This is a genomic window from Geodermatophilus obscurus (genome assembly GCF_900115395.1).
Lineage (GTDB): Bacteria > Actinomycetota > Actinomycetes > Mycobacteriales > Geodermatophilaceae > Geodermatophilus > Geodermatophilus obscurus_B.
On sequence record NZ_FOWE01000015.1, the window covers coordinates 1 to 56,133 of the forward strand.

General features: G+C 72.4%; 58 protein-coding genes and 3 pseudogenes (1 of these 61 only partly in view). 41 read left to right on the plus strand and 20 right to left on the minus strand.

The genetic code is table 11. The features are described from left to right. Positions 1–269: hypothetical protein (locus tag BM165_RS22920; RefSeq protein ID WP_208976852.1), on the minus strand; the 269-nt coding region annotated here is incomplete at its 3' end. Positions 270–378: 109 nt separating this feature from the next. Here BM165_RS22920 and BM165_RS22925 point away from each other — a divergent pair. The 10 genes from BM165_RS22925 (at position 379) to BM165_RS22970 (ending at position 7,861) form a co-directional block, all read left to right on the plus strand. Continuing rightward, the gene (locus BM165_RS22925; protein ID WP_083427639.1) at positions 379–1,161 is read left to right on the plus strand and encodes a TetR/AcrR family transcriptional regulator; all 783 of its coding nucleotides are present in this window, start codon (positions 379–381) and stop codon (positions 1,159–1,161) included. A 303-nt stretch (positions 1,162–1,464) separates the two neighbouring features. Then, entirely contained in the window at positions 1,465–2,358 is an 894-nt protein-coding gene (locus tag BM165_RS22930) for an ATP-binding cassette domain-containing protein (RefSeq protein WP_075015861.1), read from the plus strand. Positions 2,359–2,398: 40 nt separating this feature from the next. Beyond that, entirely contained in the window at positions 2,399–3,232 is an 834-nt protein-coding gene (locus tag BM165_RS22935) for a hypothetical protein (RefSeq protein WP_143108305.1), read from the plus strand. Positions 3,233–3,607: 375 nt separating this feature from the next. Then, on the plus strand, positions 3,608–4,084 hold the full coding sequence (locus BM165_RS24525; RefSeq protein ID WP_143108306.1) for a hypothetical protein: 477 nt from the start codon (positions 3,608–3,610) through the stop codon (positions 4,082–4,084). Between the two features lie 255 nt (positions 4,085–4,339). Beyond that, entirely contained in the window at positions 4,340–4,753 is a 414-nt protein-coding gene (locus tag BM165_RS22945; protein WP_075015864.1) for a DUF3291 domain-containing protein, read from the plus strand. Positions 4,754–4,813: 60 nt separating this feature from the next. Beyond that, positions 4,814–5,062, plus strand: coding sequence for a hypothetical protein (locus tag BM165_RS22950; RefSeq protein ID WP_143108307.1), 249 nt, complete (start codon positions 4,814–4,816; stop codon positions 5,060–5,062). Between the two features lie 65 nt (positions 5,063–5,127). After that, positions 5,128–6,096, plus strand: a complete 969-nt coding sequence (locus BM165_RS22955) for an ABC transporter ATP-binding protein (protein WP_083427641.1) — start codon at positions 5,128–5,130, stop codon at positions 6,094–6,096. Between the two features lie 27 nt (positions 6,097–6,123). Next, positions 6,124–6,960, plus strand: coding sequence for an ABC transporter permease (locus tag BM165_RS22960; protein ID WP_083427642.1), 837 nt, complete (start codon positions 6,124–6,126; stop codon positions 6,958–6,960). Between the two features lie 244 nt (positions 6,961–7,204). Next, complete coding sequence (locus tag BM165_RS25035; protein ID WP_177225290.1) at positions 7,205–7,345, plus strand: hypothetical protein; 141 nt, start codon at positions 7,205–7,207, stop codon at positions 7,343–7,345. Between the two features lie 273 nt (positions 7,346–7,618). Further along, a complete protein-coding gene (locus tag BM165_RS22970; RefSeq protein ID WP_075015867.1) occupies positions 7,619–7,861 on the plus strand; it encodes a histidine kinase in 243 nt (80 codons plus the stop codon). Between the two features lie 119 nt (positions 7,862–7,980). Here the strand turns inward: BM165_RS22970 and BM165_RS22975 are convergent, their stop codons facing one another. Next, positions 7,981–8,565 carry a GPP34 family phosphoprotein gene (locus BM165_RS22975; RefSeq protein WP_075015868.1) on the minus strand — a complete coding sequence of 195 codons (585 nt, stop codon included), beginning with the start codon at positions 8,563–8,565 and terminating at the stop codon, positions 7,981–7,983. A 261-nt stretch (positions 8,566–8,826) separates the two neighbouring features. On the opposite strand from BM165_RS22975, the gene BM165_RS22980 reads away from it, so the two are divergent. Further along, on the plus strand, positions 8,827–10,056 hold the full coding sequence (locus BM165_RS22980; protein ID WP_075015869.1) for a sensor histidine kinase: 1,230 nt from the start codon (positions 8,827–8,829) through the stop codon (positions 10,054–10,056). Further along, on the plus strand, positions 10,053–10,718 hold the full coding sequence (locus BM165_RS22985; RefSeq protein ID WP_075015870.1) for a response regulator: 666 nt from the start codon (positions 10,053–10,055) through the stop codon (positions 10,716–10,718). The genes BM165_RS22980 and BM165_RS22985 overlap by 4 nt, the downstream gene beginning before the upstream one ends. Before the next feature lie 295 nt (positions 10,719–11,013). Here BM165_RS22985 and BM165_RS22990 read toward each other — a convergent pair whose 3' ends face one another. The 3 genes and pseudogenes from BM165_RS22990 to BM165_RS26380 form a co-directional block, all read right to left on the minus strand. Next, entirely contained in the window at positions 11,014–11,376 is a 363-nt protein-coding gene (locus BM165_RS22990; protein WP_075015919.1) for a cupin domain-containing protein, read from the minus strand. Between the two features lie 758 nt (positions 11,377–12,134). Then, complete coding sequence (locus BM165_RS25325) at positions 12,135–12,404, minus strand: tyrosine-type recombinase/integrase (RefSeq protein ID WP_244274427.1); 270 nt, start codon at positions 12,402–12,404, stop codon at positions 12,135–12,137. 430 nt (positions 12,405–12,834) lie between these two features. Continuing rightward, positions 12,835–13,731, minus strand: a pseudogene (locus BM165_RS26380) (hypothetical protein); the annotation flags it as partial. A gap of 79 nt (positions 13,732–13,810) precedes the next feature. Here BM165_RS26380 and BM165_RS23005 point away from each other — a divergent pair. Continuing rightward, on the plus strand, positions 13,811–14,914 hold the full coding sequence (locus BM165_RS23005) for a hypothetical protein (protein WP_075015872.1): 1,104 nt from the start codon (positions 13,811–13,813) through the stop codon (positions 14,912–14,914). Positions 14,915–14,967: 53 nt separating this feature from the next. Here BM165_RS23005 and BM165_RS23010 read toward each other — a convergent pair whose 3' ends face one another. From BM165_RS23010 to BM165_RS23035, 6 genes are all read right to left on the minus strand, one after another. Continuing rightward, positions 14,968–15,912, minus strand: coding sequence for a cation diffusion facilitator family transporter (locus BM165_RS23010; protein WP_075015873.1), 945 nt, complete (start codon positions 15,910–15,912; stop codon positions 14,968–14,970). Then, complete coding sequence (locus BM165_RS23015; protein ID WP_075015874.1) at positions 15,909–16,535, minus strand: methyltransferase family protein; 627 nt, start codon at positions 16,533–16,535, stop codon at positions 15,909–15,911. Before BM165_RS23015 ends, BM165_RS23010 begins: the two co-directional genes overlap by 4 nt. Further along, positions 16,532–17,296, minus strand: a complete 765-nt coding sequence (locus BM165_RS23020) for a cation diffusion facilitator family transporter (RefSeq protein WP_075015875.1) — start codon at positions 17,294–17,296, stop codon at positions 16,532–16,534. The genes BM165_RS23015 and BM165_RS23020 overlap by 4 nt, the downstream gene beginning before the upstream one ends. Then, positions 17,293–17,658: an ArsR/SmtB family transcription factor gene (locus tag BM165_RS23025; RefSeq protein WP_075015876.1), complete on the minus strand. Its 366-nt coding sequence runs from the start codon at positions 17,656–17,658 to the stop codon at positions 17,293–17,295. The genes BM165_RS23020 and BM165_RS23025 overlap by 4 nt, the downstream gene beginning before the upstream one ends. Positions 17,659–17,818: 160 nt before the next feature. Next, a complete protein-coding gene (locus BM165_RS23030; RefSeq protein WP_143108309.1) occupies positions 17,819–18,940 on the minus strand; it encodes a copper resistance D family protein in 1,122 nt (373 codons plus the stop codon). An 11-nt stretch (positions 18,941–18,951) separates the two neighbouring features. Further along, positions 18,952–19,551, minus strand: a complete 600-nt coding sequence (locus BM165_RS23035) for a copper resistance CopC family protein (RefSeq protein WP_075015878.1) — start codon at positions 19,549–19,551, stop codon at positions 18,952–18,954. 329 nt (positions 19,552–19,880) lie between these two features. Between BM165_RS23035 and BM165_RS26385 the strand changes: the two genes are divergently transcribed. Both BM165_RS26385 and BM165_RS23040 read left to right on the plus strand, forming a co-directional pair. Then, on the plus strand, positions 19,881–19,994 hold the full coding sequence (locus BM165_RS26385; RefSeq protein ID WP_432276827.1) for a TlpA family protein disulfide reductase: 114 nt from the start codon (positions 19,881–19,883) through the stop codon (positions 19,992–19,994). Between the two features lie 3 nt (positions 19,995–19,997). Beyond that, the gene (locus BM165_RS23040; RefSeq protein WP_244274429.1) at positions 19,998–20,216 is read left to right on the plus strand and encodes a hypothetical protein; all 219 of its coding nucleotides are present in this window, start codon (positions 19,998–20,000) and stop codon (positions 20,214–20,216) included. Positions 20,217–20,697: 481 nt separating this feature from the next. Here BM165_RS23040 and BM165_RS25335 read toward each other — a convergent pair whose 3' ends face one another. The 8 genes and pseudogenes from BM165_RS25335 to BM165_RS23070 all read right to left on the minus strand — a co-directional run bounded on the left by BM165_RS25335 (position 20,698) and on the right by BM165_RS23070 (position 27,350). Continuing rightward, complete coding sequence (locus tag BM165_RS25335; protein ID WP_208976854.1) at positions 20,698–20,844, minus strand: hypothetical protein; 147 nt, start codon at positions 20,842–20,844, stop codon at positions 20,698–20,700. Between the two features lie 63 nt (positions 20,845–20,907). Next, positions 20,908–21,093: pseudogene (locus BM165_RS26185) on the minus strand (NAD(P)-binding domain-containing protein); the annotation flags it as partial. Positions 21,094–21,118: 25 nt separating this feature from the next. Next, a pseudogene (locus BM165_RS26390) lies at positions 21,119–21,502 on the minus strand (NAD(P)-binding domain-containing protein); the annotation flags it as partial. 95 nt (positions 21,503–21,597) lie between these two features. Then, positions 21,598–22,206: a class I SAM-dependent methyltransferase gene (locus BM165_RS23050; protein ID WP_075015879.1), complete on the minus strand. Its 609-nt coding sequence runs from the start codon at positions 22,204–22,206 to the stop codon at positions 21,598–21,600. Positions 22,207–22,326: 120 nt separating this feature from the next. Beyond that, a complete protein-coding gene (locus BM165_RS23055; RefSeq protein ID WP_208976856.1) occupies positions 22,327–23,085 on the minus strand; it encodes a phosphotransferase in 759 nt (252 codons plus the stop codon). Positions 23,086–23,331: 246 nt separating this feature from the next. Beyond that, positions 23,332–26,607, minus strand: a complete 3,276-nt coding sequence (locus BM165_RS23060; protein ID WP_075015881.1) for a heavy metal translocating P-type ATPase — start codon at positions 26,605–26,607, stop codon at positions 23,332–23,334. Between the two features lie 134 nt (positions 26,608–26,741). Then, the gene (locus tag BM165_RS23065) at positions 26,742–27,008 is read right to left on the minus strand and encodes a hypothetical protein (protein ID WP_075015882.1); all 267 of its coding nucleotides are present in this window, start codon (positions 27,006–27,008) and stop codon (positions 26,742–26,744) included. A 135-nt stretch (positions 27,009–27,143) separates the two neighbouring features. Further along, positions 27,144–27,350 carry a heavy-metal-associated domain-containing protein gene (locus BM165_RS23070; RefSeq protein WP_075015883.1) on the minus strand — a complete coding sequence of 69 codons (207 nt, stop codon included), beginning with the start codon at positions 27,348–27,350 and terminating at the stop codon, positions 27,144–27,146. A gap of 189 nt (positions 27,351–27,539) precedes the next feature. Here BM165_RS23070 and BM165_RS23075 point away from each other — a divergent pair, with 189 nt between their 5' ends. Further along, positions 27,540–30,761, plus strand: coding sequence for an AfsR/SARP family transcriptional regulator (locus tag BM165_RS23075; protein WP_075015884.1), 3,222 nt, complete (start codon positions 27,540–27,542; stop codon positions 30,759–30,761). A gap of 42 nt (positions 30,762–30,803) precedes the next feature. Here BM165_RS23075 and BM165_RS25040 read toward each other — a convergent pair whose 3' ends face one another. Beyond that, positions 30,804–31,031 carry a cation transporter gene (locus BM165_RS25040; RefSeq protein WP_348271800.1) on the minus strand — a complete coding sequence of 76 codons (228 nt, stop codon included), beginning with the start codon at positions 31,029–31,031 and terminating at the stop codon, positions 30,804–30,806. A gap of 362 nt (positions 31,032–31,393) precedes the next feature. On the opposite strand from BM165_RS25040, the gene BM165_RS23085 reads away from it, so the two are divergent. The 25 genes from BM165_RS23085 to BM165_RS23195 form a co-directional block, all read left to right on the plus strand. Beyond that, positions 31,394–32,842 carry an MFS transporter gene (locus BM165_RS23085; RefSeq protein ID WP_075015886.1) on the plus strand — a complete coding sequence of 483 codons (1,449 nt, stop codon included), beginning with the start codon at positions 31,394–31,396 and terminating at the stop codon, positions 32,840–32,842. Positions 32,843–33,033: 191 nt separating this feature from the next. Next, positions 33,034–33,483 (plus strand): hypothetical protein, encoded by a 450-nt coding sequence (locus BM165_RS23090; protein ID WP_143108310.1) that lies wholly within the window; start codon positions 33,034–33,036, stop codon positions 33,481–33,483. Positions 33,484–33,635: 152 nt separating this feature from the next. After that, positions 33,636–35,006, plus strand: coding sequence for an alpha/beta hydrolase (locus tag BM165_RS23095; protein ID WP_083427644.1), 1,371 nt, complete (start codon positions 33,636–33,638; stop codon positions 35,004–35,006). Between the two features lie 31 nt (positions 35,007–35,037). Then, positions 35,038–35,466 carry a hypothetical protein gene (locus BM165_RS23100; RefSeq protein ID WP_075015889.1) on the plus strand — a complete coding sequence of 143 codons (429 nt, stop codon included), beginning with the start codon at positions 35,038–35,040 and terminating at the stop codon, positions 35,464–35,466. A gap of 290 nt (positions 35,467–35,756) precedes the next feature. Then, positions 35,757–36,302, plus strand: a complete 546-nt coding sequence (locus tag BM165_RS25350; protein ID WP_208976857.1) for an isopenicillin N synthase family oxygenase — start codon at positions 35,757–35,759, stop codon at positions 36,300–36,302. Then, positions 36,281–36,529 carry a 2OG-Fe(II) oxygenase family protein gene (locus BM165_RS26395; RefSeq protein ID WP_432276828.1) on the plus strand — a complete coding sequence of 83 codons (249 nt, stop codon included), beginning with the start codon at positions 36,281–36,283 and terminating at the stop codon, positions 36,527–36,529. The genes BM165_RS25350 and BM165_RS26395 overlap by 22 nt, the downstream gene beginning before the upstream one ends. Before the next feature lie 423 nt (positions 36,530–36,952). Beyond that, a complete protein-coding gene (locus BM165_RS23110) occupies positions 36,953–38,209 on the plus strand; it encodes an ROK family transcriptional regulator (RefSeq protein WP_177225292.1) in 1,257 nt (418 codons plus the stop codon). A 74-nt stretch (positions 38,210–38,283) separates the two neighbouring features. Further along, positions 38,284–39,546 carry an ROK family transcriptional regulator gene (locus BM165_RS23115; RefSeq protein WP_075015921.1) on the plus strand — a complete coding sequence of 421 codons (1,263 nt, stop codon included), beginning with the start codon at positions 38,284–38,286 and terminating at the stop codon, positions 39,544–39,546. A gap of 218 nt (positions 39,547–39,764) precedes the next feature. Further along, positions 39,765–41,069, plus strand: a complete 1,305-nt coding sequence (locus tag BM165_RS23120) for an ABC transporter substrate-binding protein (RefSeq protein ID WP_075015890.1) — start codon at positions 39,765–39,767, stop codon at positions 41,067–41,069. A 64-nt stretch (positions 41,070–41,133) separates the two neighbouring features. Next, positions 41,134–42,087 carry a carbohydrate ABC transporter permease gene (locus BM165_RS23125; protein ID WP_075015891.1) on the plus strand — a complete coding sequence of 318 codons (954 nt, stop codon included), beginning with the start codon at positions 41,134–41,136 and terminating at the stop codon, positions 42,085–42,087. 13 nt (positions 42,088–42,100) lie between these two features. Further along, positions 42,101–42,934 carry a carbohydrate ABC transporter permease gene (locus BM165_RS23130; RefSeq protein ID WP_075015892.1) on the plus strand — a complete coding sequence of 278 codons (834 nt, stop codon included), beginning with the start codon at positions 42,101–42,103 and terminating at the stop codon, positions 42,932–42,934. Between the two features lie 175 nt (positions 42,935–43,109). Then, a complete protein-coding gene (locus BM165_RS23135; protein ID WP_075015893.1) occupies positions 43,110–44,189 on the plus strand; it encodes a Gfo/Idh/MocA family protein in 1,080 nt (359 codons plus the stop codon). Continuing rightward, positions 44,186–45,082 (plus strand): redoxin domain-containing protein, encoded by an 897-nt coding sequence (locus BM165_RS23140; protein ID WP_075015894.1) that lies wholly within the window; start codon positions 44,186–44,188, stop codon positions 45,080–45,082. Before BM165_RS23135 ends, BM165_RS23140 begins: the two co-directional genes overlap by 4 nt. Positions 45,083–45,109: 27 nt before the next feature. Beyond that, positions 45,110–45,313, plus strand: coding sequence for an ATP-binding cassette domain-containing protein (locus BM165_RS26400; RefSeq protein ID WP_280140755.1), 204 nt, complete (start codon positions 45,110–45,112; stop codon positions 45,311–45,313). Further along, positions 45,310–46,335 carry an ABC transporter ATP-binding protein gene (locus tag BM165_RS26405; protein WP_280140756.1) on the plus strand — a complete coding sequence of 342 codons (1,026 nt, stop codon included), beginning with the start codon at positions 45,310–45,312 and terminating at the stop codon, positions 46,333–46,335. Before BM165_RS26400 ends, BM165_RS26405 begins: the two co-directional genes overlap by 4 nt. Positions 46,336–46,349: 14 nt before the next feature. Next, positions 46,350–47,357, plus strand: a complete 1,008-nt coding sequence (locus BM165_RS23150; RefSeq protein ID WP_075015895.1) for a sugar phosphate isomerase/epimerase family protein — start codon at positions 46,350–46,352, stop codon at positions 47,355–47,357. Further along, complete coding sequence (locus BM165_RS23155; RefSeq protein WP_075015896.1) at positions 47,357–47,752, plus strand: C-glycoside deglycosidase beta subunit domain-containing protein; 396 nt, start codon at positions 47,357–47,359, stop codon at positions 47,750–47,752. Before BM165_RS23150 ends, BM165_RS23155 begins: the two co-directional genes overlap by 1 nt. Further along, positions 47,752–48,156 carry a C-glycoside deglycosidase beta subunit domain-containing protein gene (locus BM165_RS23160; RefSeq protein ID WP_075015897.1) on the plus strand — a complete coding sequence of 135 codons (405 nt, stop codon included), beginning with the start codon at positions 47,752–47,754 and terminating at the stop codon, positions 48,154–48,156. The genes BM165_RS23155 and BM165_RS23160 overlap by 1 nt, the downstream gene beginning before the upstream one ends. A 2-nt stretch (positions 48,157–48,158) precedes the next feature. Further along, on the plus strand, positions 48,159–49,190 hold the full coding sequence (locus BM165_RS23165) for a sugar phosphate isomerase/epimerase family protein (RefSeq protein ID WP_075015898.1): 1,032 nt from the start codon (positions 48,159–48,161) through the stop codon (positions 49,188–49,190). Then, positions 49,187–50,698: a GMC oxidoreductase gene (locus BM165_RS23170; protein ID WP_075015899.1), complete on the plus strand. Its 1,512-nt coding sequence runs from the start codon at positions 49,187–49,189 to the stop codon at positions 50,696–50,698. The genes BM165_RS23165 and BM165_RS23170 overlap by 4 nt, the downstream gene beginning before the upstream one ends. Next, complete coding sequence (locus BM165_RS23175) at positions 50,695–52,200, plus strand: GMC oxidoreductase (RefSeq protein WP_075015900.1); 1,506 nt, start codon at positions 50,695–50,697, stop codon at positions 52,198–52,200. The genes BM165_RS23170 and BM165_RS23175 overlap by 4 nt, the downstream gene beginning before the upstream one ends. Beyond that, positions 52,197–53,501 (plus strand): C-glycoside deglycosidase beta subunit domain-containing protein, encoded by a 1,305-nt coding sequence (locus BM165_RS23180; RefSeq protein WP_075015901.1) that lies wholly within the window; start codon positions 52,197–52,199, stop codon positions 53,499–53,501. The genes BM165_RS23175 and BM165_RS23180 overlap by 4 nt, the downstream gene beginning before the upstream one ends. A 110-nt stretch (positions 53,502–53,611) precedes the next feature. Continuing rightward, complete coding sequence (locus BM165_RS23185; protein WP_075015902.1) at positions 53,612–54,391, plus strand: nuclear transport factor 2 family protein; 780 nt, start codon at positions 53,612–53,614, stop codon at positions 54,389–54,391. Further along, a complete protein-coding gene (locus tag BM165_RS23190; protein WP_075015903.1) occupies positions 54,391–55,809 on the plus strand; it encodes an MFS transporter in 1,419 nt (472 codons plus the stop codon). The genes BM165_RS23185 and BM165_RS23190 overlap by 1 nt, the downstream gene beginning before the upstream one ends. Positions 55,810–55,834: 25 nt before the next feature. After that, positions 55,835–56,133, plus strand: the start of a protein-coding gene (locus BM165_RS23195; protein WP_208976860.1) for a sugar phosphate isomerase/epimerase family protein. Its footprint extends 742 nt past the window's final position; only the first 299 of its 1,041 coding nucleotides appear in the window; the start codon lies at positions 55,835–55,837; the stop codon falls past the right edge of the window.

The window sequence follows — 56,133 nt, forward strand, 5'->3', positions numbered from 1 at the left end:
TCGCCGCGCCGTCCCAGCACGGCGGGCAGCAGCAGGATCGGGACGAGCAGGATCGCGTACGTCCAGGCGGTGGCGAACCACGTCCAGGTCAGGCCCGCCCCGCCGGCGACGACGGCCGGCAGCACCACGTCGGCCGGTTCCCGCAGGACGTCGGGCCAGTCGAACGTCGAGGACAGCACGGTGGCCGCCCCCGCGAACGCCAACGCGCCCGCCACGAACAGCGCCCCCGTCGTGCGGCGCGGGATGCGGTCCACGGATGGGCTCGTCATGACACTCCCTGAACGACGTGCAAAATCCTGAACGACGTACAGAATCTGGACGACGTACAGCAAGGGTTCTACCGTGTGAGCACCGACGTCAAGGGGGTAGGGAGCACCGATGTCCGTCCCAGGGGTGCCACGCCGTCGCGGGCCACGTCGCGCCCTGACCGACGACGAGATCCTCGATGCGGCACTGGAGCTGCTCGACGAGGGCGGCCCCGACGCGGCGTCCGTCCGGGGTATCGCCGCTCGGGTCGGCGTGGCGCCGAACGCGGTCTACACCTACTTCCCGGACAAGGCCGCCGTCATCAAGGGTCTCGCCGAGCGGCTGCTCGGCGGGGTCGACCACGACGTGTTCGCCGACCGGGAACGCCCCTGGCGGGAACGCGTGGAGGCCCTGGCCCTGGAGCTCCGGGCCCACCTGACAGCCCATCCCGGCGCGGTGCCGCTGATGATCGGCGGTCCGATGGACGGGCCCCACGCGCTGGCCCTCAACGAGCGGCTCCTGCAGTTGCTGGCCGACGCCGGGCTGGATGCCACCGAGGCCGCACAGGCTTCCTACCTGCTCATCGTCTACGTGTTCGGCTCGATCGCCCTGGAGGTCGCCGACGTGCACCAGGCCGGCCCGCTGCCGCCGGAGCCCGAGAGGGTCGCCGCCCGGCGGGCGGCCTTCGCGGCGATCCCGACCGACGGCTTCCCCCGCAGCGCGGAGGCGGCCGCGAGCATGGCCGGCTACGTCTCGACCGAGCAGTACCTGTGGGGGCTTCGCCGCATCCTCGACGGGATCGCCGCACGCGTCGCCATGGCAGACGTCGTCACGGAAGGCGGGGCAGGCCCGGAGGAACTCCAGTCGGCGGAGCCGTGGGATCGGCTCGGTCCGCCAGGAGCGCGCTCCGCCTGACCGGTCTCCGGTGGCAGAACCGCCTACCGGGCGGCGAGGAACCCGGGAGCAGGGCGGGCCGACCGGTGGTCCGCCGGCCGCCCCTTGACGTGTCCCTCGTCCTGGGTGGAGGGTGCGGTGCACGCCGTACAGGACTTGTACGACGTCCAGGGAATGGCCTCACGACCCATCCGGTGCACGAGTTCGCCACGCTGGCCTGAGTGCGCTCCCACTGCTGCAATGACACTGCCTGTCGTCGACCTTCGGTCGAGCCGGCACCGCGGCCATGCAGTCACATCCACCGGACAGGTACGGAGTGCGCTCATGATCACGGTCTCAGGCCTCACCAGGCAGTACGGCAAGCGGCTCGCCGTCGACGACATGACCTTCGAGGTGGCCGCCGGCCGCGTCACGGGCTTCGTCGGCCCGAACGGCGCCGGGAAGTCGACCACGATGCGGATGATGGTCGGGCTGACCCGACCCGACAGCGGTGAGGTCCGGTACCACGGCGTCCACTACCAGGACCTCAAGTGGCCCGCCCGGACCGTCGGCTGCGTCCTCGACGCCCGCGTGCACCCCGGTCGTACCGCGCTGAACCACCTCCGGGCCACCGCCGCCATCAGCCGCGTCCCCGCCGGCCGGGCCAAGCAGGTCCTGGCGGAGGTCGGACTGGAGACGGCAGCTGATCAGCGGGCCGGCAAGTTCTCCCTGGGCATGCGGCAGCGCCTCGCGCTGGCCGCGGCACTGCTGGGTGACCCGCAGATCCTGCTGCTGGACGAGCCGTCCAACGGTCTGGACCCCGACGGCATCCACTGGCTGCGCGGCTACCTCAGCGACTTCGCGGCCCGAGGGGGCACGGTCTTCGTCTCCAGCCACCTCATCAGCGAGCTGAGCATGTTCGCCTCCGACCTGGTCGTGATCGGCGGCGGACGGCTGCTCGCCGCGGACTCGGTCACGGCGATCACCGGACGCCACGACGTCGCCGTGATCGTGGAGACTCCGCAGCCGGTCGAACTCGTCGCGCTGCTCACCGCGCACGGCTTCGTCGTCGAAGCCGCCGCCGACCGGCTCGTCGTCCGGGGAACCAGCCGCGCCGTGGTCTCACAGGTCGCCTTCGACAGCGGCATCCGCCTGCTCGAGCTCACCGAGACGTCCCGCTCGCTGGAGGACAGCCTGCTGGACATGACCCGCTCCTCCGCCGAGTTCGCCTCCACGTGATCCGCACCCCGACCACCGACCCGATCCCGAAGGACACGACATGACTCTCACCGGTGCGGGCGCGGACCAGACAGCGGCCCCCATGATCACCGACTACCGGCCCGCGACACGCTCGACGGGCGGTGACGCCCGGGCCGTCCTCGCCACGCTGAGGAGCGACTGGATCAAGGCCTCGACCGTCCGGGTCAACCAGGCGATCCTGCTGCTCGCACTCGTCGGGGGCCTGGCCGTCTCGTGGGCGGTCGCGACGTTCGTGACCGACGAGGTGCTCGTCGTCTCCGAGGTCGGCTTCTACTGGACCAGCGTGACCTCGATGCTCGCCGCGATCGGCGGAGTGCTGCTGTTCGGCTCCGAGGTGCAGCACGGCACCCTGGCCGCGGCGGTGGCCGCGCGACCGGCGCGCTGGATCATCGCGCTGTCCAAGACGCTGACCGCCGCGACCCTCGGCATGCTCGTCGGAGCGGTCGGCCTGGCCGCCGGCTTCGGTGGCGCCGCCCTCGCCGGCCTGAACATGGGGGCCACATCGGCGCTGCCGGCCACGGTCGGCTGGGCGCTGCTGTTCACCACGCTGGCGGCGGTGCTGGGGCTGGGCGTCGGCATGATCGTCCGGCACAGCACGGCAGCCATCTCCGGGGTGCTGGTGTGGGGCTTCGTGATCGAGAACCTGCTCAACCTGTTCCTGCCCGTCGCGGTGACCCGCTTCCTGCCCTTCTTCGCCGGCAACAAGCTGCTCGCCTACGCCAACGACCTCGACACCCCCGAGGCGCTCGCGGTGGCGCTCACCCGGCCCGAGAGCGCGCTGGTCTTCGCCGGTTACACAGCCCTCGCGCTGGTCGTGGGATCGGTGCTGCTGTACCGGCGTGACACCGACTGAGTGGGGTCCGCGGACTCAGCGTCGCTAGCTCCACGCCGACACGGCGCTCCGACTGCCCTCATCGCGTGGTGATCCGGGGTCACCACCTCTGGTCACCACCGATGGTTATCAGTCCCCACCGGATTCGTTCTACCTCTCGTCACAGCGCCAGCTGTCCGCAGCACCGTCGCAAAGATCACCCCGGGTCCGGTGGGGCTGCCTGGTCCGACGGGATGGCACCACCAGTCACAGCCACGGGCGCCAGGGCCTGCAGCGCAGGGTTCGCGGCCTGACCGGCCGCTCGGTCGAGCAAGTCCGACCCGACCCGGCCCGCTCGTCGTTGATCACCGGCGCGACGCGCACGTCGAGCGGCCCCAAAGTGATGCGAGGTAAGCCATGAAGTCCACCACGCCAACACCCGGATCGACCAACGACCGACCCGTTCGTCCAGGGGTTGCCGCCGTCCTGGCGATCGGCTGCCTGATCTTGGTGGCCTTCCAGGCCGCCCTCACGCTGGGTGCGCCGCTCGGTGCGGCTGCGCTGGGAGGAGCGAACCCCGGACAACTGCCCGGCGCCCTTCGGATGGTGACCGCGTTCTCCACCGTCGTGTGGCTGTTCGCCGCGCTGCTCGTGCTGGCCAGGGGAGGCGTCGCCGTGATCGCCTTGTCCAAGGCTGTCTGCCGGGCAGGCGCCTGGGTGCTCGTCGGCCTCCTGGGCCTCGGGGCGTTGATGAACTTCGCCTCCTCGAGCCCGTGGGAACGTCTTGGCTGGGGACCCTTCACGCTGGTCATGTTCACTCTTGGTGTCGTCCTCGCCCGGAGCGGTTTCGCATCCGGCCGCCCCGCCCCGGTGGCCAGCCGACCTGGTCATTGACCTGAGCTCGACCTCGTCACGGGCGAGGCGGGGTCATCGACACGGCTGTGCCACCCGCGTCCGTCCTTTCGTTCGACTCACCTCCCTCGAACCTGCCGCTGGTCTCGGTCACCCCGGTCGATCCTGACCGCAGCGCCCGCCGACCCTCGACGGCTCATCGAGCCACAAGCGGGGACTGACATGGCGATCACCGCCGGCTCGCCCGACCCCTCCGCCGGACCAACCGTCCGGCGACTGCACACCCGGAGGCCTGACATGCCACCCCTTCCCTGGCGCACGAAGCTCCCCGCGAGCCCCCACCAGGAGTACCTGGTGATGGCCTCCCGGCTGCCGCTGCGCTCCCACCGCACCATCCCCCGATTTCTCGGCCTGACCATGTCGGTGGCCCGGCAGCTGGAGGGCACCAGCGGACTGGTCGGCTACCGCCTGCTGGCCCAGCCGATGCGCAAGACGTTCTGGACGCTCTCGGCCTGGACGGACAGGGACGCGTTGGACGCCTTCGTCCGGACGATGCCGCACCTGGCCGTGATGGGAAAGCTGCGCACCCAGATGGGGCCTACCAGGTTCACTACCTGGATGGCGCCGGGCTCCGCCCTTCCCATCGCCTGGGACGACGCCATGGAGCGCCTCAGGAGGGTCCCCGCCCCCGAAGGCCCGGCCTCCCGGTAGCGCGCGCCCTCTCGATCCACCGATCTGCTCAGCCACCACGACACCACACAGGTGATCACCATGATCTTCCTGCTCGCGCTCGTAGGCGCCACCCTGGTCGCCGCACTCCTACCGGCCCAGTTCGGCCCGCGCTCCACCCGACGGGCCACCCGCCTGGGCATGGCCGCCGCGATGGTGTTCGCCGGCGCGGCGCATTTGGACCATGCCCACGCCCTTCATCCAGCGTCTGCCCTCCTGGGTTCCCGCCCCGGAGAGTGGGCGGAGATCGACCGACAGGTTGATGCCGCCGTGCTCGGGATGGCGACGTGAAAGACGACATCGACGTTCTGCCTGATCGCGCTCACGTTCTTCTCAACCGACGAAGAAGGCCAGCCATGAACCTGTCCACCCACCGCACCGACATCGACCCAAGGCCAGGGCAGGCCCCGACGGCCGCCGCTCCCGCGATCGAGGTGGTCGGCCTGGAGCGTCGGTACGGCGACTTCCACGCCGTCCGCGGAATCTCCTTCGACGTCCATCCGGGAGAGGTGTTCGCGCTGCTGGGCGTCAACGGGGCCGGCAAGACCTCCGCGCTGGAGGTCCTGGAAGGGCTGGCCGCGGCCTCCGCTGGGAGCGTGCGGGTATTGGGGCACGACCCCCGCCGTGACCGGGCCGCCGTTCGCCGGTACCTGGGCGTGCTGCTGCAGCACAGCGGGCTTCCGGGAGACCTCACCGTTCGGGAGACCGTCCACACTTGGGCCCGCACGCTGACCGACCCGCGCCCGGTCGCGGAGGCCCTGGAGCAGGTGGACCTCGCCGGCCGCGCCGACATCCGGGTGCGGTCCCTCTCCGGCGGTGAGCGACGGCGGCTCGACCTGGCGATGGCGTTGCTCGGACGCCCACGTGTGGTGGTTCTGGACGAGCCGACCACGGGGCTGGACCCGGAGAGCCGACGGGCGGTCTGGGGGATCGTCCGGAACCTGGTCGACGGCGGAGCCGCCGTCGTCCTCACCACCCACCACCTGGAGGAGGCCGAGGAACTCGCCGACCGGATCGCGATCCTGCAGGCCGGGCTGGTGGTGCTCTCTGGCACGCCGGAGGAGATCTCCGCCACCCAGCCGGCGACCATCCGGTTCACCGTGCCCGAGGGCGCCCCGCCGCTGCCAAGCCTCGCCGGCGTGCGCGTCGAGCGCACGGCGCACCAGGTCGAGCTGAGCACTTTCGCGCTGCAGCCCACGCTCACCCAGCTGATGACCTGGGCGGGCGAGCACGACCTCGAACTGACGGGCCTGCAGGCCCGGGCCGCCTCCCTGGAACAGGCATTCCTCGCCGTCGCCGACGGCGCCCTCCCTACCGCCGCCTGACCGACCGATCGTCGAAGGAATCCGGCCATGACCACGACCCGCTCCGCCATCGAGCACACATCCCCGCCGCACCTCGGTTCAGGAGGCCGCGCGCGCCGCCGCGTGCTCGCCCTCGCGGCCGCCGAGACCAGGCTGCTGCTGCGTAACCGCACCGCCGTCATGAGCTCCCTGCTCCTGCCCCTGGCGGTGGTGGCGGCCGTCGGGGCCATCACCGTGTCCAACGGGGGCACGGTCGACGGGCCCGGGCTCCTCGCTAGTGCCTTTGGCGTCACGTTGACCTTCCTGACCTTCTACAACCTGGTCACCACGTTCGTCGCCCGGCGCGAGGAGCTGGTGCTCCAGCGGATGCGTACCGGTGAGCTCACCGACGCAGAGGTGCTGCTCGGCACGGCCGTGCCCACGCTGCTGGTGTCCCTCGTCCAAGTCGTTCTCGTCGCCGTCGGCGTCGTCGCGCTGGGTTACTGGTCAGCGCCGGTGGACGTCGTCCTGCCCCTCGTCGCCCTCCTGGGGGGCGGCGCGTTGATGGTGGTGCTGGCCGCGGTCAGCACGTCCTTCACGCGCACGGTGGAGGGCGCACAGTTCACCACCATGCCGCTGGTCCTGACGGCGACGATGCTCTCCGGACTGTTGATCCCGTTGGCCGACTTCCCCGAGCAGCTCGCCCGCGTTGCCCGCTTCCTCCCACTGACCCCGGTGATCGAACTGAGCCGGCTCGGCCTGGTCGGTGAGACCTGGGACGGGCAGGCGGTCGACACCGCTGGCGCCTGGGCCGCATCGCCGCTGCCGCTGGCCGTGCTCGCCGGCTGGCTGGTCACAGGCGCGGTGCTCGCCCGCTTGGTCTTCCGCTGGGCACCGCGCCGGTGACGGGCCGATCGCGAGTGCGGTGAACGGGGAACCCGGTTCCAGGCGGTCGGTACGGCAGCATGAGCGCCGTGCCGACCGTTGTGCGCTGGTGGGGAGCCGCTCGGACCCTCAGCGCCTCGAGCGCTACACGAGGTGGTCGTTCTACGCCGCACTCGGCCTCAGTCCGCTCCTGATCGCACTCGGGCTGGGATCGGCGGCGACGGACTCGCCCGCGCTGCTCGGGTCGTACGTCCTGGGGACGTGCGTGATGGCGGTGCTGTGCGTGCTGCTGGTATGGAGCGGGATGGGCGGTGAGCCGCCGGGAGCGTCCGCTGCCGCGCCGACTGCTCGCTCTCGGCTGGGGCAGGCGCTCGCCATCGCGATCGTCGGCGTGCTGGCGTTGTGAGGCGGCAGCCAGTTCGCCGTCGCGTGGAGCGTCACGTTGCCGCTGGTCACGCTGCTGGTCGTGCTCCAGGACGTGGTCGACCCGGCTGCTGGCCCTGGTCGGTGCTGGTGTCGGGGTGCTCGTCGGAATCGCCGAGCTCGCGGCAGGTCAGCTGCCGTCCGCCACCCTCGTGCTGGCGGTGACGATCGGGATGGTCGTCATCGGATTCGCCGTGTCCTTCCGCTGCTCGGTCTGGGTGCTCGACCTGGTCCGTGAGATGGAGCGGACCCGCGGGTGCAGTGGCAGTTGGCCGTCGCCGAGCAGCGGCTGCGGTTCTCCCGCGACCTGCACGACGTGATGGGTCGCAACCTCTCCGCGATCGCGGTGAAGAACCAACTGGCAGGGGAGCTCGTCCGCCGGGGCCGGCTGGAGGCGGCCGACGATGTCCGCCGCCTCGCCGAGGACTCCCTCCGCGGGGTCCGCGAGGTCGTCCGCGGGCATCGCAACACCGGGTGTGCCCAACGAACAGGCGGGTGAGCTGGCGTGGGCTGCCCCCGGCGTGGGCGGCGAGTGTCCCGATGGAGAGGTCGGCGTCCAGGCAGCGCGGATCCCGTCGGGTGGCCCTGGGATGGGCGCGGCTCGAGGGCGTACGAGTGTCAGTTGCCCGCCGCGGCGACCCCGCCGGCTGTCGCGGCGACCGCGCCGGTGGTGGCGGCGTCGACCCCGACGCGGGAGTAGAGGTCGCCGGCACACACGAGTCGGGCCAGCACCGTGGCCCGGGCGTCGTCGAGGGGTCCGCGCAGCGCGGTGGCCACGCGCGCCCGCAGCGTCGGCACGGTGTCCGGGGCGGTGACCTCGTAGGACGGCACGGGGACCACGCCGAACAGGCGGCGGTCGCGGCGGATCACGGCGCCGCCGTCGGCCAGGGACTGCAGCAGGTGCTGTCCCAAGCGGGCCCGCGGCGCGGCCAGGGCGTCGATCGTCCGGTCCACGGGCTGTTCGGTGGCGAGCCGGGTCGAGAGGTCGTGCAGCGGGCGGGGTGCTGTCGCGGAACCGGCCGTCAGGAGCAGCAGACCGCCGTGCAGTCTCGCGGCGCCCAGGGTCAGGAGGTCGTGGACGACGGCACCGGCCAGGGCCCGGGGCAGGGCGAGTCCGGTGGGACGGTGCACCGTTGCCCGGATCGGATGGGCGGTGAGGAGCAGCAGATCCTCGGCGAGGAGGGTGCTCACGGGGTGGGACATGACAGGACCTCCGGTCGTCCGGGCGGTGCACCGGTGCACCGCCCGCGTCGCCGGGACGGCCGGCGCCGGATCCAGGGTCGGTCGCCGACACCGGGCGGGTCATCGCCCGCAGGACCGATCCGGGTCTCCACCGTAGGTCGGACGGCCGCGTCGGGGATCGGCTGCTGGACCCGCACCGAGCCCTCCGGATCCGTCCTGCGGCCAGGACGTCTCTGTCTCGCGGGGGATGAGTTCACTGGTCGGCGCCCCTACCGTTGTGCTGTGCGGAGGTGGGCTCGCCGGGCGCGCGCCGCCGGCGAGGCACGGCCCCTGCTCGCCGACGCGGCCGCCGCGGCGGTGCTCGCCGTGCTCGGCGTGCTGGCCGTGCGGGTCGGGATCGACACTGCTCCGGCCGGCTACCGGCCGCCGCCGGCCGGAGTGTGGATCGGGTTGACGCTGGCCCTGGTCTTGCCCCTGGCGCTGCGCCGCCGGTGGCCGCTGGCGGTCCTGGTCGTGGTCACGGTCGTCTTCTTCCCCTACCGGATCGTCGACGTCCCGGACCTGACCGTCTCCGTCGTCGTGTGGTGGCTGGCCCTCTACAGCGCCGGCGCCTACGGCCAGGGGCGCTGGCGGAACCGGGTGCGCGGGTTCAACGTCGTCGCGGCGCTGGGCTTCCTCGCCTACCGGCTGGTCGTGGTCGCCGGGACGCCGGTGGAGGGTCCGCTGCTGCTGCGTGCGGTCTTCCTCGTGCTGTTCAACGCGGCCTTCGTCATCGCCGCGTGGAGGTTCGGGGACCTCGTCGCCGAACGACGTGCTCACGAGAGGGCGCTCGTCGAGCGCGCGACGCAGCTCGAACGCGAGCGTGAGGAGGAGGCCCGGCGTGCGGTGTTCGACGAGCGCGTGCGCATCGCCCGCGAGCTGCACGACGTCGTCGCGCACCACGTCAGCGTGATGGGCGTGCAGGCCGGGGCGGCGCGCCGGGTCATGACCCGCCAGCCCGCCCGGGCCGCCGAGGCGCTGGCCTCCATCGAGGAGACCAGCCGGCAGGCGGTGGTCGACCTGCAGCGGATGCTGGGCTTCCTGCGCCGCGAGGGCGAACCCGACGCGCTCGCCCCGCAGCCGCGCCTGGCTCAGCTCGACGCGCTGGTCACCGAGGTCGGGGAGACCGGCGTCGCCGTCGAGGTGTCCGTCGCGGGACAGCCCCGCGAGCTGCCGCCGTCGATCGAGGTGTCGGCCTACCGCATCGTCCAGGAGGCGCTGACCAACGTGGTCAAGCACTCCACCGCCGCCCAGGTGCAGGTCTGCCTCACCTACGAGCCGCGGGTGTTCACCGTGGAGGTCACCGACAACGGGAACGGCACGCTCGACGGGGCAGCGGCGCCCGGCGGCCACGGCCTGATCGGCATGCGCGAACGGGTCGCGCTGCACCACGGCCAGTTCCACGCAGGCCTGCTGCTCGCCGGTGGCTTCCGGGTCCGGGCCGCCTTTCCGGACGACGGGCGGGCGCCATGACGATCCGGGTCGTGCTGGCCGACGACCAGGCCCTGGTCCGCGGTGGCTTCCGCCTGATCCTGGAGTCCGAGGACGACATCGCGGTCGTCGGCGAAGCCGAGGACGGTGAGCAGGCGGTCACGCTGGTCGCCGACCTGCACCCCGACGTCGTGCTGATGGACGTCCAGATGCCGGGTGTGGACGGGCTCGAGGCCACCCGGCGCATCGGCGCCCTCGGCGACTCCGTCCGGACCAGGGTGCTGGTGCTCACCACCTTCGAGCGCGACGACTACGTCCTCGAGGCGCTGCGCGGCGGCGCCAGCGGGTTCCTGCTCAAGAACTGCCCACCCGAGGATCTCGTCCTCGCCGTCCGCCGCGTCATCCGGGGCGACGCCCTGCTCGCGCCCTCGGTCACCCGCCGTCTCATCGAGGACTACATCACCCGGCCGACGCCACGGAGCGCGCCGGCGCCGGAACTGCAGCGCCTCACCGAACGGGAGCTCGCCGTCCTGCGCCTGCTCGCCCAGGGCAGGTCGAACACCGAGCTCGCCCACGAGCTCTACGTCAGCGAGGGCACCGTCAAGACCCACGTCTCCAGCATCCTGTCCAAGCTCGGGCTGCGGGACCGGGTCCAGGCGGTCGTCTTCGCCTACGACACCGGCCTGGTCGAACCCCGGCGCTGACACGGGACGGCCGACAACCCCGGCCGCTCGAGCCGCCGGGCCCCGGAGTGGCGAGAGATCGGCCATCGGCTGGCTGCTCAGGTAGAAGGTGTCGGCCACCCACAGCTGGTTTCAGCGCGGCGCTCATCGGCCCCAGGGTGGCCTCATCCTGGCTGGCTCGCAGGACGAGATCACCTATTCACGAGTTAGGCAGATGAAGTCGTTGGCTCGCGGACTCCGTCCAGTTCTTGTCCCTTTCGACACTGTCGCCAGTCGTCCCGACGGGGCGCAGCGTCGGTCTGCGCACGCGGCCGGACTACCGGTCGCGGTGCGCGGCAACCACGGTGAGCAGTACGACGGTGTCTTCCTCGGCGTGCAGGCTGTGCCGCCGATCAGGGATCGGTGCGATCTGGTGGGTGCGGAGTTCCACGGACTTCTCGCCGGCCACCAGCCGAGCGCGGCCGCGCAGCACGAGCAGACTCGCCGCCCCTGGACTCTCGTGCTCGCTGAGCTCGGTTCCGGCGGTGAGCGCGATGACGGTCTGGCGCAGCCCGTCGACGGGGTGCGGAAGCGTGCGGGCGGCGCGGCCTGCGTGCTCCGCGGCGGCGCGTTCCAGCAACTCGTCGGTCAGCTTCTGAAGGTCGGTGGGCTGGCCCTCGTTCGGGATGGCAGCGGACATCGTCTCCAGCCTCGGCGGGGTCGTCAGCATCACCGCCTCGCGGCGGTCCTGGCTCCGCATCATCCCCGCGTCGCCAGTTGCCTGGGCGAGCGGTCGTCTTCCCCCGTATACGACAGGTGAAGCCGTGGGTGTGCACGCAGGACCGGTACTGGTTCAGCCTGTCCGCGAGCGCTTGGGGGGCGGGTCAGACGACCTGAGCGGCGGCCCGGCTCGCGGGCGGCTGGAGCGGCCCCGCTCGTGCGTCGACGTCGGCGAGGCGGGGAAGAGCGAGGCGGGGAAGAAGGCGGCCAAGAGCCTCCACTGACCTCGAAGGCGCTCCTCCTGCCGTTGCTGGGCAAGTGCAGCGGATCGGCGGTCGGGGTGGGCCTGTAGCTGTAGGACCGTGTGCCGGTGGAGACTCAGGTTCCGCGTCGAGGACGCGACCAACCTACGATCAACAAACCACCCTCGACGACCGACGCTAACAATGTCGGCCGATGACGTGAACCGCCTCTGACCTGCACGTTCGTCGCCGACCAACCGTCGCCGACCACCCCGAGACCAACTCGCAGGGTTATCGGTTCGAGTCCAATCGGGGGAGCAACACCGCAGGTCAGGAGCTTGTTCGGTCGGTAGTTGATCTACCAAGGACCAGAGACGACCAACAAACCCCTCCCCGCGCAGCCCGGTGCGACGCATGTCGAGGCATCTCCGGAGACGGCGCGGTGGCGGGGGTGTGGCCGTGGGCGGAGCCGGGCGGCCTGGACTGCCGAGGGCTGCTACGGCGTGCGCTGCAGGGCGGCGGCCGCTTCGGGGCTGGCGAGCCGGCGGCCCATGTAGACGTCCTGGGTGAGGCTGGGCCGGGTGTGGCCGAGGTGGTCGGCGATCTGGCGGGCGGACAGCCCGGCCTCGTCGAGCCGGGTGGCGACAGTCTTGCGGAACACGTGCGAGGTCACCCAGTCGAAGTCGGCCCGATCGAGCGCCGCGCGCAGATCGCCGCTGGTGTTGTTCGGATCGCGCAGCCGGCCCTGCGGACTGCGGAAGAGCACCGGCGGGTCGGCGTGTGGGGGGGACGGCGGCGCAGCGGCGGCGGAGCAGGTCGACGACGAAGGGCGGCAGGGCGATGGTGCGCCGCCCGGCGTCGGACTTGGGCACCTCCTGGATGACCAGGCCGCGGCCGGGCATGCGGATGACGGTGGCGGTGACGGCCAGGGTGGCGGCGTCCAGGTCGAGCGCGGTCGGGCGGACCGCGCAAGCCTCGCCGATGCGCACGCCGGTGCCGAGCATGAGGTCCACGAAGTCCGGCAGGTCCAGGCGGACGGCCTCGGGATCGGCGGCGAGCTCCTCTCGCAGCCGCTGGGCCTCGGTGACGGTCAGCGCCCGCGGGGTCTTCACCGGCCGGGTGGTGCGCCGCAAGGAGATCTCGCGGACCGGGTTGGTGGGCAGGGCGCCGTGGCGGACGGCGAGGGCGAGGATGCCGGACAGGACGCTGCGGGTGGACTTGGCCGCGCCGGTGCCGTGGCTGCTGCGGACGGCGGTCAGCAGCCGGTCGACGGCGGGGACGGTGACCTCGCGCAGCCGCAGCTCGCCCAGGCCGGGCAGGACGTAGGAGTCGACGACGAAGCGGTAGAGCCGCTTGGTGCCGGCGGCCAGCTCGCTGGCCTCGACCTCGGCCAGCCACAGCTGCGCGGCGGCGGCCAGCCGGCTGTCCGCGGTCGCGGCCGGCGTCGCCAGTCCGCCGCGGTCGCGCAGGGCCTCGCGCAGCCGGCGCTCGGCCTGGGCGCGAGTGTTGCCGTAGCGGGTGACGAAACGGCGTCGGCCGTCGAAGTCGCGAAAGCTGGCCCGGGCCCGCACCCGTCCCTTGCGGACAACGAGGAAGTCGATCTTGCCGAAGGTCCCCACCGGCAGTGGTGGCCTTCCCATGACGGCTTCCTCGATCCTCGCCGGTGGCAGGGGAGTACCGGCTGAGACAGGCTCTGCGACGAGGTGGACGCCTCGCGGTGACGGCGCGGGATCCGGGGGACAGCGCAGAGCCCTGTGGATGACGACGTCGCCGTCCGGCTCTGACCGTGACAAGCGTGCTGCAGTTCTCCTCCAGTACTCCTCCACCCCAGCCGCCGAGCAGGCACCGTCGAGTACTTCAGCGTTGTCCGTCAGCCTCAACCGCCGCTGAGGACGGCGAGTGGACCGGTGATGAGGCAAGAGGTGTGATGGCTTGCGATCTTGATAGCTCCAGTTGTGCGGTCGAGCCGTCGGCAGCCGGATGCTGGTCGGTTGAGCAGTCACGGCGGTCACTTCGAGACGCGGCGCATCGAGTGGAGTGGCATGAGGAGCACTCAGGGAAGGAGTCGATACCTGGGTGGCGCACGGGGTCATCGGCTCCTGTCTCCAGGTCAGGTCGGACGCGGCAGCCGAGCTCCCCGGAGATGCCGGCTCGGCCGCATATCGTCACCGGATGCCGACGTCCCTGAGCCGGCGCGCCCTCGGTCGCGTGTCGGCGGTTCTCCTCGCCGTCGCCGCGCTGCTGCTTCTCGGTGCCGGCCCCGCGGCCGCGCACACCGACCGCGGAGTGGCCGCGAGCAACTACGCCGGGCAGGTTCTCGGGATGTCAGCGCTGATGCCCGGGGTGGACCTGCAGGTGGCCGAGTTCGGCGACAGCCTCGAGCTGCGCAATCGCTCGACGGAGATCGTCACCGTCTACGGCTACTCCGACGAGGAATACCTGCGCATCGGCCCGGACGGGGTGTGGCGCAACGCCAACAGCCCGGCCACCTACATCAACCTGCGCGTGGACGGGAACACCACCCTGCCCGCGCACGCCGACCCGGCCGCCGTGCCGGACTGGCAGCAGGTCTCCACCCGGCCGGAGTACTCCTGGCACGACCACCGCACCCACTGGATGTCGCCGAGCCTGCCGCCGCAGGTGGCCGCTGATCCCGACCGGCCCCATCGCGTCTTCGCCTGGCAGGTGCCGCTGTCCTACGACGGCACCCCGGTGGTCGTCGACGGGGAGCTGACCTGGTCTCCGCCGCCGAACCCGACGGTCTGGTGGCCGGTGTATCTGCTGATCCCGGTGCTCGGGCTGCTGGCCGGGTGGCGCGGGCGCACCGCCCGGCCGTTGGTGGCGCTGCTGGTCGCCGCGAACACGGCCGCGGTGTGGCACCTGGTCGCGACACCTCAGCCGGGCCTGACCGCTTTAGACCGGGCGCTGGAGCTGGGTGCGGCGTCGCTGCCGGCCTTTGTGATGGCCGGGGTGACGGCCCTCGCGGTCCGGGCGGCGATCGGCGGCAAGGACCTGCTCGCGGCCATGCTCGCCGCCATCGTCGGGTTCATGCTGCTGATCCAGGGCCTGCCCGACATGGACATCCTCTGGGCGGCCAACGTCATCACCGGCGGCCCGGTCGTCCTGGCCCGGCTCACCGCCGCGCTGCTCATCGCCGGCGGCCTGAGCCTGATGCTGGGCGCGGTGCCCGCGGTGCGCCGTTTCCGCCCGGACGTGCCCGGACCGCAGCGGGCCACCCTGCAGACCAGCGCACCGACGGCCGCTGCGATCGGCTGAGCCCCACGGCGGGCCCCGCCGTGAGGATCGACCGGGCGCCGCCGCGGACGCGGTCAGGCGTGCGCGGCGAGCTCGTGCCCGGCGTGGCTGCGCGGCTCGAGCTGGAACGTGCAGTGCTCGACCGAGACGGCGAAGTGCTCGGCGAGGCACGCCTGCAGCCGGTCGAGCACCTGCGGCGCCGATCCGTTGGCGAAGCAGACCTCGTCGATGACCACGTGTGCGGACAGCACCGGCAGGTCGTCGCTGATCAGCGACGCGTGCAGGTCGTGCACCGCGATGATCCGGTCGTCCTTCGCCTCCAGGTGGGCGCGGACGGCGTCGAGGTCCAGCCCTGGCGGGGTGCTCTCCAGCAGCACCGACACCGTCCGCCGGAGTAGCCCGACGGTGCGCGGCACGATCAGCGCCGCGATGAGCAGCGAGGCGACCGCGTCGGCGGCCTGCCAGCCAGTGACCGCGATGACGCCGGCCGCGACGAGGACCGCGACCGACCCGAGGGCGTCGTTGACCACCTCCAGCAGCGCTGCCCGCATGTTCACGTTGCCGCTGCGCCCGCCGCGGGTCAGCACCCAAATGCCGGCCGCGTTCGCGGCCAGGCCGATCGCGCCGAACACCAGCACCGGCGTCGCGGCGACTTCCGTGCCCGCCGGGTCCAGTCGCCGCCCGACCGCCTCGACGGCGACCAGCACCCCGACGGCCAGCAGCACCGCGGCCTGCAGTGTCGCGCCGAGGACCTCCGCGCGCCGGTACCCCCAGGTCCGCCGCGCGGTCGCCGGCCGCAGCGCCAGGGTCGCCGCGATCAGGGCGATGACTAGGCCGGCGGCGTCGGTGCCCGCGTGCGCGGCGTCAGCGAGCAGTGCCAGCGACCCCGACAGCAACGCGCCGACCACCTGCACGACCAGGACCGATGCGGTCAGGACCAGCACGATCGCCAGCCGGCGGCGGTTGCCTGCCGCACCACCGGCCTCGTGGGCGTGGCCGTGCGCGTGGCCGCCGCTCACTGGGCGGCTTCATGCATCGCTGGCACGCGCAGGCGGCCGACGCCGGGCACGAACCGGCCGGTGCGGGCGGCGTAGGCCGCGTACTCGGAGCCGTGGGTCGCCAGCAGGTACGGCTCCTCAGCGGTGCGGACCTGCAGTTGGACCGCGGCGCCCAGCGCCACCAGCGCGAGCACGCTGACCCAGGTGGGGACCATGAGCACGACGCCGACCTGCGCGGCGACCATCGCGGTGAAGATCGGATTCCGGACCACGCCGAACAGCGGGCCCGAGGTCACCAGGGCGGTGCGCTCGGCCGGGTCGACGCCGATGCGCCAGGAGGCGCCCATGCCGGTCTGCGCCGCCAGAGTCGCGGCGAACCCGACGAGTGCCAGCCCCAGTCCGGCCACCTGGATCCCGACCGGCGGGTCGACCGGAGTCACGCCGACCGCGGCCAGCGCCGGCCCGGCCAGCCCGGCGACCATCGCGACGACGAACAGCGCACCGCCCCACCACTGCGCCTCGGCTGGGGTGCCTGAGATCCCGCGGAAGCCGGTCGACCCGGTGCGGCGGTGCTGCACCCACGACCGCACACCGAAGAGCACGACGGCAGCGACGATGTACAGGACGAGGGCAGCGATGGTCACTGGAGCTGCTCCCGAGGCGTGATGGTCAGGGTCTGCGGCGCGGCCGACGCCGGTGAGCAGCAGGCGTCGGTGCAGCCGTCGCCGCACCCGCAGCCGTCGGCGGCCTCGTGCCCGTCGGCGCCCGGCCGGCTCGGAGCGCAGCAGCCCTCGCCGCGCCAAGCCTCGAGGCCCTCACGCACCGCCACGGCGGCGATCACCAGCCCGGCGATCGGATCGGCCCAGCTCCAGCCGAGGGTGGCGTTGAGCAGCAGACCCACCAGCAGCACCGCGCTGAGGTAGGTGCACAGCAGCGTCTGGGTGGAGTCGGCGACGACGGCGTTGCTGCCCAGGGCCCGGCCGGTGCGGCGCTGGGCCCACGACAGGAACGGCATGACGAGCAGCGAGGCGACGGCCAGGCCGATGCCGACCGGTGAGGAGTCCGGGTCGGCGCCGGTGAGCAGGGCGCGGATCGACTCGAACGCGACGTAGGCAGCGAGGGCGAAGAAGGAGAACGCCATCAGCCTCAGCGCCTGCTGTTCCCGGCTCTCGGGCAGCCGGTGGCGGAACTGCCAGAGGATGACGAGGCCGCTGAAGACCTCGACGACGGAGTCCAGCCCGAAGCCGATGAGGGCCACCGAGCCGGCCACCACGCCCGCGGAGATGGCGATGACGGCCTCGACCACGTTGTAGGTGACGCTGGCGCCGGCGAGCAGCTGGGCGCGGCGGCCGAGGCGGGCCCGCTCGGCGGCGGTAGGTGCGGGGTGGGTGTGGGTGGCGCTCACCGGTTCGCCGCCGCGCCGTAGGTCGGGCAGAGCACGACGGCGTCGCCGGTGGCGGCGAGCAGGCGCTCGGCGGCGGCCAGGACCTCGAGCACCTGCTCGGGGGCGGTGAGCGACCACAGCGACGCCCGGCCCCGGGGGCGAGAGGTCGCCACGCCACAGTCCCGCAGGCAGGCCAGCGCCGCGCTCACCGACGACTGGGCCAGTCCGAGGTGGGCGGTCAGGTCGACCACCCGGTGTTCGCCGAGCAGTAGGTGGCGGATGATCGACAGCCGCGTCGGGTCCCCGAGGCTGCGGAACAGGCAGGCTGCCGCCGACAGTGCCGCGGCCTCGTCGACCGGCGCCGCGTCCACTGCCGCGTCCACCGCCGGGACATCGACCGCTTCGCCGCTCTCAACTCTGCTGGCGGGTTCACCGTCGACCACTATCATCGCCATACGCCGATGATAGTGGCGGGAAGCGGTACATGAGCAAGGATGAGTCCTCGCGAGGTGGCGACGCCCGGACCGCTGCAGGCGGTGCCGCTCAGATGTCGGACAGGCTGGAGGCGTCGGTCACTGGAGCTGATGCGGCATCGGGCCCGGCCCCAACAGCGGCGTCTGCAGCGGCGGCGACGGTGTCGCTGCCCGTGTCGGCCGGCAGCGGCGTGCGGGCCAGACCGGCGGCCAGCCCGATCGTCGCGGCGAAGACCAGCACCTCGACGCCGGCGAGCCGCAGGAACGCCGCCGGGCGGTCCTCGAGCGCGGGCAGCGTGGTGCGGCGGTGCCACCAGCCGAGCGCAACCAGGGCGAGCAGCGCGGCGGTCTTGGCCAGCAGCACGATGCCATAGCCGGTCTGCAGCAGCTGCCCGGGCGCGGTGAGCCGGGTCAGGGTGGTGAGGACGCCGCTGACCGCGACCACGAGGGCCATCGGTAGCGCCAGGCGGCTGAACCGCTGCACCGCGGTCGCACGCTCGGGCCCGGCGAGCTGGCGCGCGAGCAGCAGGGCCACCAGCCCGCCGGCCCACAGCACCACGCCGAGGACGTGCAGGGCGACGCCGGTGACGGCGAGGTCGTGGTCGGACTCCTCGGCGCTGTGGCTGGTGAACGCCGGCGGCAGCGTGGCGAGGAGGGCGACGACGAGCAGGGCCCGGGCGCCGGTCGAGGTCAGCACCGTCCGGGCGGCCACCGCCACCACCGCCGCGAGGACCGCGACCAGCACCAGGACCCGGCCCTGGGCGACGTCGACGACGAAGCTCGCCACGCCTCTCGGGGAGACGCCGGAGACCGGCGTGCCGAGGAAGTCGGCCAGCTGCACCGGCAGCGCGGCCAGCGCGGCCAGCCCCCAGGTCGCCGCGGCCCAGCCGGCCAGCCGCATCCACCGGTAGCCGGCCGCGCTGAGCAGGTGGTCACCGGGGGCGAGCACGGCCGCCCCGAGCAGACCTCCGACGGCGACCACGGCCGCGAGGTCGGCGAGCAGGCGCAGTCCCGGCACCAGCCAGGTGACCTCGGGGGAGGGGACCGGGATGCCGGGCAGCGGCACGACGTCGGTCGCGCCACCGGCCCACATCGTCACTCCGCACGCGGCAAGGGCGAGCACCGCCGCCGCGGCGGCCAGCAGCCGGCGCCGCCGCAGGGACGGCGCCGCGGCCGTGCGGACCTCCGTCACCGGGTGCTCCGTCACCGGGTGCTCCGTCGCCGGCGCCGGGACCGCGCCGCCAGCAGTGCCAGGACCGCTGCGCCCGCGAGGACAACGAGGGCCGGCCACCAGCGCGTCGCGCCGGATGAGGTGGCCGCCTCCGCCGCCGGTGCTGCTTCGCCCCCTGCCCCCGGGACGTCCGGCGCGGTCGGGGCGTCGGCCGGCGTGCTCGCCGGAGCCGCCGTGCCGGCGACCGACGGGGCGCCGGTGACGGTGAAGGTGACCTGGCCGGAGACGGGGTGGCCGTCGGCGGAGACCACCCGGTAGGCCACCACGTGAGCGCCGGGGGCGGTGACGGTGACCGGCTGGCTGACGACCGGCCCGTCGACGGTCGCCGCGCCAGCGGCGACCGCTGCGCCGTCGGGTCCGGTCACCGCCAGCTGGAGGTAGTCGGCCAGCACCTCCTCGGTGAAGGTGAGTGTCACCGCCTCGGGTGCGGCGTCCAGCTGCTCGCCGTCGGCCGGGGTGGAGGCGTCCAGGCCGGTGTGGGCGAGCGCCGGCGCGACACCGGACGCGGCGGGCACCAACACGAGGGTCGCCGCGGCGACGGCGAGGACGACGACGTGCAGGACGACGGACATCGCAGGACGGCTCACTCGGGTGCAGGCGGCGGGACCAGGTCACCGGCGTCGGTGCGGGCTGCCGGACGGCGCGGTCAGCAGCCGCGCGCCGGGCCCGATGGGCCGGTTCGCCACCAGCTTGCCACCGGAACCGCAGGCAGCGGGACCAGCCGCCGTGGCCCCGCAATGCCGACGTCGCCGAGCGCGGCGTGCAGTTCCTCGGCGTCGACGTCTAGGACCAGCGCCAGCTCGCCCAGGCCTTCGTCGACAGCATCGGCGCCACCTACCCGTCGCTGTTCGACCCGAGCGGGGAGGTCGCGCTGGCCTTCCGCGGCTTCCCGGCCAACGTCGTGCCCTCCACCATTTTGCTCGACCGCAACTCACGGGTAGCTGCCGTCCACGTCGGCGCGGTCCAGGGCGACGACCTGCGGACGGCGCTCGAGACGTTGCTGGCCGAGGGCTGACCCGTGGGTGACCTGGGCGCCACCTTCGCCGGCGTCGTCACCGACGGCTCGTTGCTGCTCGCCGTCGCGGTGGCCGCGCTGGTCGGACTCATCAGCTTGGCCTCGCCGTGCGTGCTGCCGCTGGTGCCCGGCTACCTCGGCTACGTCGCTGGCCCCACCGGCGCCTCCGCCGTGCACGGTGGCGCGAACGGATCGGCTACGGCACCGCAGCAGCAGGTATGAGCCACTTGAACTTGAACATCCTCCAGTGGGTCCTGGGAGCACCTACGCGACGGGCCGGCCCCGTCAACGCCGGCCGTTCCTAGCGAGCGGGTGGTCGCCGGGGTGTCGTCGCTCGCAGCGTCCGCCATGGCGCCGTTCAAAGCGACCAGATACGGCGAGCACCGGCGTCGGCGTTCAGGCTCATCCCCGCCCTCGGGGGACGGGCCAAACCAGTTCGGAGGAGCGGTGCTCAGCCATCGCTGCCGGCGACCCCGGCTGGGTCCTGGTGGCGCATGTCGCCGGTTCTCAGCTGTCGCTGGAGCTGCCGGACGACGTGGGCGGCGTCTGGACCGACTCCGCGGAGCATCGCGGACGCGACGCCCGTCTGGCCAGGCAGGCCGACGTAGCCGAGGCCACGCACGGTGCTGCTGAGGCCGCGACGGTGTGCGGGCCAGCCGTCTGCCTCGAATGCCTCCGTCGGCAGGAAGTCGAGCGCCGGCCGCTAACCGGTGCCGAGGATGACCGTGTCGACCCGTTCCTCGTGGCCGCCTGGCCAGCGGACGCCGTCGGTGGTGATGGTGGTGAACATGTCGCGCTGCTGCGGTCGTCCGGCCGCGAGGGCGGCGGTGTACTGGCCGTCGTCGAGCACGCCTACCGAGGCGGCGGCACGCCGGCCCAGCGGCAGGCGGTCGATGCCGAGCGGCCGCTGACGTCAGGTCTCGAGCGGCGACCGGGTCGCGAGCGACACCTCTGCCCCCTGGGCGAGCTCGACGGCGATCTGGATGGCGGAGTTGCCGCCGCCGCCGACGACGACGCGCTGTCCGGTGTAGGCGTCTGGCCGGCGGTACGCGGCGGTGTGCAGCAGCTCGCCGTTGTAGGTCTCCATGCCGGGCAGGGCGGGGACCTGCGGGGCCGAACAGGCCGGTCGCGGCGAGGACCGCTCGGGCGGTCAGCTGCTCGCCGCCGGTCAGTTCGACGACGAGGCCACCGGCGTGCGGGCGGACTGCTGCGACTCGGGAGCCGGTGTGGACCGGAAGTGCGAAGTGGTTGGCGTACTGCCGCAGGTAGGCGGCGGCCTCGTCGCGGTGCGGGTACCGCGCCTGTTCGCCGGGGAACGGCAGACCCGGCAGTGCGCAGTACCTGGCGGGGGAGAACAGGGTGAGGGAGTCGTAGAAGCGCGGCCACGACTCGCCGGGCTGCTCGCCGCCCTCGAGCAGTGTGAAGCTGAGGCCGGTGGTGCGGAGGGCGTGACCGGCGGCGAGTCCGGCCTGGCCGGCGCCGACGACGATGACGTCGTACTCGCGCATGGCGATCCCCTGCGGGACACTGGCGTTTGGCTGCCCGCTCTTTCCGAACGTCGCCCTAGCGGGTTCGCCTGTCGGGACTGGCGGGCGACGAGGGCTCAGCCGGCGCGTACGGCGACTGCGGCGTACTTCCGGTCCGGTCGATCCGGGGACTGCTGCTGCAGGCGTTGCACCTCCGTGAAGCCAGCCTTCGCCAGGTGCTGGGTGAAGACGTCGACCGGCCAGCGGTAGGCAGTGATGACCTTGTGATCGAACCCGGCCACGTCATCGTCGCTGTCGAAGAAGCCGACGACGAGCATGCCGGAGGACGCCAGGAGCTGGCGGAACCCGGCGAGCACCCGGTCGAGTTCCGCCGGCGGCAGGTGGATCGTCGAGTACCAGGCGAGAATGCCCGCCATGGAGTGCTCGGGGATGTCCAGCTCGGTCATCGAGCCGAGCCGAAACTCCGGGCCGGGATAGGTCGCCCGAGCATGCGCGATGAACTCGGGGACGATGTCGACGCCGGTCACGTCAGCGCCCAGGGAATGCAGGTAGGCGGTCCAGTGACCGGGTCCGCACCCGAGGTCGAGCACGGGTCCGGAGAGTCCTGTCAGGTGCCGCCGGACGAGGGCCGTGTCGTCCTCGTGGTCCTGCCAGCCGCCGTCGAACAGGCCGATGTACTGCTCCGACATGGACGAGTACGCGTCGCGCACCGGCCCGAAATCCACCGCGGCAGGCTAGAGCACGGACACGTGCTCCGAGCGCTCGACCACCAGCGACACGGTGTCCCGCTGGCCGATCCCGCTGCGGGGATTGAAGCTGCGTTCGTGCTGAGTGGGCTGATGCGGTTACGTCACGAGGGCCCGGACGAATGTGTCGGCATGGTCGGCGACGTAGTCAGCAGCAGGGCCCCAGTGCTCTCCGTGCCCTTCAGCGTGCAGGCGGGCCCACGGCTGGCGACCGGTACGGGCACCGTCGACGAGCAAGTCGAACATTCCTCGCGTGTGCGCCGCAATCAACGCCCGCAGCTGCTGCCGCTGCGCTTGATCGGCGCCGTACCCATCAACGAGGGCACGTAGCCGGGAGGCGTCTTGGGAGGGCTCACCGCCGGCCTGCAGCGGCGTGAAGGACTGCGCGGTGTAGGCCAAGTCCCACAGCCGAGTACCCGGGCCGGCGCCGTCCCAGTCGATGAACACCCACCGCTTGGTGCCGAGCACCAGGTTCCACGGGGCTAGGTCGTGATGGCACACCAGCTCCTCCCGATCGGGTGCGATAGCGACCTCCCAGCGCGCGTCGGCAGGAGGCTCGAAAGAGTCCAGGGCCTCGTGCAGGTCACGCACCAAGCGCCCGGCCCGGCCGAGCTCTGCGGCGGTCATCGAGGGCGACGCATGCGCGAGCGGGCCCTCGACGTACTCGAGCACTTGGCGACCCTGCTCATCCCGGCCCAGGGCGCGCGGGGCGCCGGCGAAACCCACCCGCTCCAGGTGGCGCAGCACCGCCTCCACCGCAGGGGTGGCCGGGGTGGCCGGCTTTCGCACCGTCGCTCCCACGCGCACCACACGCGCGGCCACGTTGCCGCAGGCAAGGGGAATCTCGACCCCGGTCACGGCACCCATCCTGCCCCGCCCGCACAGTGGGTCACCTCAAGGTTTCTCGGTTCCCGTCTGCGCGCTAGCTGGCCAGCTGACGCGTCCCGCAAGCGGAACCCGATACGGCGACGTGGGAACGCGCCGAGCAGCCGATCGCCCGACTCGCGCATGGCGATCCCCCAGCGGGCAGCGGTGATGGGTCGGTGGTGGCCCGGCGGCCGACCGGTGCGGGTACGGCCGGCCGCCGAGCGCTTGTGCGGTGGGTCAGCGGGCGTCGACGGTGAACGGCACGGTGAGCACGCCGCCGTCGGCGGTGCGGAACTGGCCCCACAGCTGGTAGGTGCCGGCGGTGTCGAACTGCGCGTGCACCTCCAGCTCCGGCCCGAACGTGGTGCCGGGCATCGCGAACACGGGCCGGCCGCTGCTGTCTTCGACCTCGGCGTGTTCGTGGGCGAAGGTCGTTCCGTCGGCCCGCATGACGACGACGTGTCCGGCAGCGGCGAGGAACGGCTGCAGGTCGTCGATCGGTTCGCCGGTGGTCGCGTCGGTGAACTCGAAGTGCAGGTCGCTGCGCTCGCCGACGGCGGCGTCGCCGCGGAGTTCGACGCGGACGCCGTCGACGACGACCTCCCGCTGGCTCTCGGTGGGGACGACCGGTGCAGGGGCGTTCCCGCTGACGGTGACGTACTGGCGCTGGTGCACGTCGCTCATCTGTCCCTGCTGCCGGAACTCGGTGTTGACGATGTACTGGCCGGCGGTCGGGAAGGTGATGTCGACGGCGAGCTCGCCCGCCTTGCCGGTCGGCTCCGGGTGCACGTGGGCGAACGTGCCGAGGTCGTCGCGGGTGGCGATGAGGTGCATCCATGCCTCGTGGCTGCGGGTGATGTCCTCGATCGGCTCGCCGGTCTCTGCGTCGACGACCGTGGCGGTCACCCGGGTCGGCACGCCGGGACGGGTGCTGTCGGGCACGTCGAGCTGCACGTCCATGCCGGCGTCGTCGGCGCTGGCCGGGTCGACCTCGGCGGTCATCATGACGCTCATCGCCGGCCGCATCGGCATGCCGGTGGTCTGCATCCAGGCGAGCGTGCCGTTCATGCCGCGCTCGGCGAAGTCCATCCGGGAGACGGCGGTCAGGGCGGTGCCGATGGCGACGGCGACGAGGGCGATGCCGGTCAGGTAGGCGTACTGCCCGATCCGCTGACGCAGCGGCGGGTGCTCGATCTCGTGGACTGTCTCCGGCCGCCGGAACCGGCGCAGCCGCAGGGCGTTGGTCAGCACGCTGACGGAGCTCATCGCCATCGCCGCGGAGGCCAGCACCGGGTCGAGCAGCAGCTCGCCGAACCCGTACAGGGCGCCGGCGGCGACGGGGATGAGCAGCACGTTGTAGGCGAACGCGAACGCCAGCCCCTGCCGGATGACGCTGACGGTCCGGCGGGACAGAGCGATCGCCGAGACGATGCTGCGCAGGTCGCCGCCCACGAGGGTGATGTCGGAGGCGGCGATGGCGACGTCGGCGCCGGTGCCGATGGCGATGCCGAGGTCGGCCTGGGCGAGCGCGGCGGCGTCGTTCACGCCATCGCCGGACATCGCGACGAGGTGGCCCTGCGCCTGCAGATCGGCGACCTTGGCGGCCTTGTCAGCAGGGAGCACGTCGGCGAGGACGTTGTCGATGCCGACCTGACGCGCGACGGCGTGGGCGGTGGCGGCGTTGTCGCCGGTGATCATCCACACCTGCAGGCCGAGGGCCTTGAGCTGCGCGATCGCCTCGGGGCTCTCGGCCTTGATGGTGTCGGCGACGGTGACCAGACCGGCGGGGCGCTCGTCGACGGCGACGTACATCGGGGTGCCGCCCTGCTCGGCCCGCGCGAGCGCGGCCGCGCCCAAGAGGCTGACGTCGACGCTGGCGCGCTCCATCAGGGCGGCGTTGCCCACACGGAGCCGGTGGCCATCGACGGTTGCGACGAGGCCGTGCCCTGGGATGGAGTCGAAGCCGTCGACGGGCGGCAGCGTGAGGCCGCGGTCGCGGGCGGCGGTGACGATCGCCTGCGCGACCGGGTGCTCGCTGCCCGTCTCGGCCGCTGCGATCAGACGCAGCAGCTCCTCGGAGGTCCAGCCGTCGACGACGGTGACGTCGGTCAGCGCCGGCTTGCCCTGGGTGATGGTGCCGGTCTTGTCGAGGACCACGGCGGTCAGCCGGCGGGCTTGCTCGAGCGCCTCTCCGTTGCTGATGAGGATGCCGAGTTCGGCGGCACGGCCGGTGCCGACCATGACGGCGGTGGGCGTCGCGAGGCCCAAGGCGCACGGGCAGGCGATGATCAGCACGGCGATCGAGGTGGTGACGGCCATCGTCGTGCTCTCGCCGTCCGGGCCGAACACCGCCCATGCCAGGGCGGTGAGCAGCGCGGTCAGGATGACGGCCGGGACGAACACGGACGACACCTTGTCCGCCAGGCGCTGCATCGGGACCTTGCTGCCCTGGGCGTCCTCGACGAGCCGGACGATCTGCGCGAGGGCGGTGTCGTCGCCGACGGCCGTGGTGCGCATGAGCACGGTGCCGGTGGTGTTGATGGTCGCGCCGATCAGCTGGTCGCCTCCGGCCTTGTCCACCGGGAGGCTCTCGCCGGTGAGCATGCTCTCGTCGACGGTGGTGGTGCCGCTGGCGACGACGCCGTCGACGGGAATCTTCCCGCCGGGCCGGATGCGGACGATGTCGCCGACGGCGACCTGCTCGACCGGGATGTCGACCTCGAGCCCGTCCCGCACGACGCGGGCGGTCTTCGGCGCCAGCCCGACGAGGGCCGTGACGGCAGCCGCGGTGGCCTTCTTGGCGCGCGCTTCCATCCACTTCCCGGCCAGCACCAGCGCGACGATGATCAGGCTCGTCTCGTAGTACACGTGCAGCGGCAGTCCGAGCTGCTCGACCTGTGCGGGCCACAGGGTGACGAACGTGCTGTATATCCACGCGACCCCGGTGCCGAGCGCGACGAGCGTGGTCATGTTGGTGCTGCGGTGCTTGGCGGCCTGCCACGCGCTGGCGTAGATGCTCTTGCCGGCCCAGTACTGGGCGACGGTGGCGACGACGAAGATCGCCGGCATCAGCCAGTCCATCGTGTCGATGTACAGGGGCACGTACATCAGGCCCATGAGGCCAAGGCCGGTGGCGAGCGCGATCTGCCACGTGCGCTTCATGCGGTTCAGCTCGCGGTCACGCTCGGCGGTGTCGTCCCCGCCCGTGGCCGTCGTGGGCGCAACTGGCCCGCCTGCCTTCGTCTCCTGCTTGGGGGTAGCGCCGTACCCGGCGGCGGTGACCGCCCCGATGAGCTCGTCGAGGTCGACCGTGTTCGGGTCGTAGGTGACGGTGGCGACTTCGGTCGCCAGGTTGACCTGGGCGGTGTCTACGCCGTCGACCTTGTTGAGGCTCTTCTCGATCCGCCGGACGCACGAGGCGCACGTCATGCCGGTGATCTCCAGGTTGCACACGACCGCCGCGGTGTCGTTGCTGCGCCCGGTGTCTCGGGTGTGCTCGGCGGTGGTGGTCATGGGGTGCTCCTGAGTCGATGGGGCGCGCTGCGGTGTGGGTGCTTCGGTGGTGAGGCTGCTCAGCGGCGCTGTCCGGCGGCTGTCCGGACGGTGTTGCGCCCGCTGATCTCGGCCAGGTGCTGGCGGGTGGCGGTTCAGCGGGTGCGGCGGACCCGGACGGGGATGAGGTCACGCTCGGGCTGGGTGTGGTTGTCGACGCTGGCCGGGGCGGTCGTGCCCGACCCGTGAGGGGTGGACATGGAGTGGGCGGTGGCGGCCGTGTCCTTGTCATTGCAGGCGAGCAGGAGGCTGGCGCCGAGGCGGAACTCGGGGGTGAACAGTCGGGCGGTGATGCGGAAGAACGGGATGTTGCGGGCGTCGTCCCAGATCGCCGGGATGTTCTCGGACGGGGTGGTGGTCATGGCGTCCTCCTCAGGGCGTCTCGTTGGTGAGGTGACTGTGAGCGGTGGGGGGCGGCTTCGCCCCGGCGATATGGCCGGGTTCCGCCTGTCGGCGCTCCGGCGGAGCAGGAGATCTGGGCTCCGCCGGGGCGGCGTTCAGGACGCGAGGGTGTAGCCGGCCTCCTCGACCGCCTCGCGAACCTTGTCGGTGCTGACGGGCTGCTCGCTGGTGACGGTGACGGTGCCGGTGGCCAGGTCGACGTCGACGGCGGTGACGCCGGCGACGGCGCTGACCTCGGCGCGGACCGAGCGGCTGCAGTGGTCGCAGGTCATCCCGGTCACGGTGTAGGTCTCGCTGCTCATGGGTTCTCCTCCTCCTCGTGCCGGCGGCGTGCCGGCCGGTGACGTCACAATCGCGGCCGGGGCTGTCGCCGCGCTGTCCGCACCCGGCCGGATGCGGCGCCGCGGACAGCGTCCGGACAGCGGCGCTCCGTTTCCTGTACGAGTGGGGGCGCCGGGTACAGACTTCGGACGGCCAGTAGGGGGTGCGCCGTGACCGAGGTCGAGTTCCGCCTGTTCGGCGCCATGCAGCTGCGCGTCGACACTGAACCGGCGAAGCTGCCCGGGGCGGCCGAGCGCGGCCTGCTCGCTCTGCTGCTGCTCTCACCCGGCCGGACCGTCGCCGCCAGCTCGCTCATCGACCGGCTGTGGTCGGAGTCCGCTTCGCCGGCCGACCCGCTGAACGCCCTGCAGCTGCGGGTGTCGAAGCTGCGGCGGGCGCTTGCCGCGCACGGCGTTGACGTCATCGTCCGGGAGGCATCCGGATACCGCGCCGACGTCGACCTCGACCGCGTCGACCTGCACCGATTCGTGAGACTCGTGCAGGCCGCGCGCACCGCCGCGCGCAACACCGCTGCTGCGAACGCGCTGGCTCTGTACGACGAGGCGCTGGCGCTGTGGCGTGGTGATCCGCTCGCTGACTTCGCCGGCGAGGGCTGGGCGAGCGTGGAGACGGCCCGGTTGGATCAGCTGCACCAGGCTGCGCTGGCCGAGCGGGCCGAGGCGGCCCTGGTGGCGGGCCGGCACGTCGAGGTCGCCGCCGACCTCGAGCCGGTCGTCGCGGGGGACCCCGGGCAGGAGGCGCTCGCCGGCCTGCTGATCACGGCCCTGTACCGCGCCGGTCGGCAGGCGGACGCGCTCGAGGTCTTCGCCCGCACCCGCCGTCACCTCGATGACGAGCTCGGGCTGCAGCCCTCCGCTGCGCTCCGCTCGCTGCACCAGCGCGTCCTCGAGCAGGACGATGCGCTCGCAGCCGTCCCTTCACGGGCCGGTTCGGCTGCTGCCGAGGCCGGACCGGCCACGCCTGCAGCGAAGACCCCGGCGGTCGGCCAGGACGCCGACACCGGACCGAAGCGGACCCTGCCGATCCCTTCGTTGCGGTTGATCGGACGCGACGACGAGCTCGCGCAGCTGAACGACGCGCTCACCCGTCAGCGCATCGTCACCTTGGTCGGCCCTGGCGGCGCCGGGAAGACGTCACTGGCCATGGCGTCTGCGCACCAGCTCGCCGACCACTTCGACCAGCACGTCCATCTGGCCCGTCTGGCGGCGGTGAGCAACCCCGCTGATGTGCCGCTGGCGGTCGCGGACGCGCTCGGCGTGCCGCTGGACGGTGCCGACCCTAATGCGGCGGTGCGCGCCCGCTTGCTCGCCTACCTCGCGAACCGGCGGCTGCTGCTCGTGCTGGACAACTGCGAGCACGTCATCGACGCGGTCGCGACGCTCGTCGACCTCATCCTCGGTTCGGCCGCAGAAGTCACCGTGCTCGCGACCAGCCGGGAAGCCCTCGCCGTTCCTGGCGAGGTGCAGGTCAGCGTCGCGCCACTGGCGGTGCCTCCCGACGGGACCCCCGCCGAGCAGGTGCTGCAGTTCCCAGCCGCTGCGCTGTTCATCGAGCGGGCGTCGGCTGTCCGCGCGAGCCTGGATCTGGCCGAGCCGAACCTGATGGCGCTGGCGCAGGTGTGCCGGCAGCTCGATGGCATGCCGCTCGCGCTCGAACTCGCCGCGGCACGCATGTCGTCGCTGTCCCTGCCGGACCTGGCAGACCGACTGGGGAACCGCTTCGGTCTGCTCACCAGCGGACCACGCACGGCGGAGGCCCGGCAACGGACCCTGCGCGCGACCGTCGAGTGGAGCCACGCGCTGCTGTCGCAGCCCGAACAGCAGGCATTCCGGCGCCTGGCCGTCTTCCACGGCGGCTGGACGCTCGAGGCAGCCGAGGCCGTCGTCGCGGGCGGGGACATCCCCGCCGGTGAGGTGTTCGACGCGCTCGACCACCTGGTCAACCGGTCGATGGTCGTGCTCGAGCCCGGTTCGCCGTCGCGGTACCGCATGCTCGAGACGCTGCGGCACTACGCGGTCGAGCAGCTCGACACCTCCGGGGAGCGAGACGACGCGGCAGCCCGGCATGCGACCTTCTTCCGGCACGTCGCCGAGCAGGCCGAGCAGGGCCTGCGCGGCCACGGACAGCGGGCGGCGCTGCAGCGGCTGCGCAACGAGCACCCCAACCTGCGGGCAGCGTTGGCGTGGCTGTCGGCCGACCCGAGCCGGGTCGAAGACGGGCTAGGACTGGCCGGCTCGCTCGCCCTGTTCTGGCACCTGGGACGGCACGTCGAGGGGCGAGAGGTGTTGTCGAAGGTCATCGCCACTCCCGGCGCGAGCCGGCAGGCACGAGCCCGGGCGCTGCAGGCGGTGTCGATCGTCGAGCGTCCACGGGCGTGCCTAGTGCATCCGAGCCCGCGCTGTGCGGAAACGGCGCTCGAGAGCTTGCAGCTGTTCGAGGCTGAGGGTGATGCGCATGGAGCTGCCCTGTCGAAGGTGCTGCTCGCAGTCGAGCTGCTCAACGGCTCGGACCCCGGCCGCTTGGCACAGCTGCTCGCCGAAGCGGACGAGCAGTTCACCACCCGGGCCGACGACTGGGGTCATGCGGTCGTCGCGTTCGTCCGCCTGCAGAACTTCATCCGCCGGGGCGACGAGCTGCGGGCGCGGGCGATGGGCCGGACCGCGTCGGAGGCGTTCCGCCGGCTCGATGACGGCTGGGGCCTGTCAGCTGTGCTCTACCACCTGGGCTGGGGGCTGAAGGAGTTCGGCCGGTACGCCGAGGCGATACCCGTCCTCGAGCAGGCGATCGAGGTGTCGAGCTCGGCTGGGGTGTTCAACACCGCCCAGTGGGCGCTGTCCGACCTCGGCGTCGCGCTGCTGGCTCTGGGCGAGCGCGCGGCGGCCTCGGCCGCGTTCGACCGGGCTGCGTCTGCGTCCGAGGAGGTCGGTGACGCCGCAGGTGTGGTTCTCGCCGGCCTGGGACGGGCGCAGATCGCACAGGTCGAGGGGGATGCGGCGTCGGCCCGGCCGCTGTTCGAGGAGGCGGTGCGCGGCTTGACCCGGCTGGGGACCCCTCTGTGGGGCGGGCACGCACTCGCTGGTGTCGCATGGTGCGACTGGCGCGACGGGATGCTGGACGACGCGGCTGAGCGGTACACGCAGGTGCACGCTGCCGGGCACCACTACGGCGAACCGACCTTGCTCGCGACCGGCCTGGAAGGTCTGGCGCGCGTGGCCGCCGCTGTGGGTCAGCGGGCCGAGGCCCAGGCGCGGCTCGACGAAGCCGTCGAGGTCCGGCAGGCGTCGGCGCGCCCGGCACCGCCGCACGAGCAGGCCGAGCTCGACGCCCTCTGGGTCAGGTCGACGAGTCAGCCGGGGCGGCCGTCCGGCTGACTGCGCCTCGAGCTCCCGGGGACGTGACGAGGTCGGATCAGCTCACGTCGCAGTAACCGGTGCTGCGTCCACAACCTGCGGGGCGTAGTCGGAGCCGACGAACACGGCCAGGACGTCGGCGACGGTCATCGTGCCGCCGAGGACCACCGTGCCGGTCTTCGCGTCGGCCGTGATGGTCTCGACGCCGACGACGTCACGGAGCCAGCCGGTCACCTCGCGCACACACTGCCTGCACCGCATCGAGCCGACCGAGAGCCTCACCTCGGGCATCGCGCTCACCTTCGTCCAGCGGGCGTTCTTCTGACGCCACCCAAGGTGCCTCGCTGCGCTGTCCGTCCGCTGTCTACCGACGCGACCCGGGAGAGCGCCCGGGACCCGCTAGGCCGCGAGAGCGTCGTTTGGGACGCCGACAGCCACGACGCTCAGGTTCGGCGACAGCACGGGCCGCGGAAGACATACCCACGGCGTCGGACGCAAGCCGACAGGGCCGGTACGGGTCTCGACGACCGCAGCTGACGCGGCTGTGCGGTGGCGGGAACGACAGAGCGAGGACAGCGGCAGGACAGAGGGGCTCGCGAACCTGCGTCTCGACAGCCACCGCCGGCTGTCCTTCGCAGAAGACAGGAACCGTCATGACAACCACCGCACCCGCGGCGAGTTCGACGAGCAGCCGGCGCTGGCTGGCTCTCGCGCTCATCGCCACCGCCCAGTTCATGGTCATCCTGGACACCTCGATCATCGGCGTCGCCTTGCCGAAGATTCAGGCCGATCTCGGCTTCGACCCGCAGGACCTCAGCTGGGTCTTCAACGCCTACGTCGTCGCCTTCGGCGGTCTGCTCCTGCTCGGCGGGCGGCTGTCCGACCTGTTCGGCGCCCGCCGGATCTTCACCACCGGCTGGCTGGTCCTCGCCGTCGGCTCGCTCGTCGCCGGCCTGGCCGACGGCGTCGCGGTCGAGCTGACCGGCCGCGCGATCCAGGGCGCCGGCTCGGCGCTCATCGCCCCGGCCGCGCTCACCCTGCTGTTCCAGGTGTTCGGCGGCAGCAACGACCTCCCGAAGGCCCTCGCCCTGTACGGCGCGGCCGCACCTGCCGGCGGCACCGCCGGCGTCTTCCTCGGCGGCGTCCTGACCGAGTACGCGTCATGGCCGTGGGTGTTCTTCATCAACCTCCCGGTCGCCGCTGTCGTCCTGCTGCTGACCCGTTCGGTCATGCCTGCCGGGATGACCGGCCGCGGCTCGCTCGACCTCGCCGGTGCGACCACCGCCACGCTCGGCCTCGGCGCGGTCGTCTTCGCGATCGTGCGCGCCCCGGAGGCCGGCTGGACGTCCGGCAGCACGCTCCTGGCCGGCCTCGGCGGTCTCGCGCTCCTGGGTGTGTTCGTCGCGCTGCAGGCCAAGCTCCGTCAGCCGCTGATGCGCCTGGGCATCTTCCGCGCACCGAACCTCGCCGCAGCCAACATCGCGCAGCTGCTGCTCGGAGCCGCCTGGATCCCGATGTTCTTCTTTGTGAACCTGTACCTGCAGCAGATCCTCGGCCTGGGTGCGTTCGCGTCCGGCGCTGCGCTGCTGCCGCTGACGGTCGCGATCATGATCGGGATGGTGGCGGTCGCGCCGAGGCTCATCGCCCGGTTCGGGCCGAACGCGATGATCGTCTCGGGTCTCGCGACGCTGGCCGCTGGTCTGGTGTGGCTGTCGTTCATCGACGCCGACGGCAGCTTCGTCGTGGACGTGCTGCCTGCGTCGCTGGTGACCGCGGCCGGCATGGCGATGGCGTTCATCCCCTCGCTCGGCACCGCGCTCTCGTCTGCGGCGCCGGAGGAGGGCGGTCTGGCCGCCGGGATCGTCAACACCAGCTACCAGATCGGCTCCGCGCTGGGCCTGGCGGCGATGACCGCGGTCGCGGCTGCGTTCGGTGCCGACGCGGTCGGCAACCCGGCCGAGCTCACCGACGGGTTCTCCGCTGCTCTGCTCGGCGCCGCCGGCATCGCCGCGGTCGGTGCGGTCCTCGCCGCTGTGCTGCTCAAGAAGCCCGCCGACGGCCCGGTCGCTGACGGCACGGACAGCGAGCTCGTCGCCGCCTAGCACCACCGCACGCCCTACACATGACGCGGCTGGCGCGGCCACTGCTGCGGCCGCGCCAGCCGGCCCACCCTCCCCAGCTCATCGGATCGGAGAGAAGCCATGACCAGCACACGCATACTCACCCAGCTCGGTCAGCGCATCGGGGAGCGGGCCCCGCCGTGCTGAGGCGTCGCGGGGATGCCGTGCTGCCGGTGGTCGCTGGGCGACGTGGCACCGCGGTCGACGGGCGCGGCCGTCAGCTGCGCACGCCGGTGCTCTGGGGTGTGGTCTGGGGCTGCCTGCAGGCGGCGTCGCCGCTGGCGTTCTTCTGGCTCGAGGACGCCACCGTCTACGCGCTGGGACTCGTGGTGGTTGCAGCGGTCTACATCGGGTTCGCCGTCGCCGACGGTCGGGCCACGGTCATCACCGTCGAGATCGGCGTCGCGTCGGTGTTCGTCGTCGTCGCCGCGGCGGCGGTGACCGGATCGGCCTGGCTTCTCGTCGCGGGCCTGGCCGGTCACGGCCTCAAGGATGTCTGGCAGCACCGCACCGGCTTCGTCGCCAACACCCGGTGGTGGCCGCCGTTCTGCGCCCCCGTCGACTTCGTCGCCGCCGCCTTCATCGCCGTCGGGATCGCCGCGCACTTCCACCTGGGGTGGTGAGCAGGCCACCAACTCCGACTGCCTCGGCAGGTCACACCGCGTTACTGACTGAGCTGTGACCCTTCAGCCCCTGCCCGACGGCCCCCCACAAGCACCGTCGCCCGCCGGCCCGCCATCGGATCCGGCACACCTCTCACGGAAGCCGGACTGTCATGACGACTGCCACGCAGCCCACCCAACGACCGCCGCTCCCCGCCCGCCCGGGCCGCAACGATCACACCGGGCCGATCCGCCGGATCATCGTCGGGTCGCTGGCCGCGGGGCTGCTCGCGGCCGCGGTCCTCACCTTCGTGATGTTCGGCGGAGCGGACGAGCACTTCATCACCGGGACGGCGCTGCTCGGCTTTGCGCTCGGCTGGGCGATGCTGGCCGTCCTGTCGATGCGGATGACCGACCAGCCCCAGCGCTGGGCGTTCGTCCCGGCCGCCGGTATGGCAGCGACCGGCCTGGGGCTTCTGGTCCTCGCCCCGGGCGATGCCGGCCTGACCTCGGCCGGGTGGGTGTGGCCGGCGGTCCTTCTGGTGCTCGCCGTCTGGATGGGATCCCAGGTGCGCTGCTGCCTGGCGGCCGGGAGCGGCCGCTGGCTGCTCTACCCGGTCGTCGCCGTCATGGCCGCAGCCGCGGTGGGCGGCGCGTTCGAGACCGTCGCCCTCGCCTCCGGCGACCGCAGCTATCCCATTCCTGGGCAGCTCTACGACGTCGGTGGGCATCGCCTGCACCTGGACTGCACCGGCTCCGGTGGTCCGACCGTCGTCCTGCTGAGCGGGCTCGGCGAGTTCTCGCCATCCTGGGCCCACATCGCCCCGGCCGTCGCAGGGACCACCCGCGTGTGCGCGTATGACCGTGCGGGGCAGGGCTGGAGCGACGACGCACCGCAGATCCAGGATGGCGTGCAGGCCGCGTCTGACCTGAACACGCTGCTCGACCGCGCCGGCGAGGACGGCCCGTACGTGCTCGTCGGACACTCCATCGGCGGCGGCTACGCCATGACCTATGCCGCCCGCTACCCCGAGCAGGTCGCCGGAATGGTCCTGCTCGACGCGTCCGACCCCTACCAGGCCACGTCCGCCGACGGCGCGGCCGAGCCGAACGCCCCCGCCCTGCTGGCTGTGACGCCCAGCCTCGCCCGACTCGGCATCGGGCAACTCGTCCCGTCCTCCTCCGACCTTCCCGAGCCGGCCGCCGGCCAGTTCCAGGCATTCGCCCACAGCCCCCGTAGCTGGCGCAACGGAGCCAAGGAATCCGCCGCCATGCCCGCCCTGTTCAGCCAAGCCCAATCGCTCACCACCCTCGATAGGACGCCACTCCTGGTGCTGACCGCGAGCGAATCAGTGCAGATCATCAACGGCTGGACGGCCGCCCAGGCCCGGATGGCCGCGCTCTCCACCAATAGCAGCCACCTGGCCGCCGACACCACACACGTGGGGCTGCTGGCGGACGAAGAGGGCGCTGGGATGTCGGCCGACGCCATCCACGACGTCGTCGAGGCGGTGCTCACCGGATCACCGCTCCAGACCCCCTGACCTGTGCTGGCAGTCCTGCGGCGCAAGGAAGGTGGCGACGCTGACACACGACCCGTACTGCGGGCGCCTGAACCAGAAATCGATGCGCCAGGTGGCCCAGCAGTCTCGGGTCGACGCTGTGCTGGACAGCGGCGACATCACCGACTGGGTTAGCCAGCCGGAGAACCAGCTGGTCACCTGCGTGGGCCAGCTCGGCGTCGGCTACGTCTACGTCTACGTCCGTGGCACCCACGACTCGGGGGCGATGGGGGCGCTGATCGCCGAGTTGCCCACGTTGTCTGCTCGACGCGTCGACGACGGCGACGGTGGGCGGCGTTCGCGAAGGACAGGTCGGGGTCGGAGCAACGCCGAGGTGGACGACACGCCCGAGTGCAGGGGAACAGTACAGCAACTGGTACAGCAACGCGCGCCGAACAGTGGCGCATCGGGCCGGACGCCGGCGAACGTCACGGGCCTCTGACCTGCACTGATTACACAGTCGCGACCTGTGGCGAACCCCCCGAATGTGACTGGGGGTCAAGGGGTCGCAGGTTCAAATCCTGTCAGCCCGACAGCGAAACCGCAGGTCAGAGGCGGGTCACCCGACGAGGGTGGCCCGCCTCTCGCGTGAGTAGAGCAAGGGGTACAGCAGCGCGGCCCGAGGGACGGCAGCGGTCACCAGCGGAGCGCCTGGTCGAGCCGGTCGGCCGCCTCTCGCTGCTGGGCCGGACCGACGTGGCGGTGGATGTCCGCCGTGACGGCGTAGGACGAGTGACCGAGGTGCTCCTGGACGACCTTCGCGCTCCCCTGGAGGACAAGCGCCGGGTCGAGATGCTGCGCAGCCCGCACTTCCGCGGCTACACCCGCGCCGGAGGCGAACTCACCCAGGGCCAGGCCGACTGGCGCGAGCAGATCGACATCGCGTCCGAGCGGGCACCCTCCGACGATCCCGCCGCGCCGGCGTACATGCGGTTGGAGGGTCCCAACCTGTGGCCCGAGCAGCTGCCCGGCCTGCGAGGAGTGTTCACCGACTGGGAGGCGAGGTGCACATCGGTCGCCCGCCGTCTCCTCCAGTCCTGGGCGCTGGCGCTGGGGAGCCCGGCCCACGTCTTTGACAGCGCCTTCGGGGACCGTCCCTCCACGCTGATCAAGCTGGTCCGCTATCCCGGCCGGGAGGAGCGCGGCCAGGGGGTCGGTGCCCACAAGGACCCTGGCGTCCTGACCCTGCTGGTGATCGAGCCGGCAAGGCCGGCCTGCAGATCGAGACGGCGGCGGGCTGGGTGGACGCTCCGGCGGTGCCTGGCGCGTTCGTGGTGAACATCGGCGAGCTCATGGAGTACGCGACGGACAGGTATCTCAAGGCGACCGTGCACCGCGTCGTGTCCCCGCCACCGGGAGACACCCGCTTGTCGATCCCGTTCTTCCTCAATCCCGCGCTGGACTCCGCCATTGCCCCGCATCGAGCTGCCCGCGGGGCTCGCCGCCCGAGCGCAAGGGGTGAGTCAGGACCCGGGCGATGTCATCTCCGGAACCTTCGGCGATAACCTGTTGAAGGCCCGTCTCCGCGCCCCCGACGTCGCCGCAGTTCATCATCCCGACCTCTTGGCGACAGGGCGCCAGGCGTAGCGCGGGGCGTTCGGTCAGTTCGAGCTCCCGTCCTGCCGAGTCGCCCGCGACCCGCTCCTGTCGTCGACGACCCAGGTCGACCGGACTCCAAGTCGAGACTGGCGGTTGGTGGAGAAGGACGAGGGAACTGCCCGGACGGCGTCGGTGGATGAGACGCGGCCGGTCTCCGACCGACGTCTGCGGATTGGTCGGCCATCATGGGTGGTCCCGCTCTCCAGCCGGGTGGACCGTCGACACGGCCGGCGCTCCTGACCCATCGGGACGAACACATCCCGGCGACGGGTTGCAACACGGCGTCACGACCGATGATGGTTGTCAGTCCGTCCGGAGGAGGTGCAGTCGTGCCGAGCGACCGTTATGCAGGGCTCGCGGCCGTGCTCGGTGCCATCCGCAGTTCGCCGGACATCACCCAACCGATGCTCGTCGAGCAGGTCGGCCTCGGCCGCAGCGTCGTCGCGCAGCGCGTCGCCGAGCTGGAGGCCGCCGGCCTCGTGGTCTCCAGCGGGTTCGCGCCCTCGACGGGTGGCCGGGCGCCGCGCCGCCTGCGTCTCAACAACGAGGCGGGATACGTCCTCGGGGCGGACATCGCCACCAACGAGCTCGTCGTCGGCGTCGCTGACCTGTCGGGCCATCTGCTCGAGACCCGACACCGCGAGATCGACGTCGCGGATGGGCCGGACGTCGTCATCGGCGTCGTCGAACAGATGGCTGGCGCGCTCGTGGACGAGATCGGCGCCCGGCGCAGCCCGTGGTCGTTCGGCATCGGGATGCCGGGTCCCGTCACCTATGACGACGGCGGGCCGGCAGCTCTGCCGACGATGCCCGAGTGGAGCCGTCACCCGACGCGGCAGCGGCTGGCCGACCGCTTCGGGGTCCCCGTGTGGATGGACAACCGGACCAACCTGTCGGCGTTGGGGGAGCGGCGGGTGAACCCGGTCGCCGCTCGGTCACAGCACATGGTCTACCTGGGTGGCGGCTACGGGATCGGTGCCGCGGTGGTCGTGAACGGGCGCATCCACCGCGGTGCACACGGGCTCGCCGGTGCCATCGACCACGTGCCGGTGCCCGGCGCAGCAGACGTCCACTGTCGCTGCGGCAAGACCGGCTGCCTGGAGGCCGTCGCCGGTGGTGCGGCACTCGCCCGTGACGGTCGGTTGCTCGCCGAGACGCTCCAGAGCCCCGCTCTGGCCCGGGTACTCGAGCGGACCGGCCGGATCCGGCCCAGTGACGTCACCGAAGCGGCCGGGTCCGGGGACGCCGCCGCCCGGGCGCTGCTGCACCGGGCCGCCACGCTCCTCGGCAGGAGTCTCGCGACCTTGGTCAACGTCTTCGATCCCGACCTGGTGGTCGTCGGTGGTGGCATCGCACGGGCCCGTGCGCACGTCCTCGCAGCGATCCGCGAGGAGGTCCACCGGTCGGCGTTGCCGGCGGCGACGAGGGACCTGCGGATCGAGCCGTCCGCGTTCGACCAGGAGGTCGCCGGGATCACCGGGGCGATCGAGTTCGCTCTCGGTGAGCTGTTCAGCCCCGAACACCTGCCGGCCGTGCTGGACGCCCGAGACGGGGTGCCGGCGCTGGAGGCAGTCCTGCCCGCCTGAGCAGCCATTCGGCTCGACGCCGACCCACTTCTTCCGCCGAGAAGCTTAAGTCCGGCTAGGCTGCGCCGGTGAGCATGCCCCCGCGTGACGGGTTGGTCGGCGTCCTCGACGCCATCCGCGCCGGGGAGGGGGTGACCCAGCCACGGCTCGTCCAGCGCCTGGGCCTCGGCCGCACCGTCGTGGCTCAGCGGGTCGCGCAGCTGGAGGCTGCGGGCCTCGTCGTCCAGGACGGGGTGGCGCCCTCGAGCGGCGGCCGTGCACCGCGTCTGCTGCGGTTGCGGGCCGACGCCGGGCTGGTCGCCGGCGCCGACATCGGCGCCACGGGGATGGCGGTCGGCCTGGCCGACGCCTCGGGGCGGGTCCTGGCGCAGGCGCATGAGGCCGCCAACGTGGCCGACGGCCCCGACGCGGTCCTCGGCCGCGTGGAGGAACTGGTCGCCCAGCTGCTCGACGGGCTCGCCGGCGCGCCGCCGCTCTGGGGGATCGGAGTCGGCGTCCCCGGGCCGGTGGAGTACGCCACGTCCCGGCCTGTCGCGCCGCCGATCATGCCCGGCTGGGACGGCTACCCGATCCGTGAACGGCTCTCCGGCCGGTTCGCCGTCCCCGTGTGGGTGGACAACGACGTCAACGTGCTCGCGCTGGGGGAGCTGCGCACCAACCCCGCCGCGGCCGAGGCCGGCGACCTCCTCTACCTGAAGATCGGTACGGGGATAGGTGCCGGCCTGGTCTCCGGCGGACGCGTGCACCGCGGGGTCAACGGCTGCGCCGGCGACATCGGGCACGTCGCGGTCGCCGAGGCCGACAGCGTCATCTGCCGCTGCGGCAACGTCGGCTGCCTCGAGGCGGTCGCCGGGGGGGCGGCCCTGGCCCGGGACGGCCGCCGGCTCGCCGAGAGCGGCGGCAGCCCGGTGATGGCCGACATCCTCGCCGCCACGGGCGAGCTCACCGCGGCCGACGTGACAACCGCGGCCGAGCGCGGCGACCCCGCCGCCCGCGCGATGCTCGGCCGGGCAGGCCGGCTCGTCGGCGGCACGCTCGCCACGCTGGTCAGCTTCTACAACCCCGGCCTGGTCGTCCTCGGAGGCGGCGTGGTCCACGCGGGCGACCACGTCCTCGCCGCCATCCGCGAGTCGGTGTACCGGCGGTCGCTCCCGCTGGCCACCCGCACCCTGCGCATCGAGCGGTCGGTGATGGGGGAGGCAGCCGGCCTGGCGGGTGCCGTCCACCTGGCACTCGACGCGCTGTTCGCGCCCGGTCGGCTGGCCCGGTGGCTTCCGGTGGGGTCACCGGCTGGCCGGCCGGAGCTCGCCGCCGACACGGAGTCCCTCCCCGCCTGAGCCTCGCTCCGGCACGGCGGATTGTGGCCTGCGTCATCACTGACGCTGATGCCGGGCATCACCGCTGTAACGCCTCCGTCGCATTGACTTCCTCCGGCGACTGGCAGAAGTATGTGGTTGCCATCACGCGGACGGGATCCGGCTCGGACCCGACGCGGCGCTCGGAACCACCGTCGCAGTCGTCGTCCGGTCGCCGGACACGTGGAGAGAGGCAACACATGACCCAGCACCGTCACCGGAGGCTCCGCCGCGTCGGGATCCTCGTCGCCGTCCCGGCCCTGAGTGCGCTGACGCTCGCCGCCTGCGGTGGCGGGGACGACGGCGGCTCCGGCGGCTCCGGCGGTTCCGGTTCGGCCGACAGCTTCTCCTTCGCGTTCGAGAACGCCTCGGGTGGGCAGCAGAACCCCTGGCAGCTCCTCGCCGACCAGTACGCGGAGGAGACCGGGGTCGAGATCGAGACGCAGGGTCTGCCGCCGGACAGCTACGGCCTGTCCATGCGCACGCAGCTGCAGGGCGGTAGCGCTCCCGACGTGATGATGTTCTCGCCCGGCGCCGGCAACGCCAACGCCGTCCTGCCCCTGGCCGAGGCCGGCTACATCGAGGAACTCGGCGAGGAGTCCGCGTCGCTGATCCCCCAGGGCAACGAGTCGCTGTTCGAGATCGACGGCAAGGTCTACGCGCAGCCCACCAGCATCATCCCCGTCGGGATGGTCTGGAACTCCAGCGCTGCCTCCGAGGCCGGCGTGGACATCCCCGAGGACCAGACGGCCATGCTCGACGCATGCGGCACGCTCGCCGACGAGTCCAAGTCCTTCCTCGCGGTCGCGGGCTCCGCACCGCCGAACATGGGCCTCATGGCCATGGCCATCTCCGCCACCCGCGTGTACGCCGAGACGCCGGACTGGAACGAGCAGCGCTCGGCCGGTGACGTCACCTTCGCCGACAGCGAGGGCTGGCAGGCCACGTTGCAGACGATCGTCGACATGAACGAGGCCGGCTGCTTCCAGCAGGGTGCGGCGGGCGGCGGCTTCGACGCCATCACCCAGGGGCTGACGCAGGGCACGTCACTGGGCGCGTTCGTGCCCGGCGCCGCCGCCACCGAGCTGGCCAACGCCAGCCCTGGGCTGAACCTGCAGGTGCAGCCGTTCCCGGCTGCCGACGGCGGGGACCCCTTCCTGCTGGCCAGCCCGAACTACGCGCTGTCGATCAATGCATCTGCCGACGAGGGTGCCAAGGAGGCCGCGCGCGAGTTCCTGGCCTGGATGGCAGAGCCGGAGAACGCCGCCCGCTTCGTCGAGCTCCAGGGCGGGGTCGCGATCACCGGTCCGGACGAGAACCTCTCGCCGGTGTACGAGCCGGTGGCCGACCTCCTCGAGAACGGGGACTACGCGCCCCTGCCGAACCTGGCCTGGCCCAACCCCGGCGTCTACGACGCGCTGTCGACCGGTGTCCAGGGTCTGCTGGCCGGCCAGGGCGACGTCCAGTCCGTGCTCGAGTCGATCGACCAGGCCTGGGACCAGTGACCCGAGCCGGCTGACCCCGGCACGATCTCCCGACCGCACCTCCGGACGCACCGAGGGACTGACGATGACCGCAACCATGGGCACCCCGCAGGACACCGGTCCAGTCGTCCGGGGATCGGTCCCGGCCGCCGGGGGTGGGCAACCCGCCCGCTCCCGGCGCAGCCGGCCGCTCATCACCTACGGCCGCTGGTGGTGGGCGCTGCCTGCCGTCCTGGCCGTGCTCCTCATCCACTACGTCGCCACCGCCGGCGGCGCGCTCTACGCCTTCACCAACTGGACCGGGATCGGCGACTTCGACTTCGTCGGTCTGGAAAACTTCCGGAGGATCTTCGAGGACCCCGCGTCCATCGGGTCCCTGGAGAACACGCTCTTCCTGGCCTTCGGCTTCCTGGTCCTCACCAACGTCGTCGGACTGCTCCTGGCCCTGGCGCTCAACCGGACGCTGAAGACCCGGTACCTGCTGCGGGTGCTGTTCTTCATGCCGGTGGTGCTCAGCCCGCTGGCCGTGTCCTACGTCTGGAAGTTCATCTTCGACTTCAACGGGCCGCTCAACGGGGTGCTCGCCTGGTTCGGCGCCGCGCCGAGAACCTGGCTGGCCGACCCGACCCTGGCCCTGTGGGCCGTGCTGGTCGTCATGGCCTGGCAGACGACCGGCATGGTGATGGTCATCTACCTCGCCGGACTGGCCACCGTGTCGACGGAGATCGAGGAGGCCGCGGCGCTCGACGGCGCCAGCACCTGGCAGCGCTTCCGGCACATCACGCTGCCCTCGATCCGCCCGTCGGTGGCCATCGCGTCCACGCTGATGCTGATCCAGGGCCTGCGGGTCTTCGACCAGGTCATGGCGCTCACCGGCGGTGGGCCGGCCGGAGCCACGGAGACGCTGGCCACGCAGGTCTACAAGGAGACCTTCGCGCTGAGCAACTTCGGCTACGGCGCCGCCCTGGCCCTCCTGCTGACCGTGATCATGCTCGTCTTCTCGGTGCTGCAGCAGGCGGCCACCCGCGATCGTTCCTGAAGGAGCCTGCTCGATGTTCCGCTACACCAAGGCGACGGCTCTCCGCGAGGGGATCGTCTGGATCGCCGCCCTGCTGACGCTGATGCCGTTCTACTTCCTGGTCATCACCGCGCTCAAGCCCGACGAGGAACTGCTGACCACGGGCACGTCCGCGCCGCCGAGCCGGCCGACCGTGGACAACTTCGCCGAGGTGCTCACGGCAGGCGGCGACAACGACATCCTGCTCGCGCTGCTGCACAGCGTGGTCATCACCGCAGGGAGCATCGCGGGACTGGTGGCCTTCGGCTCGCTCGCCGCCTACGTGCTGGCCCGCACGACGCGGCGGTGGGGGAGCGTGGCCTTCTACCTGTTCCTCGTCGCCATCATCCTGCCGACGCAGCTCGGCCTCATCCCGCTCTACATCGGTGCGCGACAGGTCGGCCTGGTCGGCTCCCTCTGGGGGATGATCGTGCTCTACGTCGGCAGCCTGATGCCGCTGGCGGTGTTCCTCTACGCCGGGTTCTTCCGCAACCTCCCGCGTGACTACGAAGAGGCCGCGGCGCTCGACGGCGCGAGCCCGGGGCGGGTGTTCTTCCGGGTGGTGCTGCCGCTGATGGCGCCGGCCACCGGCACGGTGGCGATCCTCGCCGGACTCATCGTGTGGAACGACTTCTTCTCGGCGCTGATCTTCCTGGGCGGCTCGGACAACCAGACGCTGCCGGTGTCGATGTACTACTACGTCGGTTCGCTGGTCTCGGCCTGGAACAAGATCTTCGCCATCGTGATCATCTCGATGGTCCCGATCCTCGCCTTCTACCTGTTCGCGCAGAAGCGCTTCATCCAGGGTTTCGCGGGCGGGATCAAGTAGCCCCGCGGGGGACCTCCCGCGGAGGAATCCCCTGCGTCCGGCCGTCCATCCACGCAGTCGATGCCGTGCATCAGCACGAGCATGACCCCTTGCCATTGACTTTCTCCGGCATTCGGAAGAAGTTTGAGTCACAGGTCACGTCTCTGACCTCCGCACCCCTCCGAAGGAGAACCCCGTGGGCGATCGGATCCGGGCCGGCATCGTCGGAACCGGCTTCATGGGCACCGTGCACGCCCGCGCGGTCCGCCGCGGCGGCGGAGTGGTCACCCGTGTCGCCGGTTCCACCCCGGAGTCCTCGCGCGAGGGCCGGGAGCGGATCGGCGCCGAGTCGGCCACACACAGCGTCGAGGAGCTGCTGACAGCCGAGGACGTGGACGTCGTCCACGTCTGCACGCCCAACGCCACGCACGGGCCGCTGGTGCGCGCGGCCCTCGCTGCCGGCAAGCACGTCGTGTGCGAGAAGCCCCTGGCGGTCGACCCCGCGGAGGCGCAGGAGCTGTGGGACCTGGCCACGGCGGCCGGGGTCACCGCGACGGTGCCGTTCGTGTACCGCTTCTACCCGACGGTGCGCGAGGCGCGCGCCCGCGTCGCCCACGGGAGCGCCGGGCCCGTGCGTCTGCTGCACGGCTCCTACCTGCAGGACTGGCTGACCGAGGCCACCGACGAGAACTGGCGGGTCGACGCCGCCACCGGCGGTGCCTCACGGGCCTTCGCCGACATCGGGGTGCACTGGTGCGACCTCGTCGAGTTCGTCTCCGGCCACCGGATCACGCGCCTGGTCGCGCGGCTGCTCACCGTCCACCCGGAGCGGGGCGGGCGACCGGTGACCACCGAGGACGCCGCCGTCGTCCTCTTCGAGACCGACCGGGGGGCAGCCGGCAACGTCACGATCAGCCAGGTCACCCCCGGTCGCAAGAACCGGTTGTGGTTCTCCGTCGACGGCGCGGCCGACAGCCTGTGCTTCGACCAGGAGAACCCCGATTCGCTGTGGATCGGCGGCCGCGAGGTGAACCGGCAGCTGCTGCGCGGCAGCAGCGAGGGCCCGGCCGCCGCGCGGTACTCCGTCGTCCCCGGCGGCCATCCGCAGGGGTATCAGGACTGCTTCGACGCCTTCGTCGCCGACACCCACGCCGCCGTCGCGGGCTCCGCCCCCGACGGGCTGCCCACCTTCGGCGATGGCGTGCGCGCCGCCCGGATCACCGCCGCCGTCCTCGAGTCCGCCGCGACGCAGACCTGGGTGGAGGTCGCCGCGTGACCGCCCGGCTGACCGTCGGCGACCCGGCGCCGCTCTTCGTCCTCGCGGACACCGCGGGGGAGGACGTCCGGCTCGACCCGGGGGCGCACGCCGCGACGGTCGTCGTCTTCACGTCCAGCGGCTGCCCGTTCGCCCTCGCCTGGCACGCACGCATCCAGGACGTGGCCCGTGCTTACGCCGACCGCGACGTCGCGGTGCTGCAGGTCGTCAGCAACGACGACGCCGACCACCCCGAGGACTCGCCCGAGGGCATGCGCCGGCGGGTCGCCGCGGGTGAGCTCGCCGGTCCGTTCCTCCGTGACGCCGAGCAGTTGGCCGCCCGGGCCTACGGTGCGACCGCGACTCCCGAGGTCTTCGTCGTGGACCACGCCGGGACGGTCAGGTACCACGGCGCTCCCGACGGCGACCACGACGACCCGGCCCAGGACGCCGCCTGGCTCCGGGCCGCCCTCGACGACGTGCTCGCCGGCCGCGAGGTCGCCCTCCCGGTGACCTCGCCGGCGGGCTGCTCGATCAAGTGGCGGGTCGAGCTCCTCTGGTGGAGCGGGTGCCCGACGCACGACCGTGCCGCCGACCTGCTCCGCGAGACCCTCGCCGACCTCGGCCGGGACGAGGTCACCGTCGTCGAGCGCGAGGTCCGCACCCGTGAGGAGGCTGCGCAACTCGGCTTCCCCGGCTCACCGACCTTCGCCGTCGGTCGGCGCGACCTGTTCCCCGTCGACACCCCGCCGGCCCTCACCTGCCGCGTCTACGGCCGGGACGACGGGCGCAGCTCCCCCCTCCCGGACACGGCCGAGCTCGCCGGCCGGCTCCGGGAGGCCCTTGCCCGCCCCTGGGACCTCCCGCACTGGGTGGACCCGCGCAAGCCCGCTCCCGCCGACAGCCCGTCCTGACCACCCGATCCCGCAGCAGGAGCAGTCATGGCATCGATCACGTACGACCGCATCACCAAGCGGTACCCGGACGGGACGCAGGCCGTCGCCGAGCTCGACCTCGCCATCCGCGACGGGGAGTTCCTCGTCCTCGTCGGTCCCTCCGGCTGCGGCAAGACCACTGCGCTGCGCATGGCCGCGGCCCGGAGGAGATCTCCGACGGCCGGCTGCTCATCGGCGACCGCGTCGTGAACGAGGTGCACCCCTCCCAGCGCGACACCGCGATGGTCTTCCAGAGCTACGCCCTGCACCCGCACATGTCGGTCCGGGAGAACATCGCCTTCCCGCTGCAGTGCGCGGGCATGGCCACGACCGAGGTGCGCGAGCGGGTGGACCGCGCCGCCGACGCGCTCGGCCTGACCGAACTGCTCGCGCGCAAGCCCAAGGCGCTGTCGGGCGGCCAGCGCCAGCGCGTCGCCATGGGCCGGGCGATCGTCCGCCAGCCGCAGGCCTTCCTGATGGACGAGCCGCTGTCCAACCTCGACGCCAAGCTGCGCGGCCGGATGCGCGCCGAGATGCGCAGCCTGCAGCGCGAGTACCGCACCACCACGCTCTACGTCACCCACGACCGGGTCGAGGCCATGACCATGGGCGACCGGATCGCCGTCCTGCGCAAGGGCGTGTTGCAGCAGCTGGGCACCCCGGAGGAGCTCTACGAGGCCCTGGCCAACCTCTTCGTCGCGGAGTTCATCGGCTCCCCGCCGATGAACGTCATGAGCGCCACGGTGACCCGCGCGGGCGCCGGGCACCAACTCGTCCTCGGCTCCCAGCGGCTGGCGCTGCCGGCCGGCACGCTCGACGCCTTCCCGGCGCTCGCCGGCGCCGACGCCACGCCGGTCGCGCTCGGCCTGCGCCCCGAGGCGCTGCGCGACCCCGCCGGCGCCGACCCCACCTGGCCGCGCCTGCTCGCCGACGTCGAGCTGGTGGAGAACCTGCCGCCGGAGAAGCTCATCCACCTGCGCGTGGACGCCGAGCCGGTGGTCACCGAGGCCACCCTCGAGATCGCCGCGGACATCGACCAGGCCGCCGCGGAGGACCTGCGTGCCCTCGGCCGCGGGTCGGTCCTCCACGCCCGCATCCCCGGGACCACTCCCGTCCGCGAGGGGACCCGGGCCGAGTTCGCCGTCCCGCCCTCGGCGCTGCACTTCTTCGACCTGTCCACCGGGCAGGCCATCGCCCCGCAGTCCCCGCGCCTGGCCGCGGCGACCGCCTGACGGGGAGGGATCCCGTGAGCGCATCGGCACACCAGATCAAGCGAGGCGTCAGCCTCTACTCGTTCCAGGAGGAGTACTTCCTCCGGACGATGTCCGTGGAGGACTGCCTACGCGTCGCCGGCGAGATCGGCGCGACGGGCATCGAGATCATCCCCGAGCAGATGGTCCCCGGGTTCCCCGCCCTGACCGACGAGTTCGTCGAGCAGTGGTTCTCCTGGATGGAGCGGTACGGGACGGCGCCGGTCGCGACCGACCTCTTCCTCGACACGAAGCTGCACCGCGACCGCTGGCTGTCCCGCGAGGAGCAGGTGGCCTCGGTCTGCCGGGACGTCGACATCGCCGTCCGGCTCGGCGCGCGCATCGTGCGGGCGATCATCAACACGCCGCCGGAGGTCATGGAGGAGGCGGCGCCCTATGCCGAGGAGCAGGGTGTCCGGCTGCTGCTGGAGGTGCACGCGCCCTTCCACTACGAGCACCCCTGGATCCTCGAGCACCTCGAGGTCATGCACCGCACCGGCTCGCCGGCTCTGGGCCTCATGCCCGACATGGGCACCTACGTCGAGCGCTTCCCCCGGGTGGTCAGCGAGCGCGCCCTGCGCGACGGGGCCAAGCCCGAGCTGGTCGACCTGATCGTGAAGACCTACGACGACCACGGCGACACGCACGCCCTCATGGACGTCGTGAACTACCGGGGCGGCGGCCCGGGCGACTTCGGGCTCGCCCGCCAGGCGACGCACTACATCTGGAGCGAGCCGAAGGCGATGCTCGAGCACATGCCCCTGATCGGGCACATCCAGGCGAAGTTCTACGAGATGACCGAGGACGAGGTCGAGTACTCGATCCCCTACGAGCGGATCGTCCCGGTGCTGGTCGAGGGCGGCTTCGACGGCCACCTGTCCAGCGAGTACGAGGGCAACCGCCACATCCAGGACGTGCACCCCGTCGACAGCGTCGAGCAGGTCCGCCGGCAGCACGCCATGTTCGCCCGCCTGCTCGGCGAGACCACCGGAGAGGACGCCTGATGTTCGACAAGTACATCGTGTGCGAGGAGGGGTTCCGCACGCTCGACGACGGACGCACCGGCGGCGTCGTGGAGGTCCGGATGCCCTACTACCGGGGCCTGGCGCTGTCGATGGTCGAGGCCGTCGACCTCGTCGTCGACGGCCGGCCCGTGCCGGCCGCGCGCACCACGTTCACGGTGCACGGGAACACCTACCGCTTCGACCAGCTGCCGCGCACCACCGACGACCGCTGGGAGATGGGGGAGCGGGCGCAGCTCGCCTTCGAGACCGACGAGCCGCTGGCCGCGGGGGAGCACGACGTCGCCGTCGCCGTCCGGCTGCGCATCTCGTACATGCCCGTGCCCGGCGGCGGCCGGGACGCCAAGCGCCTGACCCTCGCTGCCCAGGAGATCTGATGGGACCCCTCGACGACCAGGTGGTGCGGGCCGACTCGCTCACCGCCACGCCCGACGGCCTGGACATCGCCGTCTACTCGCACTGGTACCGGGCGCTGCCGCTGCCCTCGCTGGCCCGCGTCGACCTGACCGTGGACGGGGAGCGCATCGAGCCCTCCTCGCTGTCGGTCACCGTGAACGGGCAGCGCCATCCCTTCGCCGCGCTGGCGGAGAAGGGCGACGAGTACTGGTTCACCACCGACCCGGTCCTGCTGCACGTGCCCGTCGAGACCGCCCCCGGACGCGAGCACCGCGTGCGGCTGCTCCTCGGGCTGTCGATCCCGTACATCCTCACCGGCCCGGACCGGGTGCCCCTGGTGGCGCCCAGCCTCACCGACAAGACCCTCACCGCGGCAGGAGCCTGATCATGACCGACACCGCACCCGGCCTGCCGCGCCTGGGCACCACCCTGTTCAGCCTCTCCCTGGAGCAGCGCAAGCCCGGCCGCGACTTCGCCTCGCTGGTGGCCGAGGTGGCGGCGCGCGACCTCGGCCCCGGCCTGGAGATGGTCGCCTTCCAGAGCCTGCGCGGCTGGCCGCGGCTGGACGACGCCGCCGTCCGCGAGGTCCGCGGTGTGATCGAGTCCTCCGGCCTCACCCCCTCGTGCCTGGCCATCAACAACGACCTCGGGCTCTACCCGGGCCGGCTGCTGACCGACGACGAGTCCCACGAGTACGTGGCCGTCCAGGTCCGCGGCGCCGCGGCGCTGGGCTTCCCGGTCGCCCGGGTGGGCGTCGAGACCAGCCCGGCGATCCTGGAGCGGCTCCTGCCCCTGGCCGAGGAACTCGGCGTCGCGGTGGGGGTGGAGATCCACGCGCCGCTGACGATCGAGGCGCCGCCGGTGGCCGCGCTCAAGGAGCTCTTCGTCCGGCTGGACACCCCGTGGCTGGGGTTCATCCCCGACATGAGCTCCAGCATGCGGGCCATCCCGGAGGCCGTCTACGACGCCCACCGCGCCGCCGGCATCTCGCCGGAGCTGACGGCCATGACCAAGCAGCTGTGGGCCGAGCCCGGCCCGACGGTGGCCAAGTTCCCCGAGCTGGAGCGGCGGGCCGCCGAGGCGGGCGCGAGCCCGGCGCAGGTCGGCAACCTGAGGATGCTCTTCACGATGCACGGGAAGATGGAGCCCGAGCGCTGGGCCGACTTCTTCCCGCACGTGGTGCACGTGCACGGCAAGTTCTACGGGATCGTGGACGGCCCCGACGGACTCACCGACCCGTCCATCGACTGGCCGACGGTCGCCCGCGTGCTGGTCGAGCAGCGCTACACCGGCTTCATCTCCAGCGAGTACGAGGCGCACGCGTACAGCGACCGCTACGACGCCTTCGACCAGGTCCGCGCCCAGCACGACATGCTCAAGGGGCTGCTCGAGGCCCAGGCCTCGGTGGTGGCCCGGTGAGCGGGTCGTACGACGTCGTCGTCGTCGGCTCCGGCCCGGTGGGGACGGCGGTCGCCCGCGAGCTGGCCGACGCCGGCTCCGGCCTGCGGGTCCTCGTGCTCGAGGCCGGGCAGGCGCTCGGCGACACCGCCGGCGGGCACGTCAAGAACATCGCCGACGTCGACGAGCGCGACCGGCTGCTCGCCGGTCTCGCCACCGGCCCCGGCCCCCTGCCGGGGGGCACGCCGGCCCGGCCGGGGACGACGTTGGTCGGCGCTCCGGACATGCCCAACGCCGCGGTGTCCACCAACGTCGGCGGGATGGGCGCGCACTGGACCGCGGCCTGTCCCCGCCCGGTGGACGACGAGGTGCCCGACTGCGTCGACCCCGCCGTGCTCGACGAGGCGCTGACCCGCGCGGAGGCGCTGCTCGCCGTCACGACGCACGCCTTCGACCGGGCGCCCCTAACCGGCGCGGTGCAGCGGGTGCTGGGCGAGCTGTTCGACCGTCCGCACCGCCGCCCGGCCGGACCGATGCCGGTCGCCGTCACGGTGGGCGAGGACGGCACGCTGCACTGGACCGGTCCGGCGATCATCGCGGGGGACCTGTGGGACCGGACGGACGTCGAACTGCGCACCGGCACTCTCGTCCGGCGGGTCCTCCTCGACGCGGGACGGGTGACCGGGGTCGAGGCAGTCGACCTCGCCTCCGGGGAGCGTCACCAGATCCCCGCCCGTGCCGTCGTCGTCGCCGCCGACGCGTTCCGGACGCCGCAGCTGCTCTGGGCCTCGGGCATCCGCCCGCAGGCGCTGGGCCGGTACCTGACCGAGCACCCGCAGGTCATGGCCGCCTCGCTCCTGGACGAGCGGTACGTCCCGGCGGACGCCCCCATCGACGCCGACCTCCCGGCCACGGCGGCCGCCGCGCCCGGGGGTGGGGCGATCGTCCCCGTCTCCGGGGTCTCCTGGGTGCCCTACGCCGCCGACCGGCCGTTCCACGGTCAGGTCATGCAGATGGACGCCTCGCCGATGCCGCTCGACCCGGGCGTGACCGTGCGTCCCGGTCAGGTGGTCGGCCTCGGCTGGTTCTGCCGGAAGGAGCTCTCGCCGGACAACCGCGTCCGGTTCGACGAGGACGCCGCCGATGAGCACGGGCTGCCGGCCATCCGCATCGACTACGCGCTCAGCGACGTCGACCGCGCGTCGATCGGCGCGGCTGTCGACGAGGTCCGCCGGGCGGCACGAGCCCTCGGCCAGCCGCTCGGCGACCCGTTCGTCATGCCGCCCGGCAGCTCGCTGCACTACCTCGGCACGACCCGGATGGGTGCGGCCGACGACGGCACGAGCGTCTGCGACCCGACCGGCCGCGTGTGGGGCACCGAGAACCTCTACGTCGGCGGCAACAACGTCATCCCGACCGCGACCGCCTGCAACCCCACTCTCACCGCCGTCGCGCTCGGTGTCCTCACCGCCCGGTCCCTGGCCGCTTCGCTGGCCGCCACCCCCGTCGCCGAGGAGGCGCACGCATGACCCCCCGAGTACTGATCGTCGGCAGCGGGCCGACCGGAGCCACCTACGCCCGGCTGCTCCTGGAGCAGGTCCCGGACGTCGAGGTCCTCATGGTCGAGGCAGGGCCGGTCGTGACCCGTCCGATCGGCATGAACGTCAAGAACGTCCCGGCCCCGGAGGAGCAGGCGGCGGCGCGACTGGCCTCGCAGGGCCGGTCGCACGAGAGCGGCGTCTCCGGCATCCCGGGCGGCGTGGTCGTCGAGGGGACGATCACCGCGCGGCAGGGCACCCACCTCATCGGCCGGGCCGCCGACGGTTCCCCGGGCATGCCCGCGGCGGCCGGCGCGACCTGCGTCGGCGGCCAGGGCGTGCACTGGACCTGCGCCACGCCCGCTCCGACCGGGCCGGAGCGCGTCGCCTTCATCGCGGACGCGGACTGGGAGCAGCACCTCGCCGTCGCGGAGTCGCTGCTGCACGTCCACCGGCCGTGCTTCGACGGCGCGCCCCAGGCCGCGGCGATCCTGGAGCGGATCCGCGACGAGTTCGCGCCGGACGGCATCACGGTGCGCCCCCTGCCGGTGGCCGCCGACCCGCAGGCGGACGGCTCCCTGCGGTGGAGCGGCACCGACGTCGTCCTCGACGGCGTGCCCGACGACGGCAGGTTCACCCTGCGCGCCGAGACGCTGTGCGTGCGGGTGCTCCGCGACGGCGACCGCGCCGTCGGCGCCGTGCTGCGCGACCTGCGCACCGGCGCGGAGGAGGAGGTCCGGGCCGACGTCGTCGTCCTGGCCGCCGACGCGCTGCGCACCCCGCAGCTGCTGTGGGCCTCCGGCATCCGCCCCGAGGCGCTGGGCCGGTACCTGACCGAGCACCCGCTGCTCTTCGGCGTGGTGGCGGTGCGGGGCGACGTCGTGCCGCCGCCGGAGGACCTCGCCGGGCCGGTCGACCCGATCCGGGCCATCATCGCGATCCCGTTCGACGAGGAGCACGGGCACCCGTACTCCGCGCAGATGATGTTCAGCCCCGTCTCGCCGGTACCACTGCCGGAGGGCAGCCGGTTCCGCGACAACCCCGGTGGCTACGTCGGCATGGGCTGGGGCCTCCGCAAGTGGCCCCGGCCGGAGGACCGGCTCACCTTCGAGGACGACGCGCCCGACGAGAACGGCCTGCCCGGCATCCGCATCGCCTACGAGCTCACCGACGTCGAGGAGGCGGACTTCGAGCGGGCCCGCAAGCACCAGGCCCGCGCCGCCGCCGCGCTCGGCGAGTTCGTCGACGGGATGCCCAGGGTCATGCCGGCCGGCAGCTCGCTGCACTACATGGGGACCGTCCGCATGGGCGAGACCGACGACGGCACCAGCGTCTGCGACGCGTGGTCGCGGGTGTGGGGCGTGCCCGGCTTGGTGCTCGCCGGCAACGGGCTGATCCCGACCGCCAACTCCATGAACCCCACCCTCACCAGCGTCGCCCTCGCCGTGCGCGGGGCCACGGCGCTGGCCACCGAACTCCGAGAAGGGGCATGACCGTGCTCGAGTTCCCGATCATCCAAGGGCGGGGCTTTCGCAACGTCGTCGAGGACGGCCGGGTCACGGGCTTCTCCTTCCGGCTGCGCAACCCCAACTACCGCGGCGGGCCGGCCAGCATGCTCGACGGCATCGAGGTCGTCGTCGACGGCGAGCGGATCCCCGACCACCTGCCGCTGTGGATGCTGCAGGGCCGCACCTTCACCCTCGACGAGCTGCGGGCCTCGACCGACGTCCGCTGGCAGCTCGACGAGCCGGCCACCATCACCGTGCCCAAACCCGGCGGCCTGTCCGTCGGCGTCCACCGCCTCGAGGCGACGGTCTACCTGCGGCGCTCGTACTTCCCGCCGCCGATCGCCCGGTCGGAGTTCGCGATCGCCGGCTCGGGAGTGATCGTCCCCCCGGTGCCCGACGGCGGCCTGCGGTACTGCGTCTCGACCTACAGCTACACCGGCGACGTGTACACGTCGATGACCCTCGAGGACGTCTTCGCCGACATCGCCGACCTGGGGGCGACCGGCATCGAGATCCTCGGTGAGGGCAACCTGCCGGGCTACCCGTCGCCCGGCGCGGCCTGGATCGACTCCTGGCACGGGCTGGTCGCCGAGTACGGCCTCACGCCCACGAACTTCGGCTCCTGGGTCGACACGACCCGGTTCTCCGGCCGCGACCTCACCGCGGAGGAGGGCGCCGAGCAGCTCCAGCAGGACCTGCGGCTGGCCAAGGAGCTCGGCTTCACCTCGGTGCGACCGAAGTTCGGCGTCGTCTCCTGGGACCTCGACCCGCACCCGATCTGGGAGCGGGTCGTCGAGCGCTCGCTCGACCTGGCCGCCGACCTCGACGTCGTCATCTGCCCGGAGATCCACTCGCCGACACCGATCGAGCACCCCGTCACCCAGGGGTACGTCGACTTCATCGGGAAGACCGGTACCGAGCACTTCAAGCTGCTCATCGACACCGGCATCTTCCAGACCGCCGCCGTGCGCGAGGCCGCGGAGAGCCTCGGCACGGACGACGAGGACGACATCCCCGCACCGTTGCGTCCGCTGCGCGTGCCCATGTCCGACCTGGTCGAGATCCTGCCGCACACGCACTTCATCCAGGCCAAGTTCTTCGAGATCGACGACTCGCTGCGCGACCTGCACGTCCCGTGGGGCGAGATCGTCCCGACCCTGGAGGACGCCGGCTGGAGCGGCTGGCTGTCCAGCGAGTACGAGGGACGGCGGGAGCCCTACCGCGGCCGTGACCAGGTGCGTCGCCAGCACGCCCTGCTGCGATCGCTGCAGCGAGGCCGCGGCTGACCCGTGCCCCGATCCTGCCGACGGATCACGCCGCGGCCGTTCCGCGGACCGCCCCGCGCGCCCTGGACCCCAGCCCCGTCAACCGCCCCACAGAGGGAGTAGGACACGACATGACCACCATCGACGAGACGCAGGCGCTCGAGCAGCGCCTGGCAGCACTGGAGGAGCGGCTCGCCGCCGCTGAGCTGACCGCCACCCGTGCGCAGGACCGCGGCGCGGTCGACAACGTCTTCAACCGCTACATGCACTACCACAACGCCTACGAAGACGAGCGGATCATCGCCGAGCTCTGGGCCCAGCCGGGCACGCCGGGCATGTGGTCGCGCTACAACAACGTCGGTCGCTACACGACCTACGAGTCGGTGACCGCCTACCACCGGGGCCGGCCGCGCCCGGTCGGCAAGCTGCTCTTCCACTACGCGACGACGCCGGTCATCGAGGTGGGCGCCGACGGGCAGACGGCCAAGGGCATCTGGATCATGGCCGGCCTCGAGTCCGGCCTCATGGACCCTGGGGTGGCGCGCAACGTACCGCCGTGGGTCCTCTCCGGGGGCGACGTCGACGGCAAGCCGGTCTGGGCGCACTGGGTCTGGTGCAAGTACGGCGTCGACTTCGTCAAGCAGGACGGCGAGTGGCGCATCTGGCACTTCCGCTGCTACGAGGTCGCGCGGGCGCCGTTCAACCGGGACTGGATCTCCTTCGCCAAGGACAACCAGGAGAGCCACGACTCGCAGCTGGCCTGGTTCGGCGACGACGGGGTGCCGGTCTTCCTCCCGCCGGTCGACGAGCCGGTGGAGACCGAGTACCACCCCTACGCCAATGACCGGGCGCAGACCCTCGAGCCCCTGCCGCCGGTGCCGTACACCGACTTCGAGGACACGTTCAAGTAGTGGAGACCACGGTTCCCGCGGCGGGGCGGGCCGACGCCCCGCCGCGGCGGCCGGGGGTGCTGCTGGCGATCGCCTGCGCCGCGCAGTTCATCTGCGTCCTGGACACCTCGATCGTCAACGTGGCCCTGCCCCCGATGCAGGAGAGCCTCGGGCTCTCGGCCACCGGCCTGCAGTGGGTGGTGAGCAGCTACACGCTCACCTTCGCCGGCTTCCTCCTGCTCGGGGGGCGGATCGGCGACCTGTGGGGGCGGAAGAACGCCTTCCTCGGCGGCCTGACGCTCTTCGCCCTCGCCAGCCTGGCCGGCGGCCTGGCCCAGGAGGGCTGGCAGCTGGTCGCGGCGCGCTTCGCCCAGGGCATCGGCGGCGCGGTCCTCGTCCCGACGACGCTCAGCCTGATCACCGCCGGGTTCCCCGATCCCCGGGCGCGCGCCCGCGCCCTCGGCCTGCTGACCGCGGCCGCCGCGTCGGGCAGCGCCCTCGGCGGGGTCTTGGGCGGCCTGCTCACCGGCCTGCTCAGCTGGCGGTGGGTGCTCTTCGTCAACGTGCCGCTGGGTGCCGTGCTCGCCGTCGCCGCGGTGTGGGCGCTGACCGGGCGGCAGCCGGGCCACGTCCGGGGCCGGTTGGACCTTCCCGGCTCGGTCACGGTCACCGCGGGGACGGCGCTACTCGTCGCCGCGGTGATCCTCGGCGAGGAGCGGGGCTGGCTCTCGGCGCCGGCCCTCGGGTGCCTCGTGGGCGCGGGCGCGTCGTTCGTGGCCTTCGTGGCCGCGGAGCGGCGTGCCGAGCAGCCCGTTGTCCCGCTGTCGGTGCTGCGGGTGCGGCCGGTGACGGTCGCCAACTCGCTGTCGGCGCTGACCGGCGGGGTGCTCCCGGCGATGATGTTCTTCCTGGTGCTGTACCTGCAGCAGGTGCTCGGGCTGGACCCGCTCATGGCCGGGCTCGCCTTGGCGCCGGCGGCGGTCGGGATCGCCCTCGGCGCCCAGGTCGCCTCGCGCACCATCGAGCGGCTCGGACCGGCCCGGCTCTTCCAGCTCGGCGCCCTGGTGGCCGCCGCGTCGCTGTTCTGGCTCTCCCGGCTGGAGGTCGGCGGCTCCTACTGGACCGACGTCCTGGTCCCCAGCGTCCTGGCCATGGCCGGCTTCGGCGCGGCCGGGCTGCCGCTGACGGTGACGGCCGCCACCGGCCTGGGACCCGAGCGCGCCGGCCTCGCCTCCGGGCTGCTGTCCATGTCGCGCCAGGTGGGCAGCGCCGTCGGGCTGGCAGCGCTGGTCGCCGTCGCCAGCACGGGGACGCCCGGTGCGAGCGCCGAGGCGCTCACCCAGGGGTTCGGCATCGGGCTGCTCGCCGGTGCCGGGCTGCAGGTGGCCGCGTGCCTGGGCGGGTTCGCGCTGCCCCGCCGGCCCCATCACCCGAGCTGATACGACCCATCGACCGGATGCGTTGGTGTTCCGGGTCACCGACGGCCATCTTTATGCACGCGACCAACAAAAATACGGCACAGGAAGAGAGGCCAGCGTGGTGTGGACGAAGTGGTCCTACATGGACCACTGGGTGACGGAGACGCCGCAGGGCCCACAGCCCCCGTCGTTCAACCGGGCCTACATGGATCGGTACGTCAAGCAGCTCTCGGCGCTCGGCTTCACGGGCTTCGACACCTTCTTCTTCTACCTGCACATGCTCGGCGGGATGTACGGCTCGGTGCCCGGCTTCGAGCGGTTCCTGCAGGACAACGGGTTCGAGAA

Excerpts from the sequence above, each read along its gene's own strand:
- BM165_RS22925 (WP_083427639.1), top strand. The coding sequence starts at position 379 with ATGTCCGTCCCAGGGGTGCCACGCCGTCGCGGGCCACGTCGCGCCCTG.
- BM165_RS22930 (WP_075015861.1), top strand. The coding sequence starts at position 1,465 with ATGATCACGGTCTCAGGCCTCACCAGGCAGTACGGCAAGCGGCTCGCC.
- BM165_RS22935 (WP_143108305.1), top strand. The coding sequence starts at position 2,399 with ATGACTCTCACCGGTGCGGGCGCGGACCAGACAGCGGCCCCCATGATC.
- BM165_RS24525 (WP_143108306.1), top strand. The coding sequence starts at position 3,608 with ATGAAGTCCACCACGCCAACACCCGGATCGACCAACGACCGACCCGTT.
- BM165_RS22945 (WP_075015864.1), top strand. The coding sequence starts at position 4,340 with ATGCCACCCCTTCCCTGGCGCACGAAGCTCCCCGCGAGCCCCCACCAG.
- BM165_RS22950 (WP_143108307.1), top strand. The coding sequence starts at position 4,814 with ATGATCTTCCTGCTCGCGCTCGTAGGCGCCACCCTGGTCGCCGCACTC.
- BM165_RS22955 (WP_083427641.1), top strand. The coding sequence starts at position 5,128 with ATGAACCTGTCCACCCACCGCACCGACATCGACCCAAGGCCAGGGCAG.
- BM165_RS22960 (WP_083427642.1), top strand. The coding sequence starts at position 6,124 with ATGACCACGACCCGCTCCGCCATCGAGCACACATCCCCGCCGCACCTC.
- BM165_RS22975 (WP_075015868.1), bottom strand. The coding sequence starts at position 8,565 with ATGTCCCACCCCGTGAGCACCCTCCTCGCCGAGGATCTGCTGCTCCTC.
- BM165_RS22985 (WP_075015870.1), top strand. The coding sequence starts at position 10,053 with ATGACGATCCGGGTCGTGCTGGCCGACGACCAGGCCCTGGTCCGCGGT.
- BM165_RS22990 (WP_075015919.1), bottom strand. The coding sequence starts at position 11,376 with ATGTCCGCTGCCATCCCGAACGAGGGCCAGCCCACCGACCTTCAGAAG.
- BM165_RS23005 (WP_075015872.1), top strand. The coding sequence starts at position 13,811 with ATGCCGACGTCCCTGAGCCGGCGCGCCCTCGGTCGCGTGTCGGCGGTT.
- BM165_RS23035 (WP_075015878.1), bottom strand. The coding sequence starts at position 19,551 with ATGTCCGTCGTCCTGCACGTCGTCGTCCTCGCCGTCGCCGCGGCGACC.
- BM165_RS23060 (WP_075015881.1), bottom strand. The coding sequence starts at position 26,607 with ATGACCACCACCGCCGAGCACACCCGAGACACCGGGCGCAGCAACGAC.
- BM165_RS23065 (WP_075015882.1), bottom strand. The coding sequence starts at position 27,008 with ATGACCACCACCCCGTCCGAGAACATCCCGGCGATCTGGGACGACGCC.
- BM165_RS23070 (WP_075015883.1), bottom strand. The coding sequence starts at position 27,350 with ATGAGCAGCGAGACCTACACCGTGACCGGGATGACCTGCGACCACTGC.
- BM165_RS25040 (WP_348271800.1), bottom strand. The coding sequence starts at position 31,031 with ATGCCCGAGGTGAGGCTCTCGGTCGGCTCGATGCGGTGCAGGCAGTGT.
- BM165_RS23085 (WP_075015886.1), top strand. The coding sequence starts at position 31,394 with ATGACAACCACCGCACCCGCGGCGAGTTCGACGAGCAGCCGGCGCTGG.
- BM165_RS23095 (WP_083427644.1), top strand. The coding sequence starts at position 33,636 with ATGACGACTGCCACGCAGCCCACCCAACGACCGCCGCTCCCCGCCCGC.
- BM165_RS23115 (WP_075015921.1), top strand. The coding sequence starts at position 38,284 with ATGCCCCCGCGTGACGGGTTGGTCGGCGTCCTCGACGCCATCCGCGCC.
- BM165_RS23120 (WP_075015890.1), top strand. The coding sequence starts at position 39,765 with ATGACCCAGCACCGTCACCGGAGGCTCCGCCGCGTCGGGATCCTCGTC.
- BM165_RS23125 (WP_075015891.1), top strand. The coding sequence starts at position 41,134 with ATGACCGCAACCATGGGCACCCCGCAGGACACCGGTCCAGTCGTCCGG.
- BM165_RS23130 (WP_075015892.1), top strand. The coding sequence starts at position 42,101 with ATGTTCCGCTACACCAAGGCGACGGCTCTCCGCGAGGGGATCGTCTGG.
- BM165_RS26400 (WP_280140755.1), top strand. The coding sequence starts at position 45,110 with ATGGCATCGATCACGTACGACCGCATCACCAAGCGGTACCCGGACGGG.
- BM165_RS23155 (WP_075015896.1), top strand. The coding sequence starts at position 47,357 with ATGTTCGACAAGTACATCGTGTGCGAGGAGGGGTTCCGCACGCTCGAC.
- BM165_RS23160 (WP_075015897.1), top strand. The coding sequence starts at position 47,752 with ATGGGACCCCTCGACGACCAGGTGGTGCGGGCCGACTCGCTCACCGCC.
- BM165_RS23165 (WP_075015898.1), top strand. The coding sequence starts at position 48,159 with ATGACCGACACCGCACCCGGCCTGCCGCGCCTGGGCACCACCCTGTTC.
- BM165_RS23175 (WP_075015900.1), top strand. The coding sequence starts at position 50,695 with ATGACCCCCCGAGTACTGATCGTCGGCAGCGGGCCGACCGGAGCCACC.
- BM165_RS23180 (WP_075015901.1), top strand. The coding sequence starts at position 52,197 with ATGACCGTGCTCGAGTTCCCGATCATCCAAGGGCGGGGCTTTCGCAAC.
- BM165_RS23185 (WP_075015902.1), top strand. The coding sequence starts at position 53,612 with ATGACCACCATCGACGAGACGCAGGCGCTCGAGCAGCGCCTGGCAGCA.